General features: G+C 42.1%; 65 protein-coding genes. 59 read left to right on the top strand and 6 right to left on the bottom strand.

What is annotated here, in order from left to right; genetic code table 11:
• Nucleotides 1-239 precede the first annotated feature (239 nt).
• The 59 genes from Q8J68_RS14845 (at nt 240) to Q8J68_RS14555 (ending at nt 42,542) form a co-directional block, all read left to right on the top strand.
• The gene (locus Q8J68_RS14845) at nt 240-749 is read left to right on the top strand and encodes a hypothetical protein (RefSeq protein WP_305312288.1); all 510 of its coding nucleotides are present in this window, start codon (nt 240-242) and stop codon (nt 747-749) included.
• A 500-nt stretch (nt 750-1,249) separates the two neighbouring features.
• Nucleotides 1,250-3,007 (top strand): phage terminase large subunit family protein, encoded by a 1,758-nt coding sequence (locus tag Q8J68_RS14840; protein ID WP_305312287.1) that lies wholly within the window; start codon nt 1,250-1,252, stop codon nt 3,005-3,007.
• A 66-nt stretch (nt 3,008-3,073) separates the two neighbouring features.
• Complete coding sequence (locus Q8J68_RS14835) at nt 3,074-3,232, top strand: hypothetical protein (protein WP_305312286.1); 159 nt, start codon at nt 3,074-3,076, stop codon at nt 3,230-3,232.
• Between the two features lie 344 nt (nt 3,233-3,576).
• Nucleotides 3,577-3,975 carry a GNAT family N-acetyltransferase gene (locus Q8J68_RS14830; protein ID WP_370867660.1) on the top strand — a complete coding sequence of 133 codons (399 nt, stop codon included), beginning with the start codon at nt 3,577-3,579 and terminating at the stop codon, nt 3,973-3,975.
• Nucleotides 3,976-3,995: 20 nt separating this feature from the next.
• Nucleotides 3,996-4,346 carry a hypothetical protein gene (locus Q8J68_RS14825; protein WP_305312284.1) on the top strand — a complete coding sequence of 117 codons (351 nt, stop codon included), beginning with the start codon at nt 3,996-3,998 and terminating at the stop codon, nt 4,344-4,346.
• Entirely contained in the window at nt 4,339-6,015 is a 1,677-nt protein-coding gene (locus Q8J68_RS14820; protein WP_305312283.1) for a portal protein, read from the top strand. Before Q8J68_RS14825 ends, Q8J68_RS14820 begins: the two co-directional genes overlap by 8 nt.
• Before the next feature lie 181 nt (nt 6,016-6,196).
• Nucleotides 6,197-6,499 carry a hypothetical protein gene (locus tag Q8J68_RS14815; RefSeq protein ID WP_305312282.1) on the top strand — a complete coding sequence of 101 codons (303 nt, stop codon included), beginning with the start codon at nt 6,197-6,199 and terminating at the stop codon, nt 6,497-6,499.
• An 11-nt stretch (nt 6,500-6,510) separates the two neighbouring features.
• A complete protein-coding gene (locus Q8J68_RS14810; protein ID WP_305312281.1) occupies nt 6,511-6,651 on the top strand; it encodes a hypothetical protein in 141 nt (46 codons plus the stop codon).
• A 110-nt stretch (nt 6,652-6,761) separates the two neighbouring features.
• Nucleotides 6,762-7,505, top strand: a complete 744-nt coding sequence (locus Q8J68_RS14805; RefSeq protein WP_305312280.1) for a hypothetical protein — start codon at nt 6,762-6,764, stop codon at nt 7,503-7,505.
• Nucleotides 7,506-7,521: 16 nt separating this feature from the next.
• Nucleotides 7,522-8,541, top strand: a complete 1,020-nt coding sequence (locus tag Q8J68_RS14800) for a major capsid protein (protein WP_305312279.1) — start codon at nt 7,522-7,524, stop codon at nt 8,539-8,541.
• A gap of 17 nt (nt 8,542-8,558) precedes the next feature.
• Complete coding sequence (locus Q8J68_RS14795) at nt 8,559-9,011, top strand: Bbp16 family capsid cement protein (RefSeq protein WP_370867659.1); 453 nt, start codon at nt 8,559-8,561, stop codon at nt 9,009-9,011.
• Nucleotides 9,012-9,065: 54 nt separating this feature from the next.
• A complete protein-coding gene (locus tag Q8J68_RS14790; RefSeq protein ID WP_305312277.1) occupies nt 9,066-9,671 on the top strand; it encodes a hypothetical protein in 606 nt (201 codons plus the stop codon).
• 8 nt (nt 9,672-9,679) lie between these two features.
• On the top strand, nt 9,680-10,408 hold the full coding sequence (locus Q8J68_RS14785) for a hypothetical protein (protein WP_305312276.1): 729 nt from the start codon (nt 9,680-9,682) through the stop codon (nt 10,406-10,408).
• Nucleotides 10,409-10,431: 23 nt separating this feature from the next.
• The gene (locus tag Q8J68_RS14780) at nt 10,432-10,707 is read left to right on the top strand and encodes a hypothetical protein (protein WP_305312275.1); all 276 of its coding nucleotides are present in this window, start codon (nt 10,432-10,434) and stop codon (nt 10,705-10,707) included.
• A 612-nt stretch (nt 10,708-11,319) separates the two neighbouring features.
• Nucleotides 11,320-12,138 (top strand): hypothetical protein, encoded by an 819-nt coding sequence (locus Q8J68_RS14775; protein WP_305312274.1) that lies wholly within the window; start codon nt 11,320-11,322, stop codon nt 12,136-12,138.
• Between the two features lie 3 nt (nt 12,139-12,141).
• On the top strand, nt 12,142-12,435 hold the full coding sequence (locus Q8J68_RS14770) for a hypothetical protein (protein WP_305312273.1): 294 nt from the start codon (nt 12,142-12,144) through the stop codon (nt 12,433-12,435).
• On the top strand, nt 12,432-12,644 hold the full coding sequence (locus Q8J68_RS14765; RefSeq protein ID WP_305312272.1) for a hypothetical protein: 213 nt from the start codon (nt 12,432-12,434) through the stop codon (nt 12,642-12,644). Before Q8J68_RS14770 ends, Q8J68_RS14765 begins: the two co-directional genes overlap by 4 nt.
• Complete coding sequence (locus Q8J68_RS14760; protein WP_305312271.1) at nt 12,637-13,305, top strand: NUMOD3 domain-containing DNA-binding protein; 669 nt, start codon at nt 12,637-12,639, stop codon at nt 13,303-13,305. The genes Q8J68_RS14765 and Q8J68_RS14760 overlap by 8 nt, the downstream gene beginning before the upstream one ends.
• Before the next feature lies 1 nt (nt 13,306).
• Nucleotides 13,307-15,436 (top strand): hypothetical protein, encoded by a 2,130-nt coding sequence (locus Q8J68_RS14755; protein WP_305312270.1) that lies wholly within the window; start codon nt 13,307-13,309, stop codon nt 15,434-15,436.
• An 18-nt stretch (nt 15,437-15,454) separates the two neighbouring features.
• Nucleotides 15,455-16,024: a hypothetical protein gene (locus Q8J68_RS14750; protein WP_305312269.1), complete on the top strand. Its 570-nt coding sequence runs from the start codon at nt 15,455-15,457 to the stop codon at nt 16,022-16,024.
• A 2-nt stretch (nt 16,025-16,026) separates the two neighbouring features.
• The gene (locus Q8J68_RS14745) at nt 16,027-17,790 is read left to right on the top strand and encodes a hypothetical protein (RefSeq protein WP_305312268.1); all 1,764 of its coding nucleotides are present in this window, start codon (nt 16,027-16,029) and stop codon (nt 17,788-17,790) included.
• Between the two features lie 2 nt (nt 17,791-17,792).
• Nucleotides 17,793-21,983: a hypothetical protein gene (locus tag Q8J68_RS14740; protein ID WP_305312267.1), complete on the top strand. Its 4,191-nt coding sequence runs from the start codon at nt 17,793-17,795 to the stop codon at nt 21,981-21,983.
• A 219-nt stretch (nt 21,984-22,202) separates the two neighbouring features.
• Nucleotides 22,203-22,526 carry a hypothetical protein gene (locus tag Q8J68_RS14735; RefSeq protein WP_305312266.1) on the top strand — a complete coding sequence of 108 codons (324 nt, stop codon included), beginning with the start codon at nt 22,203-22,205 and terminating at the stop codon, nt 22,524-22,526.
• 12 nt (nt 22,527-22,538) lie between these two features.
• Nucleotides 22,539-23,537, top strand: coding sequence for a hypothetical protein (locus tag Q8J68_RS14730; protein ID WP_305312265.1), 999 nt, complete (start codon nt 22,539-22,541; stop codon nt 23,535-23,537).
• Nucleotides 23,538-23,558: 21 nt separating this feature from the next.
• The gene (locus tag Q8J68_RS14725; RefSeq protein WP_305312264.1) at nt 23,559-23,741 is read left to right on the top strand and encodes a hypothetical protein; all 183 of its coding nucleotides are present in this window, start codon (nt 23,559-23,561) and stop codon (nt 23,739-23,741) included.
• 145 nt (nt 23,742-23,886) lie between these two features.
• The gene (locus Q8J68_RS14720; protein ID WP_305312263.1) at nt 23,887-24,348 is read left to right on the top strand and encodes a hypothetical protein; all 462 of its coding nucleotides are present in this window, start codon (nt 23,887-23,889) and stop codon (nt 24,346-24,348) included.
• Nucleotides 24,349-24,522: 174 nt separating this feature from the next.
• Nucleotides 24,523-25,008: a hypothetical protein gene (locus tag Q8J68_RS14715; RefSeq protein WP_305312262.1), complete on the top strand. Its 486-nt coding sequence runs from the start codon at nt 24,523-24,525 to the stop codon at nt 25,006-25,008.
• A 162-nt stretch (nt 25,009-25,170) separates the two neighbouring features.
• Complete coding sequence (locus tag Q8J68_RS14710; RefSeq protein WP_305312261.1) at nt 25,171-25,692, top strand: hypothetical protein; 522 nt, start codon at nt 25,171-25,173, stop codon at nt 25,690-25,692.
• Complete coding sequence (locus tag Q8J68_RS14705; RefSeq protein WP_305312260.1) at nt 25,693-26,049, top strand: hypothetical protein; 357 nt, start codon at nt 25,693-25,695, stop codon at nt 26,047-26,049.
• A 116-nt stretch (nt 26,050-26,165) separates the two neighbouring features.
• Nucleotides 26,166-26,528, top strand: coding sequence for a hypothetical protein (locus tag Q8J68_RS14700; RefSeq protein ID WP_305312259.1), 363 nt, complete (start codon nt 26,166-26,168; stop codon nt 26,526-26,528).
• Nucleotides 26,529-26,537: 9 nt separating this feature from the next.
• Complete coding sequence (locus Q8J68_RS14695; protein ID WP_305312258.1) at nt 26,538-26,891, top strand: hypothetical protein; 354 nt, start codon at nt 26,538-26,540, stop codon at nt 26,889-26,891.
• 500 nt (nt 26,892-27,391) lie between these two features.
• Nucleotides 27,392-28,105: a hypothetical protein gene (locus Q8J68_RS14690; protein WP_305312257.1), complete on the top strand. Its 714-nt coding sequence runs from the start codon at nt 27,392-27,394 to the stop codon at nt 28,103-28,105.
• Between the two features lie 575 nt (nt 28,106-28,680).
• The gene (locus Q8J68_RS14685) at nt 28,681-28,962 is read left to right on the top strand and encodes a hypothetical protein (RefSeq protein WP_305312256.1); all 282 of its coding nucleotides are present in this window, start codon (nt 28,681-28,683) and stop codon (nt 28,960-28,962) included.
• Between the two features lie 14 nt (nt 28,963-28,976).
• A complete protein-coding gene (locus Q8J68_RS14680; protein ID WP_305312255.1) occupies nt 28,977-29,447 on the top strand; it encodes a hypothetical protein in 471 nt (156 codons plus the stop codon).
• A complete protein-coding gene (locus Q8J68_RS14675) occupies nt 29,411-30,481 on the top strand; it encodes a hypothetical protein (protein ID WP_305312254.1) in 1,071 nt (356 codons plus the stop codon). Before Q8J68_RS14680 ends, Q8J68_RS14675 begins: the two co-directional genes overlap by 37 nt.
• A gap of 4 nt (nt 30,482-30,485) precedes the next feature.
• A complete protein-coding gene (locus tag Q8J68_RS14670) occupies nt 30,486-30,725 on the top strand; it encodes a hypothetical protein (RefSeq protein WP_305312253.1) in 240 nt (79 codons plus the stop codon).
• A gap of 121 nt (nt 30,726-30,846) precedes the next feature.
• Nucleotides 30,847-31,119, top strand: coding sequence for a hypothetical protein (locus Q8J68_RS14665; RefSeq protein ID WP_305312252.1), 273 nt, complete (start codon nt 30,847-30,849; stop codon nt 31,117-31,119).
• 208 nt (nt 31,120-31,327) lie between these two features.
• Nucleotides 31,328-31,768, top strand: a complete 441-nt coding sequence (locus Q8J68_RS14660; protein ID WP_305312251.1) for a D-Ala-D-Ala carboxypeptidase family metallohydrolase — start codon at nt 31,328-31,330, stop codon at nt 31,766-31,768.
• Nucleotides 31,769-31,770: 2 nt separating this feature from the next.
• A complete protein-coding gene (locus Q8J68_RS14655) occupies nt 31,771-32,253 on the top strand; it encodes an AP2 domain-containing protein (protein ID WP_305312250.1) in 483 nt (160 codons plus the stop codon).
• 184 nt (nt 32,254-32,437) lie between these two features.
• Nucleotides 32,438-32,626 (top strand): hypothetical protein, encoded by a 189-nt coding sequence (locus Q8J68_RS14650; RefSeq protein ID WP_305312249.1) that lies wholly within the window; start codon nt 32,438-32,440, stop codon nt 32,624-32,626.
• A gap of 504 nt (nt 32,627-33,130) precedes the next feature.
• Nucleotides 33,131-33,409: a hypothetical protein gene (locus tag Q8J68_RS14645; RefSeq protein ID WP_305312248.1), complete on the top strand. Its 279-nt coding sequence runs from the start codon at nt 33,131-33,133 to the stop codon at nt 33,407-33,409.
• Nucleotides 33,376-33,654 (top strand): hypothetical protein, encoded by a 279-nt coding sequence (locus Q8J68_RS14640; RefSeq protein ID WP_305312247.1) that lies wholly within the window; start codon nt 33,376-33,378, stop codon nt 33,652-33,654. Before Q8J68_RS14645 ends, Q8J68_RS14640 begins: the two co-directional genes overlap by 34 nt.
• Nucleotides 33,655-33,912: 258 nt before the next feature.
• Complete coding sequence (locus tag Q8J68_RS14635; protein WP_305312246.1) at nt 33,913-34,227, top strand: hypothetical protein; 315 nt, start codon at nt 33,913-33,915, stop codon at nt 34,225-34,227.
• A gap of 2 nt (nt 34,228-34,229) precedes the next feature.
• A complete protein-coding gene (locus Q8J68_RS14630; protein ID WP_305312245.1) occupies nt 34,230-35,264 on the top strand; it encodes a hypothetical protein in 1,035 nt (344 codons plus the stop codon).
• Complete coding sequence (locus Q8J68_RS14625; protein WP_305312244.1) at nt 35,261-35,413, top strand: hypothetical protein; 153 nt, start codon at nt 35,261-35,263, stop codon at nt 35,411-35,413. The genes Q8J68_RS14630 and Q8J68_RS14625 overlap by 4 nt, the downstream gene beginning before the upstream one ends.
• Nucleotides 35,410-36,171 carry an ERF family protein gene (locus Q8J68_RS14620; RefSeq protein ID WP_305312243.1) on the top strand — a complete coding sequence of 254 codons (762 nt, stop codon included), beginning with the start codon at nt 35,410-35,412 and terminating at the stop codon, nt 36,169-36,171. The genes Q8J68_RS14625 and Q8J68_RS14620 overlap by 4 nt, the downstream gene beginning before the upstream one ends.
• Nucleotides 36,168-36,782: a lambda exonuclease family protein gene (locus Q8J68_RS14615; RefSeq protein WP_305312242.1), complete on the top strand. Its 615-nt coding sequence runs from the start codon at nt 36,168-36,170 to the stop codon at nt 36,780-36,782. The genes Q8J68_RS14620 and Q8J68_RS14615 overlap by 4 nt, the downstream gene beginning before the upstream one ends.
• 267 nt (nt 36,783-37,049) lie before the next feature.
• Nucleotides 37,050-37,478 (top strand): hypothetical protein, encoded by a 429-nt coding sequence (locus tag Q8J68_RS14610; RefSeq protein WP_305312241.1) that lies wholly within the window; start codon nt 37,050-37,052, stop codon nt 37,476-37,478.
• A 57-nt stretch (nt 37,479-37,535) separates the two neighbouring features.
• Complete coding sequence (locus Q8J68_RS14605) at nt 37,536-37,922, top strand: hypothetical protein (protein ID WP_305312240.1); 387 nt, start codon at nt 37,536-37,538, stop codon at nt 37,920-37,922.
• 91 nt (nt 37,923-38,013) lie between these two features.
• On the top strand, nt 38,014-38,385 hold the full coding sequence (locus Q8J68_RS14600) for a hypothetical protein (RefSeq protein ID WP_305312239.1): 372 nt from the start codon (nt 38,014-38,016) through the stop codon (nt 38,383-38,385).
• Nucleotides 38,386-38,675: 290 nt separating this feature from the next.
• Complete coding sequence (locus tag Q8J68_RS14595; protein ID WP_305312238.1) at nt 38,676-39,008, top strand: hypothetical protein; 333 nt, start codon at nt 38,676-38,678, stop codon at nt 39,006-39,008.
• Nucleotides 38,971-39,744, top strand: coding sequence for a hypothetical protein (locus Q8J68_RS14590; protein WP_305312237.1), 774 nt, complete (start codon nt 38,971-38,973; stop codon nt 39,742-39,744). Before Q8J68_RS14595 ends, Q8J68_RS14590 begins: the two co-directional genes overlap by 38 nt.
• Nucleotides 39,745-39,954: 210 nt before the next feature.
• The gene (locus Q8J68_RS14585; RefSeq protein WP_305312236.1) at nt 39,955-40,794 is read left to right on the top strand and encodes a DUF5131 family protein; all 840 of its coding nucleotides are present in this window, start codon (nt 39,955-39,957) and stop codon (nt 40,792-40,794) included.
• The gene (locus Q8J68_RS14580; protein ID WP_305312235.1) at nt 40,788-40,922 is read left to right on the top strand and encodes a hypothetical protein; all 135 of its coding nucleotides are present in this window, start codon (nt 40,788-40,790) and stop codon (nt 40,920-40,922) included. Before Q8J68_RS14585 ends, Q8J68_RS14580 begins: the two co-directional genes overlap by 7 nt.
• Nucleotides 40,909-41,166 carry an ASCH/PUA domain-containing protein gene (locus tag Q8J68_RS14575; RefSeq protein WP_305312234.1) on the top strand — a complete coding sequence of 86 codons (258 nt, stop codon included), beginning with the start codon at nt 40,909-40,911 and terminating at the stop codon, nt 41,164-41,166. Before Q8J68_RS14580 ends, Q8J68_RS14575 begins: the two co-directional genes overlap by 14 nt.
• Nucleotides 41,167-41,186: 20 nt before the next feature.
• A complete protein-coding gene (locus Q8J68_RS14570) occupies nt 41,187-41,501 on the top strand; it encodes a hypothetical protein (protein WP_305312233.1) in 315 nt (104 codons plus the stop codon).
• A complete protein-coding gene (locus Q8J68_RS14565) occupies nt 41,498-41,788 on the top strand; it encodes a hypothetical protein (RefSeq protein ID WP_305312232.1) in 291 nt (96 codons plus the stop codon). The genes Q8J68_RS14570 and Q8J68_RS14565 overlap by 4 nt, the downstream gene beginning before the upstream one ends.
• Nucleotides 41,789-41,819: 31 nt before the next feature.
• Nucleotides 41,820-42,278 carry a hypothetical protein gene (locus Q8J68_RS14560; protein ID WP_305312231.1) on the top strand — a complete coding sequence of 153 codons (459 nt, stop codon included), beginning with the start codon at nt 41,820-41,822 and terminating at the stop codon, nt 42,276-42,278.
• Between the two features lie 3 nt (nt 42,279-42,281).
• Nucleotides 42,282-42,542, top strand: a complete 261-nt coding sequence (locus Q8J68_RS14555; RefSeq protein ID WP_305312230.1) for a hypothetical protein — start codon at nt 42,282-42,284, stop codon at nt 42,540-42,542.
• A 117-nt stretch (nt 42,543-42,659) separates the two neighbouring features.
• On the opposite strand, the gene Q8J68_RS14550 is transcribed toward Q8J68_RS14555, so the two are convergent.
• The 6 genes from Q8J68_RS14550 to Q8J68_RS14525 all read right to left on the bottom strand — a co-directional run bounded on the left by Q8J68_RS14550 (nt 42,660) and on the right by Q8J68_RS14525 (nt 44,330).
• Complete coding sequence (locus Q8J68_RS14550) at nt 42,660-42,797, bottom strand: hypothetical protein (RefSeq protein WP_305312229.1); 138 nt, start codon at nt 42,795-42,797, stop codon at nt 42,660-42,662.
• Nucleotides 42,790-43,017: a hypothetical protein gene (locus Q8J68_RS14545; protein WP_305312228.1), complete on the bottom strand. Its 228-nt coding sequence runs from the start codon at nt 43,015-43,017 to the stop codon at nt 42,790-42,792. Before Q8J68_RS14545 ends, Q8J68_RS14550 begins: the two co-directional genes overlap by 8 nt.
• Before the next feature lie 3 nt (nt 43,018-43,020).
• The gene (locus Q8J68_RS14540; protein WP_305312227.1) at nt 43,021-43,239 is read right to left on the bottom strand and encodes a hypothetical protein; all 219 of its coding nucleotides are present in this window, start codon (nt 43,237-43,239) and stop codon (nt 43,021-43,023) included.
• Entirely contained in the window at nt 43,236-43,478 is a 243-nt protein-coding gene (locus tag Q8J68_RS14535; RefSeq protein ID WP_305312226.1) for a hypothetical protein, read from the bottom strand. The genes Q8J68_RS14540 and Q8J68_RS14535 overlap by 4 nt, the downstream gene beginning before the upstream one ends.
• A gap of 203 nt (nt 43,479-43,681) precedes the next feature.
• Complete coding sequence (locus tag Q8J68_RS14530) at nt 43,682-43,915, bottom strand: hypothetical protein (RefSeq protein WP_305312225.1); 234 nt, start codon at nt 43,913-43,915, stop codon at nt 43,682-43,684.
• 61 nt (nt 43,916-43,976) lie between these two features.
• Nucleotides 43,977-44,330, bottom strand: a complete 354-nt coding sequence (locus Q8J68_RS14525) for a hypothetical protein (RefSeq protein WP_305312224.1) — start codon at nt 44,328-44,330, stop codon at nt 43,977-43,979.
• Between the last annotated feature and the right edge of the window lie 685 nt (nt 44,331-45,015).

Genomic DNA, 45,015 nt, shown 5'->3' with positions numbered 1-45,015 from the left:
TAAGCATTATTCCGGGGGCGTGAGAACTTACCGCCGTGTGTCCTCCCGAGCGTCAGCCGTATGGCTTGAGCGCCCCAACATATCTAATATAATCGAAAGACCCCAAAGGTCCCGAGGTCCAAAATGACCACCAAAAAAAACCATACAATCATAAAGGCCACATCACGATCACCCCTCCTGCAGCCTCTGAGTAAGCCGATTTCTAGGCTGGGCCTCCCAAAATTCCGAAATGAGGAAAAATGCCCAAAGTAACCAGATGCCCAATTACTAAACCGATAAAACTAGACCGCAGTCTGTCGCTATCGAGAAAAATTGACCTATCCAAAGCAGTAGAACTCAGATTCCGACATGCCCTACCCTATCACCTCATAGCGGATCAAATGGATGAAGGATGTACCGCCCAGGCCGTACAAATAGCGCTTGAGCCGTATGAGCAATTATTTAAAAACCCCGAAGAAGTTAAAGCATATGCAGATAATAGGGTGCCGTTTCTAACATCAGCGGAAAAAACCCTATTATTTGATATGATGAAAGAGGGCAAAAGGGACAAGGCTTCTCTTAATAATTTAGCCTATGCTTTCCGGCAGTTATGGGAGGCACGACAAGACCTAGAGGGTAAGCGGACCCCTGATGTGCTGATACATATCTCCACGGATGAGGAGGCTCGCATTCAGGACATTGCCGTTGCGATGAGCAGGCGGGCAATGCAGGAGCTGCCAGCACCTATCAGGGACGGGGAGAATAGTTAATAATATCAAGAGAATGCACGCAAGTTTACATAATATAGTAAGGTGTGTTACGCAGCCAATAAGCATTCTTTTTTCTAGAGAGGTGGGGGGGGGGTTGCGGTGGGGGTGATGAAGAAATTTATATCTTCACTTCAGCACATAACCACATTAAAGGGCTTTTGTAGAAAGGGGTAAAAGAGATGGAGAGAAGATGTACAATATGCAATGCTTATTTATCTACATACAATGAAATGGATTGGTGTTGGTGTCATGGGAGAGACGGGAAGACGCCATACGAGACAGTGCGGCCATCATTTCCTACGTTATGCACCAGTCGGAAGGATTGGGGGGTGTACTTACAAGGGAAGGAAGAGGGTTGGATTAGATAGCGTTCCTATCAATACCCCCGTGGATTCAAGAAACGTTTGTTTACGATGACGGGGGTTTTTTGTTCAGTGGTGGTGCGGCTTAGAAAATAAAATACCCCCGTGACTTTTTTTACTTCGCGGGGGTTTAATTTGATGGGGGAAGAGGTGGTAGTCTCATGTCCCCTGAATTTAATATGTCCCTCAAATTTTAAGGGACGGTTCTTTTTACGGGGAGTAAAAGTGGTAAGCTCCAGGATTCAAAAGCAGGACAATCAATCCATAGAAATGGATCGGGAAAAGAAATTGCTCAGGCAGGTAGATGTTTGGTATTGGCTTGTGCATGAAAAGATCAAGTTGGCAAGTGGTGATTATGAGTTAGAGGGTCATCAGTATCAAGTTGATTGGTTTCACTGCAATTTTCCGAAGCAAGTATTTAAGAAAGCGGCCCAGATGGCGGTAACAACTTCTGTAGTATTGAAACGATTACATGGTTTGATTTACGGAAAATATAAGCAAGGTGTATTGTATTTATTTCCGACAAGGGATGATGTGACGGATTTTTCAAAGGACAGGTTTCAGCCGATATTAGCTAACAATCCTCATCAGATAGGGCGTTTCGTGGGTGATACGGATGCGGCGAACATCAAGAGAATAGGCAATTCCACTTTGTATTTGAGGGGCGCAAGGGCTTCGCAGAAGATAGAAGGCATCAAGGAAACGTCGTCTGCGCTCAAGAGTATTCCTGTTGACTCTATTGTTTTCGACGAGAAAGATGAGATGTCCCCTTTTATGATACAGCTTGCATTAGAGAGGTTTTCACATTCGGAGTTGCAAGAGGAGGTTAGTCTCTCGACTCCTTCTATTCCTGACTACGGAATCGACAAAAATTACGACAACTCAGACAAAAGAGTGTGGATGATTAAATGTGGCAAGTGCAACGAGCTTACATGCCTTGAGCTGGAATTTCCAGAATGTCTGCTTGAAACAATAAATGGGAAAGTTATAAGGATTTGCAGAAAGTGCAAGAACGAAATATATCCCCGTGATGGCCAATGGGTCGCTCAAAGTCCTTCAAAATCTAATGACCTTGTTGGTTGGTGGATTAGCCAGCTCAATTCCAAATACGTTAATCCCAGAACGATTCTTGAATTATTTAAAAATCCTCCTGATGGGAACATTGCGGAGATTTATAACTCTAAGCTTGGCATGGCGTATATTTCAGTGGAAGACCAGTTAAAGAAAAGCGATATATTTGCCTGCTGTGGAAATGAAGTGTTTTCTTTGGGGTCTCATAACACTTGCGCTATGGGGGTTGATGTTGGGGCAAAGCTTCATGTAGTGGTTGGCCATCCAAGGGGCGATGGCAGGTATAGGATTGTGTATCTCAACAGGGTAGATTCTTTTGAAGATGTTCATGATGTTGCAAAGCGGTTTAATGTCAAGTGTGCAGTGGTTGATATGGAGCCCGAGACCCGGAAGGCAAGGGACTTCAGGAAATCGGAACCTTATGGAGTTTACCTTTGCGATTACCAGGAAAGGTTGAAGACTTCGAGAAGAACGGACGAAAAGGATGGTCTTGTAACTGTCCGAAGGACTGAAACGATGGATGCCGTGCATAATTTAATTATTTCAGGCAAGGTCGAGTTTCCTCGTAGAAATGCCGAAATTGAACAGTATGCGCTTGAAATGACAAATACTGCAAAGATATTACAGGAAGATGAATTGACTGGATCAAGGCGTTACGTTTATAAAAAGTTAGGCGATGACCACTACTATCATGCCACGAATTATTTTATAATAGCTTGCGGTGATGTTCGGGTGGTTGCTGATAGTCAAAAAGGCTATATGGAAGATTATTTGGCAGACGAGAAGGCAGGTTCATACGATCCGTTTCTTTACCTGTCCACATGAAAGATGAGAAAAGTAACTTGACAGATGAGCTTTTCCGTTTTATAGTATTTATAAGAAGGAGAGTTTATGCCGTCTAATTTTCTTAAATGCCTCCGTGAAGGCGGCAGGGTTCGCACAGTAAAGGGCAAGAAATTTGGATGCAAAGAGGACGAATACCGTTATTTGTGCGTGCTGAACAAAGCAGTGTTTATGGGGGAAATCCACAAGAGGAAAGAAAAAAAGTGATAACGACAAGGTCAGTGGCAGGCGCTTTTGCCTGTCCGTTGGAGTGATTTGTTATGTTTTTATTTATCTATCTATTTTTTCTTATGCTTGTTTGTGTCTTGCTGGGTATGCAATACCAAGAATATTTAACAGCAAAAAAACAAAACAAATTATTGGAAAAAAGTTTTGTAGATACACCAACAGCACTTCTGGCATTTTTAAGTTTATATTTAATCATTTTATTGCTGATATAAGGGCAGCTATAGCGTTTTATTATGTTTTTAACGATTGTTCCCCTGAAGGATTGTCATATTCCAGCATTGTGGGATATTTTACAAGACTATCCGAATTATTTTGCGGACGACATGGAAATAAAAACATTTGACAAGTTTAAAAAATACCTTACAATGGAAGCAAAAGACGTGCTCGTTGGTGTAAATGGCAAAGAAGAAATTGTAGGCTGTTGCTATCTAGAACATGTGTCTGACAACATGGGTTCAGTGGCCGTTTTTACCAGGAGGGAAGCTCTTTTACCTACGGATATAATTGACGTTTCTCAGTCCGTGGTTTCGTATTATTTTCAGAAACATAGCCTTAAGATGCTTTACGGGGTTACGAGAGCAAGCAATAGGGCGGCTATCCGGCTAATGAAAAGGCTTGGTTTTTCAGGATTTCAGACATTAAAGGAATCTGAAAAAGTTGAAGGAAAGTTCATGGATTGTATACTTGGTGGCATTATAAGAGAGAAAATTGGCAATCATTAAGGAACCGGAGGTAGGTAATTTTGAGAATTTATTATCGCATAGAATTTGAATGGAATGAAAAAAATCAGAGATACAAAGGGGTTTCTCTTGAATGCGAGGAATATGCAGGCAAAATAGCATTGTGTAAAGGTGGTAGTAAAGGTGCCACCAGGGCAGCAGAGCGTTCTTATGCGTTGCAAAAAGAAATGTTCGAGTTCCAGAAAGAGCAGCTTGCAGAACTGGAGGCAAAAGAAAAAGGTAAGAAAGTTATGGAAAGGGAAGTGTTAGAACGATTGCTGACACGCAGAAGAACAGGGAGAAAAGCCACGATTTTGACCGACTTCGGAAGTCTGGGACTTCCTTCACTGGGAAAACAGGAGCTATATGCCTAACGAAAAAGAAAGAATCCATGAACTGCGACGACGATTTTCGTATCTTGAGACAAAAAGGAAACCCTGGGAAGCGTTATGGCAGGAGATTGCCGACTATGTAGCTCCCATTAGAGAGGATTTAAGGGAAACGGACAGGGAAGGTAAACTTCAAGGAACTAAAATTTATGATGGAACTGCGGTTTACGCACTGAATCTGTTTGCAGACGGGTTGCATGGTTATATGATCAATCCTTCATCGCTATGGTTTGTCCGTAGGCTGCCGAGACACTTGAGACACTTAGAGGATAATCCTGAAGTAAGGCAGTGGCTTGAGGATAGGCAAAGCGTTACTTACAGTGCTTTGCAGGATTCCAATTTTTATTCCGAAATGAGGACTTATTTTAGAGATGGCGGCAGCATTGGAACGGCTTCTCTTTGTGTGGAAGAAGACTTTGCGAGTGGGAAATTGGTATTTACCTGTTTACACCCAAAGGAAGGATATATTGCGGAAGATAAATATGGCAATGTTGATACATTCTTTAGAAAAGTTAAGAAGACGGCGAGGCAGGCGGAACAAGACTTTGGAAAAGATATAATTTCGGATAAAATTAAGAATGCTTTAACAAATAACCCCTATACTGAATTTACATTTCAGCATTTTGTTTTTCCGAGGACGAATTTTGACGATAGAAAAATATCTTCAATCAATAAAAGATTCGCTTCAATTTGGATTGAGTCTAACGGGGACAATATTTTAAGAGAAAGTGGCTACAATATGTTTCCCTATATGGTCTGGAGATATGCCAAAAACAGCAACGAACTTTATGGCCGTTCCCCGGCGTCTTTTGCCCTGGTTGAAATTAAGGGGCTAAATGTCATTGCAAAATCATTGTTAAAGGCAGGAGAAATGTCCGTTGATCCCGCTTACAACATTCCTGCTGAAATGATGGGTAAAGTCCGCCTTGTTCCCCACGGCATGAATTATTATGGTTCTGACTATAACAGAAAAATAACTCCCGTAACTACCGGCATCACGTATCCGATAGCCCTTGACAGGGAGGAAAAGAAGAGAGAAATTATAGAGAAGCATTTTCATGTAGAAATTTTTTTGATGCTTGAGAGGGCTGAAAGAGAAATGACTGCAAGAGAAGTCATGGAGCGGATGGGGGAAAAGGCATCTGTTTTAAGCGCGAGTATCGGGGACTTGACTGTTGTCCTGGATAGAATTATTGATTATGTTGATATGATTGAAACAGAGGCGGGCAGAATGCCTCCTTTGCCCGATGTTTTAATGTCTTATGCTATGGCTGGAATAAAAACCATTGATACGGTTTATATGGGGCCGCTTGCCCAAGCTCAAAAAAGATTATTTGAGACACAGGGCATTAGAGCAGGGCTTGAGCTTGCAGCGCCTTTATTTACACTATCACCGGATTCTTTGGATGCTGTTAATGTTGACGAAACGGTAAAAGAAATTTTTATGTCCAGCGGATTCCCGCAGTCATGTCTAAACATGCCGGAAACTATGATGGCCTTGCGGCAGGCGAGAGCTGAGGCGCAGGCAGAACAGGCTAGGTCAATGCAGTCTGACCTACAAGCGGATGTGCTAAAGAAGCTGGCGATGGCGGTCAAGATGGTTGGAGGTATAGAAAAGCTTCAAGAATTATTGGGAGGCGCAGAATTAGGTTAAGCGCCAAAAGGAATTTACGAAAGGACCGAGGAACACAATACCCCCGTGGATTCAAGAAACGTTTGTTTACGATGACGGGGGTTTTTTGTTCAGTGGTGGTGCGGCTTAGAAAATAAAATACCCCCGTGACTTTTTTTACTTCGCGGGGGTTTAATTTGATGGGGAAGCCTGGAGGGCGCGGTTGCTTAGCAAAGAAGAACGTGATAAAATCATTGATGAGCGGCAAGCATGGCGAAATGTTTTTAGTTCTCCGGGAGGAAAGATTGTTTTCGGGCGTATCGCAAAGGAGTGTTATTTTTATAATGACGACCTTTCGCCGGAAGATCCTATTGCCGTAAGCAAAAACAATTATTTTAAAACCATTATAGAACGTTTAGGATGTTCGGATGATCCAGAATTGACTTCTGACGCAGTGGCAGACGCTATACTTGATGCCTGCTTGAAGTTGCCTATGATAAGCAAGGAAGAAACAGAGGAAGAATAAAATCTTGACAAATGGATAAGATACGGATAGAATTGTCGCAAGAGTTTAAGGATGCTGTTAAAAAGGAGTTTGAAAACTTGACAGGCAAGGTTACTTTGATTTTAAATGACGGAGGCATAAGAGACGGATACATAGAAATAAAAATAAAATAAAAGTAGAAATCGGATTCTGAAATACCCCTGCATTCAGGGCATAAATCAAGCCCGACTTGGTTGGCAAGATGCCAATCTTAAGTCGGGCTTTTTTATTTTAGGAGGATTTTATGGACGACGACCTGAATATTGATGGAAGTCAAAAAGATGGTGACGATGGACGACCTGCTTGGATGGGGCAACTTAGTGACGACCTTAAGAGCAATGAGGTTTTGACCCAATTTAAAACTATTTCTGATTTGGGGAAAGGCCATCTTGATCTTACTGAGAAGTCAAAAAGCTACATTAAGCCATTGGGAGAAAAATCTACACCAGAAGAAGTGGCGGAGTTTAGAAAAGCCATTGGAGCGCCGGAAAGCCCCGATGGTTACAAGATTGAGAGACCAGATAAATTTCCAGAGGGGTTTGTTTATGATGAAGTTCTTGAAAAAGAATTCAGGGAATTAGCCTTTGCAGAGCATATTCCTCCTAAACAGGTGGCGTCGCTTTATAACTTTTATCTCAACCGAGAGCTAAAACTGCATGACGAGGTTTCCGAATTCGTAAAAGAAAACAGGAACAAAGCAGTCAATACCCTTAAGGATATATGGAAGGGCGATGCTTACAAGGAAAACACGGAAAAAGCGATTCGCACTTTCCATAAATTTCTTGAAACTTCCAGTCCACCTGAAACGCTTGGCGGCGCGGAAGGTGTAAAAGACTGGGTGGAAAAAAACGGTTTCGGCGACGATCCCGTGATGATCTGGACTTTCAGCAAGCTTTTTGACCTTATAGGAGACGATAAATTTATCAAAGGCGCTCCCGCTGGCGGTACCGGGGACGTCCTCGATCAAATGTTTCCAAGCATGAAATAACAAGGAGGTAAAAGACATGGCAACATTAGCAGCAGATTATACATTGCTTGAACAAGCAAAACGAATAGACCCTGAAGGTAGGCAGGCTATAATTGCTGAGATTATGGCTAAAGAGATGAGTTTGTTGATGGATATGCCGTTTTTCCCATCGAACGACATCTGGAGTCATAAATCAGTAAGGAGAGCTAACCTGCCATCCGGAACCTGGAGAGGGCTTAATGAATATGTATCAGGCAAAAAGTCACAGGTTGACGAGATACTGGACGTTGTAAGCATCTGTGAAGTGTTTGCAGCCTATGATATTGAATATATAAACAATATGCCCGATCCTAAACAAGCGAGACTGGACGAAGCTACTGCCTTCATCGAAGGCTTAGCGCAAGAATTGTGCTCGGCTTTTCTTTATTCAAACAACAAGACATCACCTAAGAAACCTCATGGCATTGCCCCAAGACTAAACGCTCTCAGTAGATACGTTGTTGATGCTGGAGGCGCAGCAGCCCTTACTTCCATCTATGTTGTAGGTTGGGACAAGATGGGTGTTTTTGCTGTATATCCTAAAAACAGTGAAGCCCCGGGCAGTGCAAACGGCTATCCGATAATACACACGGACTTAGGCGAGAGGGTGGATGTTAATTCAGACGGTAACAAACTGAGGGTTTATGAGGATAACTTCAAAATCAAAGGGGGTTTTGTTGTCAGAGACCCACGGTATTTAGGCAGAGTGGCGAATGTTCCTTCCGGAACTGCCGATGCAGTAGCCTTTGAGAATAACCTGATTACCCTTATCGACAGGATGAGAATTGTCCAGTCAGGCCAAACGAAAGAAGGCGCAATAGCGGCAGGCACAGTCATCTATATGAACGAGACTATAATGTCTGCTTGCAGAATCAGGATGAAGGACAAAAACAATGTTCATTGGGGTCCTGGCAAGGGCGCCGGGCTTTTTGGCGCGCCTGTTATGTTTTTTGACGAAATCCCCATAAGAAAGGTGGATAGTTCGATTCTTCTGAACGCTGAAGTCGTTGTCGTATAAAAAAGGAGGTAAATAACATGATTGATAAGAAATTAGTATTTTCGGATGCTCAAAGCATAGTTGCCAATGCGACAACTGTCAATTCAGAGAACGACATTGATCTGGGCGCGTTGACAGACGACAGAGGAGTTGCCTTGAAGCAATTCGGGCCGGAAAGTGGGAAGATTAACCTTGTCGTTTCAGTAGCGGATCAACCAACGGCAGGAACAGGCATTGCGGTTGCTTTGCACGATTGCGCTACGGACGGCGGAACTTTCAAGCCGACCGGGATAGGCGTTGCGGCAGCTATTCCTAATGCGACGCTGGTTGTGGGCTATACCATGTTAAATGTCGCGCTTAAACCTGATGTCATGAGAGTTCTGCGGATTGTTTACACAACCACAGGCAATCACACAGGTTCGGCAGGGAAAATCAATGCAGGGCTTGTTTTCGGTGCTATGAGCGAAGACGTAACGCCTTATAGAGCGTAATTTAGAGAGGCGGGCATAAAAACCCGCCTTTTTAACAAAAAAGGAGAATAGAAAATGAAAAAGATATTTCTAACAATGGTAATATTGATTGCCTTTACTACGGCTGTATATGCAGCTGTTATGTATGACGTGACGACATTTACAAAGAAAACCGTTTTTCGGGGTGCCATACCTATCGAATTTGAAGGGGCAACCTATGATGCTCATCAGACCTTCCTGGCGATAACCGATCCAACGGCAGATAGAACATGGACAATTCTAAATGTTTCAGATACCTTTGTTGGTTTAGTGGCTTCTCAAACCCTTACTAATAAAACACTTACCAGTCCGATTTTGACAACACCGGCATTAGGTGTAGCCACCGGAACGTCTCTGGCTCTTGGTGAGGGAACCGTGATTACTAAAATCGTTGTTTATGCGTCTACTATTGACCCTGCTTCTGTGGCAGCAAATACAACAGCAGAACAGACATTTACCGTAACTGGTTTAGCGACTACCGATAAGTTGATTATCAACAAACCTACCAATACAGCAGGATTGGGCATAGTGAATGTGAGAGCGTCTGCGGCGAATACTGTTGCCATCACTTTTGGAAATTTTACCGCTGGCGCTATTGATGCAGCTTCTGAGGTGTATGCAGTAATTGCCATAAGGAATTAAGATTAGTCGTGAAAAAATGTTCTAAGTGTGGTGAATTAAAAGAACTGATTGCCTTTTATAAAGATAAGCGCGAGAAAGATGGTCATTGGAATACTTGCAAATTATGCGAAATTGAAAGAAGCAAAAAATGGAGCAAGGATCATCCAAAAAAACATGCAGAAATTGTCAGACAGTGGAAAAGAAAAAATCCTGATAAAGCACGAGAATCTTATAAAAGGTCAATTGAAAAGAGAAAGAGCACTCCCGAAGGAAGGGCGAGGTTATCTGAAAAAAACAGAGAATGGCATAAGATCCATCGGGTAAGATGCACAGAGGTCGGAAAACAATGGCGGAAAAATCATCCTGAGAGAGCAAAAGAATTAGGGAAAAGGGCATCTCTAAAAAGAAGAGGTACACCTAGGGGCAGATTGAACGATGCAATAAGAAGTAATATCAGAAATTCTCTCAAAGTTTCAAAGAACAATCGACACTGGGAAGAACTTGTAGGATATACAATCGAGCAATTGAAGAAGCATCTTGAAAAGAGGTTTAAGCCAGGCATGACCTGGGATAATTATGGAACGGTTTGGGTAATAGATCACAAAATTCCAATCGCAGCTTTTAATTTTGAGAGGCCAGATGACATTGATTTCAGGATATGTTGGTCATTGAACAATTTACAACCGTTGGGGCCTAAAGAGAATGCAAAGAAAGGCGAAAAACTTGAGAAGCCCTTTCAACCTTCATTGACGATTTAAAGCAAGAGAGGAGACAGGAAACTATGCAAAATTGGTTATGTACCCACAAGTGTTTCTGGGAGAGCCTTGTCGAGGAAGGACAAATAATTACGGTTGATGATATTGAAGAAATCCCCTTCTCAGTCCGGCCATTCTTCAAAGACATGGCTGAAATTTCCAAGGTAGAACCTGTTAATGAGGCCAACGAAATAGAAAAATTACAAATGGAGTTAGAGGCGATGGGAAAAGGATTTGACAGAAGATGGGGAAAATCTAAGTTAATGAATACCCTCCAGTTGGCAAGAAGAGATAGCACATAAACTTATGTGGTGAAAGGGTTGGGGTCGCACCCTGTAATCGGTTAATTCCTTCTCAATTAACCCCCCTTTCATCTAAATTACCTGAGAAGGAGGTAAAGATGAAGAAAAGAAATAGGCTTCCACCTTTTGTTTTTATTACAAAGGAGATGTTAAGAAGTGACGCTTTTAAGAAACTTACTAACGCTTCGAGAATAGCTTATTTGCTGTTGAGAGCACAGACTTGTAAATCAGAACAAGCGACCGTGAAATTTCCGTATTCGCAGGCAAGAGAATATATGAAAACGAATACTTTTTCGTGTGCGATCAGACAATTGATGGAATTAGGTTTTATAGAAAAAGAACAACAGGGTGGTCTTTATAGAAGAACTAATATTTACTCTCTCATAGAGAATTGGAAACTTTATAAAAGACGATAGATATGGCATATATATAAGGGCTACCGAAAACGGTAGCATTAAAAGACGAAAAAAAGGGCAAACAACTACCGAAAACGGTAGCATTAAATTTGATTTTAACCATTCGACGCTACCGAAAAGGGGTGTGTCGACGCTACCGAAAACGGTAGTTGAGTTTAACACGAATTAGGAAAAAGTAACACAAGAGAGACAGCGCATGACAGTTGTGGACATTTGTAACTTATCGTTATCTAGAATCGGGTCAGCAAGGGTCGAAAACATTGCGGAGAAAGAGGATGTCAATCTTCCTGTTTTATACGAGCAGGTTCGGGATGAACTTTTAGTTCTTCACCCCTGGAAATTTGCCTTGAAGAGAACGAGGCTTAAAGCCGCAGGATTGCTTAACTGTTCAGATAGAACCATAACCTTCAATAATGCCAATCCCGATACAATAACGGACAGCGGTAATGGTTTTGTAACAGCGGGCTTTGAATCGGGCGATATAGTGGTGGTTCAAGATTCGAAAAGCAATAACAATAGTTACGACATTAAATCCGTTGCCGCTGGCGCCCTTACTCTTGAGGAACATGAAGAAGTTGTTGCTGAAACGTTGGTAAACAATGCAAAGCTTAAATTATATGCCCGTCCGGCCTATATATACAATTTTAAGTATGCTATGCCGTCGGATTGCCTTTCAGTCGTCGCAGTAAACGAAACGACGATATACAAACAATCCACATGGGATTCAGAAGGGAAATTTATCGTTACGAACGAGATTGATGGCAATGGCCAGATATTTGTTCAGTATATAAAACAAATCAGGGATGCAGCGCTTTTTTCAAGCCTTTTCATATCATGTCTTGTCCTAAAACTTGCCGCAGAGTTAGCTATCGCTATTGCCAGAGACAAATCGCTGCATGACGACCTTTTGAATGAATTTAATATTATGATGTTAGAGTCATTTTCGACAAACATACATAGAGGCAATCCAGATGAAAGCTTTGCCGATACGAGTTGGCAGCAAGCAGGAAGATGAAAAGTGGCAGACAAGACGAAAGGAAAAAATTATTTAGATGAAATGTTCCCTTCAATGATTGAAGAATTTGACCCTGAAGGTATTGGTTATGATTATGAAACAGCAAAGAAATACGGAATAAAGCCTAATGATACTGGACATTATCCAAGTCGCATTCCTGAAACGGGATTGCTTTTAAAGGGACGGGAGCATCCAACATGGGATAAGACAGTAGAGGAAGAAGAAAAACTTGGTTATAAAATAATCAAAAGAGGAAATAGATATTTCTCGGTGAAAAAGGAGGAGTCGGGAAGATGAATGAAATCAGGCAAACAGCCGAACAAAAGGAACAGGAAAGAAAATGGCGGATAGAAAGTGATGTAAAAAGCCTCAGAGAAGCAGAAGAAGTTAAGAAAGACCTTGGAAGAATGAAAGATGTTGAGGATTTTATAAAACAGGAAGTCGCGATGTTATCAAAGATGGACAAAATGTTCCCTTCTATGGCTAAGAAAGAGAAGAGTGCATAATAAACCACACTCGGAAGAAACTAAAAGAAAATTGAGCGCGGCCAACATTGGACGAAAGCTTTCAGAAGAAACTAAAAGAAAATTGAGTGAGATATTTAAAGGTGAGAACCATCCCCAATTCGGTAAACCACAATCGGAGGAAACTAAAAGAAAAATAGGCGCAGCCAATATGGGGCGAAGGCATTCAGACGAAAGCAAAAGAAAAAGGAGCGAGAAGCTTAAAGGTGAGAACCATTATAACTGGAAAGGGGGAATTAGTAAGACAAAAGGCTATCAGGCAGATTTTTCGAGGGAGAGAAGAAAAGATAACCCTAAAATCAGGCTGAGCGACGGAGTTAGTAACGGTATCCGTTCTTCTCTTAAGGGAGCAAAAGCGGGCCGTCATTGGGAGGAACTTGTTGGATATACTCTAAAACAATTAATGGAGCATCTCGAAAAATTATTTAAACCAGGAATGACGTGGGAAAACCAGGGCAAATATTGGCACATAGATCATGTCATTCCAGTATCAATTTTCAATTTTGAAAAACCAGAAGATTTTGACTTTAAGTTGTGCTGGAGATTAAAGAACCTTCAGCCGTTAACAAAAGAAGAAAATCTTAGCAAAGGGGCAAAGATTACTAAACCATTTCAGCCATCATTAAAAATAGCAGGAACTTAAAGTGAAAAGCCACGTGATCTTTGAGGGATTTCGTGCCGGAGAACTAAGCCCACAACTGGATGGACAAATTTCCTTCGACAAGTATTATCAAGCTTGCAAGACGCTTACGAATTTTATACCGACAATCCAGGGCCCTGTCTTTAATCGTCCTGGTTTTCGTTATATAGTCCCCGCTAAATATCACAACAAGAAATGCCGGTTAGTTTCCTTCGAGTTTTCTACAGAACAAACATATATCATTGAATTTGGAGACCTTTATTGCCGTTTTTACATGAACCAGGGGCAGATACAATCCGGCGGCGCGCCTTATGAAATAGCCACCACTTATACCGAAGCTGAATTACCCAAACTTGAATTTACACAATCAGCAGACATACTCTTTATAGTTCATCCTAATCATGCGCCTGCCAAACTTTCTCGCACAGGGCACACAAGCTGGACTTTAACAGACATTCCGTTCATCAAACGATACCATCCTTCGAGCGCTTTACTTACTACGGGCGGGGTTGCGGGTTTCGATAATTTTAATGCCGCCAATTGCGTGGATGATAATGTTTCCACAAAAGGATGGGACAACAACACAGATCCTGCGAATGAATGGTTGGAACTTAACGCAGGGACCGGCAACGCAGTAGAGATGGTAAAAATTGTCCTTTACATCAATGATGCAGAACTTAATGCAGTCTTTGATGTTGAATACTATACAGGGACAGCATGGGTCAAGGTTTATACGGGCTGGAACCTGTCAGGCAAGGGTTTGGGTTGGGTTGAGATTGGATGGGCTTCAGTGGGTGCAAAACAGCGATGGCGGTTGCTCAAAACTAATGCCGCTCAGACAGGCGGCAATGTCATGGAAATTGAATTTTATGTGGCAGGCAAGCCTTCTGAATGGGTCACAGGCAAATATCCAGCATGTATAACTTTTTTCGAGGAAAGACTCTGGCTCGCATATTTACAGACATTGTGGGCTTCCAAGTCAGGGGATTTTTTTAATCTATCGTTTGGCACCAATGATGACGATGCGCTTCAATATACAATCGGCTCAAATCAAGTAAATAAAATTCAATGGTTGTCAGCAGGGAAAGTCCTGGGCATAGGCACGGCAGGGGCTATTTACAAAGCTTCTGCCTCTCAGCTTGATGAAGCAATAACGCCTTTAAATGTTCGAATAGTAAGAGAGGTATCTTATAAAGGTTCAGCATACCACGAAGCGATTGCCATTGATAACGTTGCTTTATACATCGCTAAAAACAGGAGAAAAATCAGGGAATTTGCGTTTAATCTTGAAAACGACAGTTATGTGGCTCCTGATATGACGACGCTTACACGGCATTTGTTTGACAGTGACATTCTTAATATGGCTTATCAAGAAGAGCCTAATTCGTGTGTTTGGGTGAATAAGGCAAGTGGCAACTTGTTGGGTTTCACATACCAGAGACTCGAAGGAATGACTGCTTGGCACAAGCACGAAACCGATGGTTTGTTTGAAAACGTTGCCTGCATTCCTAACACAACCGGCAAAGGCCATGATGAATTATGGGCAGTTGTAAACAGGACAATTGGCGGGACAACTAAAAGATACATAGAGATGATGGAGAAGCCTTTTGAAGGCACTATATTAAACTCTGACGATTGTTTTTTTGTAGATAGCGGCTTGTCTTATGATGGAGTTCCTACAAGCACAATCAGCGGTCTTGACCATCTTGAAGGCAAGCTCGTAACAGGACTGGCGAATGGTTTGGTATTTGATACAACCAAAGTTGTGAATGGCGCAATCGGGCTTAAAGTTGACGGAACGACTATTTCGGCTTCAAAAGTTCATGCAGGGTTGTCTTATAATTCAATGCTTCAAACCATGAGAATAGAAAGACCCGATACAAAAGGCACGGCACAAGGCAGAATTAAGCGGATAAATCAATGTGTATTCAGGCTTTACAAGACTAAAAGATTTAAGTATTCAAATTCTCCTGAAGGAGTGTTTAAGGAAAAGATTTTTGATGACTTATTTTCGGGGGATTGGGAGGCTGATTTTAATCTGGGGTTTAGCAAAGAAGGTTACGTTGTCGTAATGATAGACAAGCCTTTACCGGCAACTATAGTTGCTATCATGCCAGAGTTGGATGTCCAGTGAAAAAGGAGAAAACATAATATGTCATGGTTAGCCATAGCAGCAATAGCAACAGTTGCGGCGGTAGCAATAGGAGGTTATAGCGCATATGCTCAGGGACAGGCGCAATCAAGAATGGAGGCTTATAATGCGCTCATAGCCCGACAGAATGCAGAGCTGGCAAGGCAGCAGATGGATGTTGCCAAAAGACAAAAGGAAATAGTGGAGGCAAGACATCGAAGGGAAGCCGAAAAAACCTTAGCCGCACAAAGGGCTGGCTGGGCTAAAGCAGGGGTAACTATGGAAGGAACGCCATTGTTGGTTGCCGCTGAAAGCATGACTGAGTCTGAACTTGATGCTCTGGCTATTCGTTATGCCTCGACTGTTGAACAGGCTCAGATACAGGCTCAAGTGTCAGCGCAGGAGCAGGAAGCGCGCATGGCAAGAATGCGCGGGAGGGCGGCGCGAACTGCGGGATATCTTGGCGCAGGAGCGTCATTGTTAAGTGGTTTAGGAACGGCGGGTTATTATTACTCTAGCTTTCAACCAGGAACAACGGCGCCAGCAGCATCAACGGCGCCAGCAGCATCAACGGCGCAAGGAAGGAAGTAAAAATGCCTCGGATCGTACCATACGAAAGAAAAGTTGAAGAAAAGGCTAGTTTCCCTTCTGGTGGTATAGTTCCAACTACAGGACTTCGACCGCAACCGGCAATCACAGCGGTTCCTGCAGCAATAGGGCAAATAGGGAAAGCTATTGGCGATATTGGCGAACTCATTCTCATACAAGTTCAAAAGCGGAATGAACGCCTTAAAGCGTTGGCGGCTGAAGATTATAAGAATGAATATAAGGCAGAAGGCTTGCAAAAGATTGTAGATATTAAAAGCTCGTTAGGTGAGGAGGCCGTAGCTAAATATAATGAGTGGGTGGAAAGAAAGAAGGAACTCTTAAAAAGCAACGTAATAGATAGCAACATTTTTAAAAAACCTATCTATAGGGGTTTGAAATTTACCAAAGAAGATTTAATGTCAGTAGCGCTGGACAGAGATAGATATCTTAACGAAATTGACAAAGATTTATCTCTTTATAGGGCTAATCAAGAATTAACCGTTTTTTTTCAGAGGAAAGATGAATCCAGAAATACTATTTTGCAGGACTCTCTTGTTAGAGAAACATTAGACTTAGATACCGCAATTTCGGAACTAAAAACTATTTACGAAAATAGCAATCGGCCAAAAAGCGATTGGGGAATTCATTTTTTAGAGAATCAGCAAAAATTAGCAACAGCTTGGCTTGATAAAAAATTTAATGAGGGTAATCCTGATGTTATAAAAGACTTCTTAAACGACAAGTATAATAGGTATTTTCAATTTAATTCTGACCAGATAGATGAGTTCAGTGATAAGGCTAAGAAGGCCTCTAAAAATGAAATAGTAGAGGCCGCGACTGTTTTTGTGCAAGAAAAATTTACCAAGCCGGATGGCACGATTGATATACCTAATGCCGCCATTTTTATATCTAAACCTGCAAACCTTAAAGGTTTTCCGGGATTGTCCATAGATGATAGTCAAAATATCGTCACTACCTTAAAGAATATTTCATCAGCTCAAGAAATTATAAAGAAGGATAAGCAGTCCGCTAACATGGATAGAATTTATGATATTGCCACTGATAATATGCCAAAGGCAATATTAGAAGCGCGAAAGCTCAACATAAATGATGCTGATCCTAAAGAAGTGTTACAATTTATCAAAACCGCCGAGTCTCATATTCAAAGCATGTCGTTAATGTCTGTTCAGGAAAAGGCTGAAAGAGCAAAACTTGAGGATACGGCGATGACAAATATTGAGATTAACATTCGTCGTGGTTTGTATAAAGCCGAACGTGAAGTTCAAAACGCTGTACTAGAAGCGGGCTTGACCAAGAGCGCCCCATTTATGGAGAAAGCTATAAACGCTTACCGAGATGAAGAAAAGCGTCGAGGAGAAGTTGATTATTTTAAAGCTGCTGAGGACGATTGGAAAATATGGGCGAACCTACCGCGTTCTCGTGCCACAAAAGCAGAGCGATTAGAGAAATTACTGCAAATTCAGAAAAGTCTAAATACTTACATGAAAGATAACAACCTACAGGCTAATGATGAAAGGGTTTTTAAGAAATATGAAGAGATTAAGAAAAATCTGACCACGGGTATGTGGGAAAAATTGTGGGGTGACTGGAGTTCTTTCGTAACCAAGCCATTTTGGGGAGAAGATACAATGATAAAAACTGTTCCCGTAATTAAACAGCCCCCACTTTATAATGAAGATGCTATCAGGCGTGATTTGCGCACAGGCAAGCGAGAAGTATTTAAAAACGGCAAGTGGGTAGGGATGTAAGCATGGAAAGAAATTGGATATTAGAATCGCCCGGCAAGCCTATCATTGACGATCATTATGCCCTTGAGTACAATCCACCTGTGTCTGGTTTGTTAGGACCAACAATTATCAAAACCGAGGAACCTGCTGGTCTCCTTTCTGATTTTTGGGATTATCTTACCGTAGATAAGGCAGCAGATAGAGCCAAGGCTTCCAACGCAATGGTAATATCTGGCCAAATCGGTCTTTCTCCCTCCTTCGTTTATGACAACATGGATGATATTACTGCTCAGTTAGGATTGCGGGATCAACCGCCTCCTCGTGAGTTTATCGGCAAGATGTTGATGGCCCCCGTAACTGCGGGTTTATGGATGCATCCACTGGCAACTGCTATGGGCATAGGCGTGTTTATGACTTTGGCCGAGGCTGAAAATTACGTGTTTTCAAAAAAGGGCAAATATCAAGCTTTTGCTGGTAAGGGATTAGATAGTTTATTGCCTGAACAGACATCCGACACAATAAAAGATATATTCTGGATAGGCGATATAGCATGGAAAGCTGTAGCTGCCGCTGGTTTAACCTCTTATGGCAAGATATCTGGTAAAAAATTTGCTGAACGATATATGAGAGACATAACTGAAAAATGGAACATGCCCCGTAATGTCTATATCTCTCCTGAGAAAATACGAGAATTTCACGGGCTGGGACGCAAAGACGTTATATCGGCGGCAGAAGATGCTATCTTGAAAGATCTTAATGTGCCACGCCAAGATTATATTGACGGTCTAAAATATGGTTGGGACATCGAAATTCCTGCTGAAAAGATTGTTACAATCGCAGATAAGCCTTGGGTTGTTGCGCTTAAAGATTTCTTTAAAGCAAGTCCTTATCATGAAACAATTATTACAAAAGAAGGCGTTGTTGTTCAAAGGCATATTTCGGGATTGATTGAAGAACCAATTCCTGGCGTTCCCATTCCTGTTGTTGCACCTAAAAAAGCATTGGCGGCGATTCCTGAAGTTAAGGTTGAACCTGCAGAGGAACCGGGGCCTGAAATGAAAATTATCGAAGAAATAAAGGTTAATCCTCTTGACGACATAAACACCCTTGTTGAAATGGCAGGCGCGCAAGACACTGCTCTGGGCACGGGCGATATTGGCGAGAGTCCGTCTTATGATGCTATCCGAGGTCAAGCTGCGCGTCTGGCTTGGGAGAAAGTTCAAAAGAAAATCGACTTTGCGGAACGAAAAGAAAAAGCCCAAATCAGGGATGCTGTCTTGGCAGATGCCAGAGACCTTCCTGTTCATATAATAATGTCGGAAGTGGTCAAGGCGGGCGGGTTCAAATACGATGCTCTTCGCTCTATTTACGATAAAGCAACTATAACGCATCTGTCGAGAATGAGACCTGGTTTAATCAGTAAGACTGGCCGGTTATTTCTTGACGAAGTGGCTGCTGAGTCAGGGATTTGGGAGAGCAACGATGCCTTGATGAGTGCCATGATGGATTGGAAAGGACTCAAGGAAAAAGCGCGTAGAATCGAAAGGCATTATTTTGATTTGCTCTCAGATGTCGAAGTATACGACTATTATTTAGATGTTCTGAATGAAGAGGGAAAGATATTAGGGAAATTATTAAAACAGTTTGCGCCAAAGGAAGCTCCTGGTCTTAAAAAGTTAATCAGGGAACAAACCGGTCAGGTTCGTGTTGGAGAGCTATGGGTATCAGAATATGATGCTTTGAAGGCGGCAATGAGGAAAGCGGAACAAGCTTCCCGTAAAGCATTTAGCGAAGGCAAATACGAGGGTGTTTTAAAAGAAAAAGAACGAGCAAAAGAAATTGCCTTGCGACTAAGGGCGCGTTTAGAAGCAAAACAAGAAGCAAATAAAATCCACGATCAACTTGTAACTTTGTTAAAAATTAAAAGTATTCCTGAAGATTATCAAGATCAAATTGATAACTTGTTATCGTCCTATGATCTGAAAACTCGCAGCGCCAAAACTGAAAGAAGGGTAGAATCCCAGAGAGAATTTCTTGCACGTCAGGAGGCGGCTGGCGAAGACGTTAGTTTTCCTCAAAAATTACTTGATAGAATTGAAAGATATGGCCGTATACACTGGAAAGATTTGACACTTGATGAATTGCGAACCATACGAGACCAAGCGGCAATGCTTGCTCATTTAGGCAAGTTAAAAAAAGAACTTATCAGCAAGGGAAACAAGAGAGAATTTGAAGAATCGGTAGGGATCGTCCTGAAAACCATTAGAACAAATTGGCCAGAAACGATTCCTCACGATATTGAGACCATGCTTATTGATCCAACATTCATAGAAAAACTTGATGATTTAAAGCATAAGTATCAAGCTGAACTATTGAAGCCTGAGCATATTCTTCGGTGTCTTGATAAATGGGAAGATTTGGGTCCTATATGGACTTTAACGTATAAACCCATAAAAGGAGCCTCGGATGTTGAAATAACAGGCTTTTTTGACTTGATTACGAAATTAAACGAAGCTTTCAAACCTTATAAAAAGCTTGGTCATAAATGGTTAAAGGAAAAATATAAAATTGAAGGCGTCCCTCAAATCCTGCCTAAAGAAAAGATGCTTGGCGTTGCTCTTAATACAGGCAACGAAGGAAATATGGATGTTCTTCGTTATGGCATGAAATGGACAGATGAACAGATTAAGGCCATTACCGACAAGCTGACATCGGAAGAATGGCAATTAGTAAAAAACATCTGGCAGATGTACAAGAATCAACTTCCGGCGCTTGCCGAGGTTTATAAAGAATCAACAGGACTTACCTTAGAGGAGGTAGAAGGCAACTATCACCCTATAAAATTTGATAGAAAACTTGCGTGGTTCATGGCAAAGGATGCAGCAGAAGCCGAGCAGAGGGATCTGTTTGCTAATTTATTTCCAAGCCTTAAACTGGAAAGCAGTTTTACGATTGCCCGGAAGGGCGGCGTTCCCTTTCCGCCCGATTTGTCTCTTGATGTAGTATTTAAGCATCTTGCCGATGTAAACCATTACACAAGCCATGCTCTAGCCATCAGGGACGTGCAAAGAATTTTAAGAGACCCGCGCGTTGCAATGGCAATTCAAACATGTCCCGTTGGAGGTGAAGCTGCTTATCAACAATTTATGCCATGGCTGCAACATATTGCAAAACCGGAACGCGGGCAGTACACTGTTACGGAAAATTTATTAAAGACCCTAAGAATAAACACAACTGTCGTAGGGTTAGGGTTTAAGTTTTCTGTCGGTTTGACGCAATGGCTAAGTTTTGGTAACTCCATTGAGCAAATTGGCGGCGATAGGTTTGTGAAGGGACTTCTTGAGTTTTATAGCAACCCCTTAGATATGATTGCTCAGATAAAAGAAATGTCTCCCGAAATGGCGACTCGTATGCACTACTGGGACAGAGAATTACGAGACGCTTATAGTCGCTTGGGCTTAGAATATTTTCGGAACTCTCAAATTATAAAAGATTGTTATTTCAGTATTCTTACCAACATGGACTTGCTTCTTGCGTATCCTACCTGGACTGGCGGCTTTGATAAGGGGATGGTTAAATTTAAGGGAGATGTACAACAAGCGAAAGAACTTGCCGACATGTCTGTGAGGATTTCCCAGGGAACGGCTATGCCGAAAGACTTAGCAGAAATACAAAGAGGCCCTGAACTGAAAAAATTTGTAACATTGTTTTATACTTTTTTCAGTGCACAGTACGGCCAACTTGCGGAAATACATACTAAATTTAAGACTGGCGAGAAAAATGTTGTTGAACTTTTCAAAGCATGGTGGTGGATTCTTGTGGTGCCTGTAATAATAGATAGAGTTATGCGAGACAGAAGAATGCCCTCTATGAAAGAATTATTTTTTGGTATAATCCAGTATCGGTTAGCTGGCTATCCGGTTATCCGAGACTTGGCATCGCCCGTTTTTTCGGATTATGATTATCAGTTTTCTCCTGCTACAAGGGCGGGTAAAGTTATATCAAAAACAGGCGTTGAAGTCGCAGAAATGTTAAAAGGAGAACCTGATTATGATATGCTATTTAGATATGGTTTTGAAGCTGGCGGCTATTTATTTGGATTGCCAACTGGACAGGCTTTAATAACTGTGCAAGGATATAACGACCTAAAGAATGGCGATACGAATGATTTGACAAGATTGCTACTGAGAGAACCGAGATATGAAGAGGAGTGAATATTGGACAAGCGGTCTCATGGGTGGTAAAAAATAACAAAAACTTAAAAGGAGGTACAATTATGGGTACAATATCACATGAAGTTTCAATTCCTAAAGGGTATGAAAGTTCTTTATCTATTAAGTGTAAGTGGTCTGAGTTAAAAAATGGCGATAGTGGAGAACGGAAATGGAAAATGCAAAACAAAAAGCAAATGTTATTACTAAAAGGAGGTAATCATGAAACGATTGATAGCCATAAGAGATCCTAACACTGGAAATGCTGCAATAGGGCTTAATTATTCAGATCATGTCGATGCCCGTGTTCTGGTAGCAAACGTTGCGGAAGTTCATACTATCCCTGCCGGGGCGAATTATGTTCTGTTCTCTGCTACAGGGGATTTTTATGTGAGGCTTGGAGAGGCGGCGGCAATTCCAGCAACAGATGTTACTAATGGTTCGGGGAGTATTCTCAACCCACAGTTACGGTCGGTTGGTGCATTGACGACCATAGGAATCATTTCACCTACAACCTGCATCGTGACGATGGAATTTTACAGTTAAAGGAGGTATAAAATGGAATACGTAAAACGTAACCTTAGCTTGCGGGCGCCTGGGCCTATTGGTGTTGAAACTCCAGATGCGGGGGCATTTACAACCCTCAAGGTTGCAACATTTCGTCCCATGATAAATTCAGGGACATCGCAGCGACGTAAATACATTGAAAACAGTGATGGAGTGGGGTCGAGTATAAATCCTTTTAATATTCCTCAACAATCTGCTGAAATTGTTGGCACACGTACAAGTGCTACCGTTTTTACTCAAACAGAAGGCACATGGACCGTGTCTGCTCTTGTTGGTCAATATGCTTTTAGTTATGCTGCTGGAACTCCCGATTCAGGGATTTGGCTGCCTATTGTAGCCAATGATGCGACTACTCTCACGATTACAGGAGCACTCCATGCTACTGGGACAGCCGTAAAAACTTGCCCTTTTAAGTCTGTCTATGCCACTTATGCCCATGGGCAGGGAGTTACTGCTTTCATTGGAGGTGTCTTTGATGGAGAGTCTATCTGGTTAGTTCCTTATAGTAGTTCAAACTTGGCAAAGGTTAATCCTGCAACAGGAGGCATGACAACATATGCCCATGGGCAAGGAGCTAGTGCTTTTTTTGGAGGTGTCTTTGATGGAGAGTCTATCTGGTTAGTTCCTAATGGTAGTTCAAACTTGGTAAAGGTTAATCCTGCAACGGGAGGTATGACCACATACGCTCATGGGCAAGGAGCTAGTGCTTTTTATGGAGGTGTTTTTGACGGAGAGTCTGTCTGGTTAGTTCCTCTTTGTAGTTCAAACTTGGTAAAGGTTAATCCTCCTCATGGTGGATATAAATCTACATTAACTGCAGCATTAACAACTCTCACGTTTACTGCTCCAGGAACACCAGATTATGCTATTGCTGACTTGGTAGCAGGTGGTTATGGTTTTGTTGCAAAAGACGAGGGAAATACAGTGTTATCAGTTATCGCTAACTTACAAACTCGTATTTTAGCGTTAGAAAGACGTTTAATGAAATGAAGTGAAAGGAGAATTAAAATTATGATAAATAAATCGGCTATTTTAGCATGGAAATTTCCCGTAATGAATGGCATTGTTACGGAAAACGAAGTCATTATGAAATGGGAAATTCCCGAACATCCTGAATTGCCTACAGATGAAGAAATAGAAATATGGAGACTTGAGTATGAGAAGGCAGCAATTTATTTTTCACTTCCTGGATAGATGAGAATAATACAAAACGGAGATATAACTATTTGCAAGGTTCCTGCAAAGGATACTGATGATTTTACTATTAAGGTAATTCCAAGGGTAGAGGCGAAGTGAACAAGGGACGCCTGAACAGAAACTAAATTTTAAAGGTGAATAAATGGCAAGCCTTGAAGGGTTAGTTGTGGAAAAATATACAGGAGGCCCTACAACGCCAAGAAAGGCGCTTATGCACGTTTTAAGGGCTAATATGTGGGAAGAATGGGATGGCAGGTCGCTTATTGATTTGACTGCCGATATTGAAATCACAGGAACACCAGTGTTGAACAGGGGATTTACTCCTTCAAATGCAGGAAACAATATTGTTGTTGATGTAGGAGCTGCACAGCGCATCAAGGTTTATAAGGCCCTTTTATCTTCCTCTGCCGATATTACGGGAGAGGTATATCTATCCGTTGGAACTACTAAAATTGGCAGTGTAAGAAATCCGTTGTCGGGGGCGCAATATGTATTGCTTTCTTGTTTTCCTGATTTTGAATATGGAGCTTTGGGCGAGGACTTGATATTGAATTTACCATCCGCTGTCGGGGTTTCTTTGAATGTTTCCTATGAGGTGGCATAATGAAAGGCAAAGTTGTAATAAGAATTACCGGTTCTGATAAGAAGTCGCACAACAAAACAGTGACAGAAACGGTTGGACAGGTTGAACAATCTATGTGGCGAAAAATCAAGAATTTAACAAGCAGGTGCGTGTCGTTTTGTAAAAATCAAATAAAAAGTTGATGGAAGGTAGAAGATGGCAGCTTATAACAAATTTAATGTTTTTGTCGAAGATTTAACCAACAAACTCCATGATATTTTTGGGACGGGCGCTGGCGCTGATTCCCTGCGCATCCTTCTGACAAACACCTCCCCAAATGTCGCTGATACCGTTGTGGATACTGTTGATACCCCCTGCACCATTGAGGCGACATCTATGGCTGTTGAGCTTGCTGCGGGCAACGGATATACGAAGAAAGGGGAGCTTGTTACAAATAATGGGACACGCTCTGCCGGTACTATGACATTATCAGGGACGAAGGTTGTATGGACATGTGCCACAGCAGCGATGGGGCCCTTCCGTTATGTTGCACTGTATAATGATGCTGCTGGGGCAGCAGCGACCAGGCCAGTTATTGCATGGTGGGATTATGGCTCAGCATTGACGCTTCAGGTAGGAGAAACCTTTAGCTGTAAATTCAATAATTCGGATACAGTAGGAACCATTCTTGCCATTGCATAAGGAGGCGATCATGAAGGAGTGTTGTCAGAAGATAGAGAACCGTGAACCGCAGCCAAGCGATAAACCCGATCTTACAATTTTCAAATGCAAGTTTTGTGGGTGTAGGCATTTTGAGCTTTCGGTCGATCCCGGGAATCTTGGGATTAAAGGAGTGAAAATTTAATGGCTATAAAACATCAATCAGTTGGGACAGAACTAACACAAGCAGAATTTGAGGATGCAACTTTACACATAGGTGGAGAGGAAACTCTTATTACCACGGCGGATGTAAGCGAATCGGCGGCCGTCTTTGCGAGTATTACTGAATTATCCTTCAACATGCTTGCCAACAAGACCTATATCATCGAGGCATGGCTGATATTCCAGAGCGCCGGTACTGCGGCAGGAATAGCCTTTGGCTGTAGTGGGCCTGCTGCACCAGTAGCAGTGGGGATAGTGGCTCATATCCCGATTGCTTTTACACTCTATGCAAGTTGTTGCACGCTTTGCAATAATACATATGATACTGGCACGCCTTCTGTTTCAGTAGGCGCTGCCAACACGAACTATCCCTCCAAGCTGGATATAATTGTTCAGAACGGGGCTAATGCAGGGGCATTTATTCTCAGGTTCAAAACTGAAGTGTCGGGCACTGCTGTAACAGTCAAGGCGGGAAGTGTTATGAGGTATAAGCGGGTGAATTAAATGCCCTTTCCATACACATTTCCATTTAATTTTGAGGGAGAAGCAGCAGCTTATTCAATAAATGCTGAACCAAGCTCTTATTCTATATCGGGCATAGCGGCGGGAACATTAGCAAATAGACTTTTATTCGCAAGTCCAGGCAATTACGCAATTGCTGGTATTGATGCGATACTTTCGGCGGGGCGATCAATAAATTCTGAAACAGGAAATTATGGAATTACAGGATCGTATTCAGCGTTGATCGTGGATCGAATAATAAATGCTGAACTAGGCGATTATATAACCACTGGCTTTGCCGCTGACTTGATTAAATCTTCAGCAACAAAAAAGATTTTTCAGTGTGTGGATGAATTTTAAAAAAGGAAATTAAATCATATTAGAGGTGAAAAAATGAAAACAGAAGATAGTTTAAGACTTAAAGCGGAATGGACAATAGATAAGTTCAAGGCTACAGATAAAAAGTAGAAAGCGATATGTCAATAAAATTCAGCAATTTCTCTTTTGGAATTATAGGCGCCGGAGGCATAACTTCCGCGCAGGGTGAGAACACAACATTTACGGTGACGCCTGATTCTACCAGTGGTTACTTGCCTGCAACTGGCGAATTCATAATAATTATTTATCTTTCAACCAGCGATGCCCCGCATATGTCCTCTGCAAGAGAGGGAATACGCATTAAGTCTCGTTCCGTTAATACTCTTACCATAAAAACGAGAAATGTCGCTGGCGGCGGAGGACAGCAAGCATGGGATGCGGGAAGTAAATATCTTCTTTCGATAACGGCTGAAAATGTAGAAAGTTTTCTCGATTTTCTTGGTTGCCAAGTTTTTTCATAGGAGGTGCAAATGGCATCTTTTCTTAAAAGAAAGTCATCAAACAGCATAGATGGAAAATCAATCAAAGTTGCAGCTACTGCAACGCCAGGAACTCTTATCCACACTGCGGTTGCAGGAACAACACTTGGGACTTTTGATGAGATATGGCTCTGGGCTTACAATGGACATACATCCGATGGTGAACTTTCTATTGAAGAAGGTAGTGGAGATAGTTTACCAATGAAGGTAACTATTCCATGTAAAGTTGGTTGGATTCCTATTGAACCAGGTTTTATTCTCCAGAATGCAGTAGAAATAAGGGCATTTGCTCAAGTAACTAATGTCATAAAAATAAGGGCTTTTGTTAATACTATTACGGATTAGTTATTATGGATAGTTATCTTTTGTTCGCCCGCAGAAATAGATTCTGGAGATGGGGCCACTCTTTAGCAAGGGAATGGATGTGGATGAGAAAAATTCTTATCACATTGACTGTTCCTGCTATTCCAACGATTTCTGTGAGCACCGCCGTAATTGCGGAAGCGCCGGTATCTCAAACAATTGAATTATCAGTTCCTGCCGTTCCTTCGATTGCTGTAAGCACCGCCGTCGCTACTTTTTCGGATGCAGGGACGTGCACCATGACCATTGCGTCTCCCTGCGTGGTGACAAAAGCGGCACATGGATTGGCCGCGAATCATGAGATATTTTTTAACACCACCGGTGCCTTGCCGACGGGGATTGTAAGATATACACACTATTATGTGAAAGACCCATTAGAGAACACCTATAATGTATCAGCAACCCCTGGAGGCGCTGCTATAAATACATCCGGCTCACAGTCAGGAACGCATAGTCTCTGGACTAAAGATTAGGAGGTAAAAATGCTAAATCCAATCGAAGAAGCAAGATTTGTAGAGTTAAAAAACATATGTCTTGAACTTAAAGTCCAACCGCCACCCGAAGTTTTTATCCACCTTCAGGTGCATGATAAAAATGGAGTGCTGACTTTTGATGATGTCCAGAGGGGGCATAGTTGGACGAGGAATTTCTATAATCTTTTATTAGGCACTGCGTCCAATGTCGGAGGTGATGGCACAGGCACTTTTGGTGTAGGTAAAATGTCGGGTAAAAAAACAAGCGGTGCGATTACGAGTCTTACGACGAGAACTCCGATTGCACTCAGCGGCCTTATTTTAGGCAGCGGTTTTGCAAACAACGGAATAACCAATACATATGGTATAGTAGTTGGAACTGTAGATACAGCCTTCAACGCTAACCAATTTGCTCTTGCAGTAATCATACCTGCTGGAACTGCCGCCGGAAATTTTTCGTATGTTGCTATGGCTATACCAACACAAAATTATAATTCAGAAACAAAAATATGGAAGGGAACGCTTGGAAGATTTTTTAACAATAATTCAGGAGGTCTTATCACCGTAAAAGAAATTGGACTTTATTGGTACGGTTACATGTTCAATGGCTCGGGCGATTTTATGATGGAGCGTTCCGTCCTCTCTCCTGTCGTTGATGTGGTTAGCGGTGCGCAGTTGACGGTAACTTATGAAATTAGCGGGGACTTCTCGGCGATAGATTAAGGGAGCGCGAAAGAATGTATGATGGCATTCTAATAACGATTGCCTTTGCAATTGGGATGTATGTCTTTGGGATAAGGGGATTCTGAAGGGGAAGAAATACCGATGTTAGGCAGGATTATAGTGGGAAGCTTTCCGCTGGGAAGCTTTATACCATATCGGCAGATAAGGGGAGAATTGGTCAATTTACGGTCGGGGATAATCAGGATAGTTAGATTACAGTCAGAACTAACTAAACAGGTGGAGCTAAAATCCAGCATAATTAAACAGAAGCTTTGAAAAAAATGTTAGGTAACGATATAATAGGAAGCATATCATCAGGAAGTTTTAATTTATGGTGGAAAATAAAGGAGTTGTCGTCCTTTATCTTTTTAATGCTTTTTAAGTCAGGAATAACTAAACAGGTGGAGTTAAAATCCAGTATAATTAGACAGAAACCTTGAAAAAAATGTTAGGTAACGATATAATAGGAAGCATATCATCAGGAAGTTTTAATTTATGGTGGAAGATAAAAGAGTTAAGTTCTTTTATCTTTACGGTATTTTTTAAGTCTAAACTGAGAAAATGAGGACTATAACGTGCCGCGGGTTTATAAAGACGACGAGTGGACAATACTTGTAATAGACATGCAAGAAGATATTTCTTCTGCGACAGATATTGCCTTAAAAGTTAGAAAACCAGACCAGACCTTAACAGAATGGGTTCCCGACATTTATGGCTCTAATTATTTGAGATATTTTGTTAATGAAGGGGACTTATCGCAGGCAGGAGAGTACCGAATCCAGCCAATACTAACTATTGGCGGAGAGACAGGTCGTGGAGAGACCATCGTGCTAACCGTTTACGAAATATTCACGTAAGGAGGCAATGGGGTTTGGATATTGAAAAGAGAAAGGCATACAATAAGGCTTATTATCAAACACACGCTGAAGAAATAAAAATACAGCATCAAAAGCACGCTGAAGAAATAAAGGCATATCAAAGAGATTACCGTTTAACACACCGCGAGGAAGGGAAAATATATGGCAGAAACCATCGGTTAGCACACTACAAAGCAATGAAGATATACTGCCAATCTTTAAAGGGGAAAGAAACGAAAAGAAAATCTAAGGCTAAACGTAAACAATTTGGATTCACCCCTTTGAATAATTATTTTGAAGGAGCGCATGGGCATCATATAGATAAAGAACATGTTATCTATGTTCCTAAAACATTGCATAATGATATTTATCATAGTATTTTGAAAAATATAAATATGGAGCTAATAAATACAATAGCTTATGAATTTTTAAATAATAAGGAGGAAGTATGTTCAAACTTTCGAACTTTTGTTTCGGTACAATAGGTGCTGGGGGCGTAACCTCTGCACAGGGAGAGGATACTACTTTTGCCATAGTCCCCAATGGTTCCAGCGGCGTCTTGCCCACAGCAAACTTTATAATAGTGGTTTTTCCTTCAACCGTTGTAGCCCCTCACATGAGTTCTGCAAGGGAAGGGATAAACATTAAGTCTCGCACTGGCAATACCCTTACGATTAAGGCAAGAAATGCTATTGGCGATGGGGCGCAGCAAGTATGGGTTGAGGGGGATAAATATATTCTCGCCATATTTACTGAGGTGTTGGAGGAGATAGAGGGAGTAGTGGAGGAGTTGCATAAGATAATCCGTTCCCCCCGCACAACCAATACTATTCTCACCAAAGACGACAGAAAGACCCTTATAGACATCACCGGCGGCACGTTTACGCAGACGTTCACGGCGGCGGCCACTCTCGGTTCCGGCTGGTATTGCTATTATCGAAACTCAGGAACGGGAGAGGTCACATTAGACCCCAATGCCGCGGAGACGATAGATGGAGCGACTACATCCGTTGTGTATCCAGGCGAGGCTCGGTTAATTCAATGCAATGGAACAGCTTTATTTTCAGTAGTCTTATCAGTGCGTCCATTCACATCCTCTTTAATCGTCAGTAACTGGACTATCCGCACATCAGCGGCAGATAATAGCTGGTACTCAGTTTGCTGGAGTCCTGGATTAGCTGTGTTTTGTGCGGTAGCAAATTCAGGCACGGGCAATAGGGTAATGACCAGCCCTGATGGCATTACGTGGACAATTCGCACATCAGCGGCAGATAATAGCTGGTTTTCAGTTTGCTGGAGTCCTGGATTAGCTTTGTTTTGTGCGGTAGCTTATACAGGCACGGGCAATAGGGTAATGACCAGCCCCGATGGGATTACGTGGACTATCCGCACATCAGCGGCAGATAATAGCTGGTTTTCAGTTTGCTGGAGTCCTGGATTAGCTTTGTTTTGTGCGGTAGCAATTTCAGGCACGGGCAATCGAGTCATGACTTCACTATTTTCAGGAATGAAGGAGTAGAAAAATGAAAATTGTATTTAATGGCGCAGTTGATGGGCACGATACATTAACGGGAGAGTTCTTTATTTGTGAAAATACAGGAGAAAAGATTTTCCATTTTTTATCACAAACAGAGAATCTTGAAGAATTAAAAATGACATTTGAAAAATATTTAAGAGAGCAGGAAGCAAAAGCGAACGAGAAACAAGCCGAAAAAAATAAAATACAAACTGTCATTGATTCTCTAATACCTGAAGGATTATGAAGCTCAGGCGATAGACGAACGGGCGAAATTAGAAAAGTGATACTCCGTCAGCTAAACAGACGGCTTATAACTATCTGGACAGGTTTTTTCTAATGTTTTAGCTTTAGGAGATAATTTATTTATGCCGAATGAATTTGAAGTTTTAACACAAAAAGTGGATGCTGGATTCGAGAGGCTTGGAAACAAAATTGAAGATTTGCGCCAGGATTTCGGCAACCATAAATTGCCATGCCTTGAAAAATTTGCGGATTACGAAAAGCGATTTGCAGTTATAGCAGCTGTCAATTGTGCTGAGAGCAAACAGGAAGAGAAAAAACGAGACTGGGGAAAATGGTTTATAAGATTGATCTTGGCTTTAATAGCTACCGGTGTGGTGGGTCTGTGGTTTCGATAAAAGGAGGAAAAATGAATGAGTACAGCAGTTGACTATACAGTGCCAATTCCAATTGGTTATGGACGTTTTTTATGGGTTCCTGTGTGCCGCTGTGGAGTCGCAGAGAGGGATACAGGAGGAAGTTGGTGGTGTCCCTATCATAAAAGAATTTGGGGACATATTCCTGTGCTACAACCTAAAGAGACGGTGGTTAAGTAGGAGGTAAAACATGCGCTTTTTCCAGATTTACGAGATTATTGATAGGGATACTTATTACAAATACAGTGAAAGGGAAACAATCCAAGAAGCGTGGAAACTGTTCACGCCCGATCTGCTTTATTCTTTGGATGGCCTGCGAGACTTCTTGGGAAGCCCTATTTCGGTTAATAACTGGTGGGGGAACACTTCTACCTATGCACGTCAGTATTGCGGTTATAGACCTCCTGAATGCACTGTGGGGGCACAGTTTAGCCAGCATAGAATGGGCAATGCTGCTGATTGCCATATTAAGGGCGCAGATTATGATAAAATGCGACTCCATATTATGGAAAACAAAGACGATGAACGGCTCATAAAGATTATGCGAATAGAAGCAACTGTCCCTTGGCTGCATATTGACATGGGTAAGATACCAAAGGGACGAAACAGAATTTACTTATTCAGGGCATAATAATGAAAGAGATAAAATTAACACAGAATAGAACGGTTCTAATTGATGATGAAAATTATGATTACATATCACAGTTCAAATGGCATCCAAGGCAATGCGCCAGAACTTGTTATGCTATTCGTCATGTTAGAATCAATGGGCATAGAACTACCATAGCCATGCATCAAGAATTATTGAATACACCCTGCAATATGATGTCAGACCACATAGATGGGAATGGATTAAACAACCAAAAAAAGAATTTAAGGATATGCAGCATCCACCAAAACGCATTTAACAGAAAGGTTCCCTTAACGTCTAGGTCTGGTTACAAAGGAGTTTGTTGGCATAAATTAGCTAAAAAATGGATTGCACAGATTAAACATAATTATAGAATGAGACACTTAGGTTATCATTCATCAAGAGAATTGGCAGCAATGGCATATAACAATGCAGCGGTAGAGTTATTCGGAGAATTTGCAAGACTAAATGACGTGAGTCTGTAAGCCAACAAAAAACAGGATAAGAATTTTCAATCCATAGGATACGTGAATGTGAAAGCATTGTTGGAAGTTATTGTAGCAATTATTTGGTTTCTACTCACTTTTCCGGTTGCGTTATTTGTCAGACTAGTACGTGGCAAGTGGCCAGGATGGTTTCTTAACGCTCTTTATGGAGGGGAGGTGTAAAATGGCAGAAGTAGCTAAACATTTTTGGGCTTCAAAAAGTATCTGGGTACAACTATTGGGATTGATCGGGATGATTCTTATTGCTACTGGAATAGTGGGTTCAGCGCAGTGGGCGCTCTATTGTGGTATTTTGACACAAGTGTTGGGAATTATTGTCAGGTTTGTGACTAAGGGGGAAGTAACCTGGTAATTTTTCTCTTGCTTGGGGAGGGCGGCAGCTCCCTCCTTTCTCTGCCGCCCTCTTTTCCACAGTTTTTGGTGAAAATCACAGGCAATATGTGTTTTTCCCCAGTTTTTTCCACGGTTTTTTCCCAATAATTTCGCAGCATTAAAGTCAAATAATCATAAGTAAGTGATTTTCCTTCTGTTATTTGCAATAAAAACGAAAATGCAAGTAGCTAATATTATTGAATACGGTTTTTTGGGCATAGAAAATGCACTATGTTGGGATAACGGATAAAAAAGGTGAAGTTATGATAAAAAAACCGTATTTCAGAGTAACGAAGTGGTTGCCTTCCGAGGAAGACTGTTTACCTCATTTTAATTTCTTGAAAGGTAAAGGTTTTAACTGCTGGATAGGATTTCAAAAGCGAAGTTCTTCAAAAAAACCTCTAAACTATTCTGTCTGGCGTGAAGGCATAGAAGCACTTCAAGGAAGTCGCGCCAAGACCGAGAAATTCAAGGGAGATATAATATGCGCGTCGTGAGATGCAAAAAATGCCTTGAACCCTGTGTTATAAAAATCAACGGCAAAGGCATGAAATCTCTCTGCTGCGATGTCTCGCTCTTCATTCAGGACGAGCCGCTCGGGTCGGAAGAACGTTATACAATGCCAAATTGGAGACGTAAACTTCACGAGGATGCATTGAGAAAAGAGATTGAAGAGATGAGAGATGAAAAAACTAAATCCCTTAACAAAATCACAGGAGAAGTTAAGGAATGGTGCGCGAAACATATAATGAAAAAACCTTAGAAAAGATAGGCAAAAGGCTTGCGATAATCGTTCTCTTTATTGCCTGGCTGATGATTTGTTGGCTGCTTTTCAAGGTCTTCACAACAGATCCGGAAGACCGTCCGCCCCGTGTTCTGTCTGAATATCAAAAAGTTAAAATAGAAAAACACTGTCAGGACCGCAAAATCAGACTGGAAGTCATCGAGATAGAAACAGATGGTCGCATGACCTATCTTTTGAATGGCCAAAGGTGTGAGATAAAATAGAAATCGAAGGAAAGGAGAACAGGATGATACCCGAAAGGACGCGTAATAGTATCCGGCGCTATGTCGTAGACAAAGTACCCCCTAGACATTTCGTGACGGCGGTGCTGGAAAATAATCTCTTTGAAGCTTTTGGGAGAGGGGACGAGGAGAATCTCGATGCGCTTAAAGAGATTGTAATATATATTTATAACGAGATTCCTTCTGGGTGTTGGGGATCGCCGAGAAAGGTTAAAGCATGGTTGGGAAGTTAAGAGCCGAATGATTGATGTATCTACAAAAAAGAAACACTGGCCTATATGGACAGTAACTTACAATATCTCATCTCCCAATAATGCTTACACTGGGAAAGGTTGGGAGTTTTTTGATGATGAGAATTCCGCAGAGAATTGTTATAGAAAGCAAATAGCAAGAGGCAATGTACCTACTACAAAGAGGCTATTCCATCAAAACGATAGCCAGTACATGAATCTATGTAATCTGGACGATCCGGCCATGAACGCGCCTGTGGCCGAGCCGTATGATTACTTTGAACTTGCCAGCCGTTTGGTAAGGGCGCACGTAAGGGAGGTATAACGATGGAAAGAAGTTTATTGGTTATAGATGACAAATTATTTGAAACGATTGCGGTTACAGATGCAATCATCGCTCAAATGGCGGAGCAGTATTTATCATTAAAGATTAACGGGATTGAAGACAAAGACGGATTCAAAAAAGTTCACGATGCCAGAATGGTAGTCAAAGGGACGCGGGTGAAGGTCGAGAACAAGCGGAAGGAGCTGAAAGGTGACGCATTACGTTACGGCCAAGCCATTGATGAGGAGGCAAACCGGATCAAGGGGCTGCTTTTACCAATTGAAGACCACCTGGTAACTGAAGAACAGGCCATTATCGATGCCTTAGAAGCCATTACAAAGGAAAAGGAACGGCAAGAGGAATTGCGTATCCAGGTGCGCCGTGATCGACTTGCTGCCCTCGGCATTGCGTTTAATGGGCAGGTCTGGATATGTGATATGCCACACTCCGGCATTAAGGCATTGCCTGATGTCATGGTGCGGTCTTTGACAGACTCGCAATTTGAAGAGCAAATATTCTTATTTAATAGAATAATTGCCAAAGAAAAGCGCTTTGCAGATGAAGAAGAAGTCAAGCGCAAAGAGGAAACCGAATGCTTGGCCAAGATAGCCGTCGAACAAGAGGCCGAACGGCAGCGCCTTGCGGAGGTCGCCCGGAAACAGGAAGAGGAATCCAACTATCTCAAGGCCGAACAAAAGAAAATCGAGGATGCGAGGCAGAAAATCCTTGATGATGCCATACACGCCCAAGAACTTGAGAAAGCCCGTAAGGAAGGCGCAGAGAAAGCCCTGAAAGATGCGGAAGAATTTGCAAGACAGAATGCCCTGAAATTGGCGGAGGCCGACCGGCTCGCCAAGATCGTGGCGGAAAAAAAAGAAGCCTGGCGCCCTGATAAAGAACGTCTTCTCACCTTTGCAAAAACGGAATACTTCTTCCCGGATATGAAAACGGCGGAAGGGAAAGCAATCATTTCAACCTTTAAAATTGGAATTACTGGATTGATTGAAACATTACGCAAAGCAGCGGAGGCACTATGAACCTATGCGACAATGGACATGACGAAATTTGTTACACCAGCCGTAAATGTCCGGTGTGTGAGATTATAAAAGAAAAAGACGAGATAATTGAGGAATTAGATGGGATTGTTTATGATTTGAAAGAACAGTTAGGGGAGGCAACACAATGACCGAAGAGATAGAACGCTACGAAGCAGATGATATGGTAACGGGGCCACGGCCAGACAATTCACCGGCTTCGTTAATGGCCGTGGCTTTATCAAAAGGCATGGATTTAGACAAGCTCGAAAAGTTTATGATTTTACAGGAACGCTATGAGGCCACTCAAGCACGGAAGAGTTATACGGTCGGCATGGCGAAATTTAAAAAGAACCCCCCGGAAATCGAAAAGGACAGACACGTTGAATTCAAAACAACGACTGGAAAAACGGAGTATAGCCATGCCACCTTGGGCAATGTGACAACAAAGATCAATTCTGCTTTGAGTAAACACGGACTTTCAGCGGCATGGATAACCGAACAGAGTGACAAAGGCGTAACCGTCACGTGTAAAATCACTCATGTCCTGGGGCATTCTGAGTCAACCGCGCTTACTGCCCCTCTCGACACTTCGGGGGGAAAAAACGCAATTCAGGCTCTGGGATCAACGCTTTCATATCTTGAACGGTATACTATCCTCGCGCTGACAGGACTCGCCACACACGATATGGACGACAATGGACAGAAAGCGGTTGAATATGTAACCGAGCAACAGATTTCAACCATTACTGACTATCTTAATAACACGCCCAATTCCAGCGAAAAAATGTTTCTGAAATATATGGAATGCGAATCCATTGGAAAGATTGAGTCCAAAGATTATAATAAGGCTTTGGCCTCTTTGAAGGCAAAAGAAAAGCAGGAGAAGGAAAAGGCAAGTGCCAAATGAGTTTAATAATTGATTCTTTTAACCAACGTTCAGAAGAATGGTACTTGGCCCGGGCCGGCAATCCTGGATCCTCATCTATTTCCAAGATTATCACAAATTCGGGGGAAATATCCAAGCAGAGGATCGATTACCTTTACCAACTGGCCGGAGAATCAATCACAGGCTATTGTGAGGAGTCTTTTCAGTCCCAGGCTATGCTGGATGGCATCGAACGAGAAAACACCTCCAGAAGCCTTTTCACGATGATTTACGGGGTAGAAGTACGGCAGGTCGGGATCGTTTACAAGGATGAATGGAAACTGTACCATTGTTCGCCCGATGGCCTTGTAGGAGAAAATGCTATACTTGAACTGAAAAATCCGATGTTAAAAACTCATGTGAAATACCTTTTCGATGGAAAGCTCCCGTCTGATTACTTCGGGCAGTGCCAGATGTCCCTTTACGTTACAGAGCGGGAACTTTGCTATTTCATGAGTTCCTATGCTGGTTTACCACCTTTAATTTTAGAGATAAAAAGGGATGAACCCTTTATCAGCAAGCTGGCAAAAGCCCTTGATGACTTCGCGGCAGAACTTATCCTGATGGTTCGAAAACTGGAGGCTTTGAAATGACCCCCTATTACGATCATGCCGGAATCCTGATCTATCACAGTGATTGCCGTGAAGTTCTGCCGTATCTTGAGCCGGTTGTTGTGTGGAGATTATCATGTTAGTCAAAGTTCTCTGTCAAGCAAAGAATTGTGTTTACTATGTTTTCAAAGAAGATGAAAGAGAAGCATATCAACATCAATGTGGCAACGATGAAATTGAAATTGACATAAATTCCTCTGGTCGAACAGAATGCTTTAATTATGAAAAAATTAACACATAACACATAATATGCGTAACACATTAGGCAAGGCTATGAATCCTCTCTTCTGCGGAAAGGTTGAAAAGGGAAAACTGATTCTTGAAGCTCCTAATCGCTTCCGGGTCCATCTGTCAAAGTATGAAGGGCAATACGTAGAGGTTTTGTTACGGAAGAAGAAAAGCCAGCGAAGTATCCAGCAGAACCGGGCCTATTTTGGTATCGCTGTGGATATCCTTTGTGAGCATACCGGATTCAGCCGGGATGAAATGCACGACGCCCTGAAACAGAAATTTGCCAGCCGGGTAGATGATAAAACAGGGCTAACAATTATTGAAAGTACGGCGGATATGGACACGGTGAGATTCAATAAATATTACGAACAAATTCAACAATGGTCCGCCGAATTTCTTAATGTTTATATTCCATCACCTAGCGAACCGCCGATGTTTGAATTATAGAGAGGGAGATGAGAATGGATAAATTATTAGTTACGAACGTGAGAAAGGAAGCTAAGTATGAACCCAAAGTATGTTTGCGATTTAAAACATAGCTACGAACTGTTTGCCGTAGGATGGTCGAAGGAGACTAAACTCTGGTGGATTTATAGCAAACGTAAGTACAAGTGGGAATTAAGATCGAAAACGTTAGATATGGTAAACCGTCCTGAGCGGTGGAGTATTTTTTCCGCTCCCCTCACTGATGAGTTGCTGGAGGAGTTGCCGGCCGGTACAATGCTACAAAAACATAAGGGAATGATTGAGGTAGGGTTGGGGATATTACTGACTCCAGGAATATATGATGAATCCCTTCCCAACGCTCTGGCAGATCTCTGGTGTTGGTGGAAAGAGAGGGAGGAAGGTACTAAAAAAGAAACATGGAATGCTTTTGTTGAGCAGAGATAACCCGTGCCGAGAGTGATCGGGAAACCATAGCCCGATCCCGGCGTCGGATTGATTGATTGGTTATATCAATAATTATAAGGAGGAGAAAATTATGGTAGGACAAAGAGAAGGGGGAACACACTATGATCGTTACGATCAATCATATTCTCAATGGTCAAGTGAAAGAAATTCTAACATCATAAACGATCGGCAAGCAGAGGAAGCAAAACATATTCAGGGCGAATATGTTGTCCTAACGACAACAGCAGAATCGGGTTATATTGGACATTCAAATCCAATGAGCTATGAGGATGCCTATTGGGAAAAGAGAAATCATGATAAAAGTCAAACTCATAACAATCCTTTTCCATCTACTAAAGTAATTATTGAATGGAAGGGAGAAAGGAAAACAAAAAACAAAGTGAAAAAATTATTTGAATGGATGAAGGGAAGAACCTTTTTGGCGGAGAAACGCAGTAATTGAGGACGAGTGGCGGGTTGATTGACTGGATATTTGATATGGTGAATTTATGTTTTGTACAAACTGCTTCCAAGATGAATATCGGACGACTGCCATTTCCAGGGATGTCATTATAAACGAGAGAAAACAGACCATTGGCGATTTGGAATGCGAAAAGTGCCCGAGTTGCGGGGATATTGTTTTTACCCATCCACAGAGCCTTGCCCTGGACAAGAAAAGGAATTTATAGGAGATGAAATTATGATTCAGAGATATATCATTCAAGCACGGGTTCAACTGCAGGGAGGACAGATATGAATGAAAAATCACAGGACGGAATTTCTCGTCCGCTGGATAAGTTTGTTAAGCGGGCAATTAAATATCTTGGCTGCAACACTGCTCGGATTTTAGCACCATGTAACCAGCTTTTCCTAATCATCGGTTTTAACCGAAACACGAAAACGGACGATAAACCGGGACAATGGGTGAAAAACGGTAAGCCGATTGATTTTGATTATATTGAGGAGCACGTTATCGCCAGCGGCAAGGACTCAAAAGAACTATGGGAATCGGTGAAATCTTACCGGAAAATGCAAAGAGAAACATATAATGGGAAAAAACCCGGCCTTCCTTTTTTATCCATCTGATTGGCAACGAGATTTGGATGAGCATTCACTTGAAATTGAAGGTGCATGGATTAGAATATGTTGCCGTCTTTGGTGGGCACCCCAAAGAGGCAGGTTGACATTAACACAAGAGCGTTGGGCTACTATTTTACGGACAGATATTGATGCTGCAAATCGTATTATTGATTGTCTATTAAATGAAAAAATTGCGAGTGGACAGCGTGACTATCACGGTTATGTAACGCTATGGTCACGGCGTATAATAAAAGATGAGAAAGAAAGGGAATTTAATAGGTTAAGACAACAAAGATTTAGGATAAAAGAGAAGCGTAACGCAAACATAACACCACATATAACGGAACCGTCACAAGACGTTTCAGTTTCAGTTTCAGTTTCAGATACAAATAAAAAGAAAATATATAAAAGAAAAAATGTTGTTTTTGTGTGTCCATCTCTTAATGAAATAATGCAATATTGTAAAGAAAGGGGGAATAATATAGACCCTGAAGAATGGATGGCTTTTTATGAGTCTAATGGCTGGATGGTGGGTAAGAATAATATGAAAAACTGGAAAGCCGCTATTGTAACCTGGGAAAAAAGAAAGAAGGGTGATGTTTATGGAAGAGGAAAAGGCTTGGGAGGATATAGGATACCGGAATATAGAGAAGAGCGTCCTATTACAACCGATGCCGAACGTGAGCGAGGAAAAGAGATACTCGCGGAGATCCGGCAAAGAATTGAAAAAGATACTTCTTGAAATGGATGGGCATATTTATCTCTATGATCCTGATATTGCCGATAAACTTGTGAAAGACAAAAGAGCAGAATATATTGATTAGTCAAAAAAAGAGGGAATATGAAAAAAACATTTGAGGACATGAACCGGGAACACGAAAGAATGGAAGACAAAGACATGATGACTGGTTGGACCAGCAGGATTATTCTGATTGGTTTAGGAAGTTAGAGGATGACATGGAAGAAGATTAACGTTTTGATGCTGGGATTAAAGGAGGGTAAAATAATGGATATATCAGAAGGTAGATTTTGGGATTTGCCACTTGGCCTCATTGATGGTTGCACTCCTTGTAGTATAGGATGTGACCATTGCTGGTCGGCGGTGATGACGAACCGGTTTGGAGTTAAAGGATTAACCTATTGCGATAAAGGAAAACCATGTTTTACTGGGGAAATCATCACTAATCCCAAGCGTCTCGATATTATCCTGACGCGCCGGAAACCGACCGTGTATGCGGTTTGGAATGATTTTTTTCATGCCGAAGTTATGCAGAATTTTAGACGAGAAGTATATGACGTAATAGAGAAGTGTCAGCAGCATACCTTTTTGATTTTAACAAAACGCGCCGGAATAGCCAGTGAGAGGGCAGAGGAATTGCCTAATGTCTGGCATGGCCTCACTATCTGTAACCAGCAGGAAGCGGATGAGAAAATTCCTATTTTCCTCCAGGTGCCAGGAAAGAAGTTTTTGAGTATTGAGCCAATGTTGGGGTCAATTGATTTCAAGAGAGAATGTTATTGTCCTTTACCATCATCTATCAAAATCGAATGGCATCTTATCGGGTGCCCTGCGGATAATAAATGGGGGATTGACGCCGTCATCCTCGGCGGTGAAACATGTGGTGATCGTCCGGGCAGACCGATGAAAATAGAATGGGCTGAAAGTATTGCTGATCAATGCTTGGCGGCAAGTGTCTCATTATTTGTCAAGCAATTACACATCAACGGAAAATTAAGTAAAGATATAGTAGAATGGCCAGAGAAACTTCAAAGGAGGGATTTGCCATGGTAAGCTTTAACGAATTAAACCGTCGCTATGAGCGGATGATGGATAAAATATGGGACGATGTACGGGATGAAAGAGAATATAATGATTGGATAAAGGAATTAGAAGAAGAGATGGAAGATGAAAACACATGAACTGAAAATTTTAGCTGAGTTTTTTGAGCCGGTCCGGAATGGGGAAAAAACATTTGAACTCAGGAAAGACGATAGAGCATTCCGTGTTGGCGATGTGCTTATATTGCGTGAGTGGGATCCCCGAACCAAGGAATACACTGGACGTGAACTGCGGAAGCATGTAACTTATTTATTGGGTGGTATAGGACTTGAACCGAATTATGTATGTATGGCATTTGGCAAGGCAATTGCGGGGAATGTTTAGATGAAAAGGAGGATAAAATAATGGACAATATTGAGGCAATGCTCAAAACAATGGATGCGGTTTGTGAAACAATGGATCGGCCAAAGAAAGGTGAAACCGCAAAACAAGAAGCAAAGAGATTACTAATGTATTTATTTAGGATTCCTGCACGGGTGCCGGAAGATTATATCGCCGACACAATTGACAAATTTGTGGATTTGATTATACAGGCCGTTTTGGAAGAAATAGAACACGGGAGAAAGGAACCGCAAATTGGTTTTGTGATAATGCCTGGCGTTTGTGGCTCGGATACAGGAAAGGGGCAACCAATTACAAGAACAACCGGTGGATTGTGAACAAAAAAGTGAGAAAACCAAGAATGTGTAAAAATTGCCTTCGCGAAAAAATTATCAGAAGCCGTGGATTGTGTGGGGGGTGTTGTTCTGCAGAAGATCGGGAATACCTTGGATACAAAAAACAAGGTCTGGCTGCATTCAAGTTTAGAATTTGGAAGAAAGCTCTTGATCGTGAGGATCGAGAGGAAGGAGGGCAAGGGAAAAAAGCTTTAACGGTTCAGGATTTCTATCGGGCAAGGCTAATAAAGGAAGAAATGAGAGAAAAGTACGGGGAGTTTTTTAGATGATGGCCGAATTAATTTAGTTGGGGGAAGAGTGATGATGATTATCGGTATTGATCCAGGTCAAGATGGGGGAATTGCATTTATCGGGTCTAAAGTTACGGCATATAAAATGCCAGGTACAGAACGAGACATTTACGATTTACTTGCGGAATGGCCTGCTGGGGAAGCAACATTATCTACTATTGCTTTCGTCTTCTTAGAAAAAGTCCATACCATGAAAGGGCAAGGAATTGCTTCATCTGGTAAATTTATGCAGGGCTATGGCTTCCTTAGAGGGGTCGTTACCGCGTTAAGATATCCATTACATGACGTTACACCTCAAAGATGGCAAAGGGCGTTAGGGTGCCTCACAGGCGGAAATAAGAATATTAGCAAACAGAAGGCTCAACAACTTTTTCCGCATCTCAAGATTACACATAATGTTGCCGATGCTTTGCTAATTGTTTATTATGGCAAGCTGTTTATAGAAGGGAATATAAAAAAGGAGGGATAAACAATGGAATGTCCTAATTGCGCAGGTTGTGGTTATGTTTACGGGCTAAAAGTGAAGATCCCATGTCCAATATGTAATGGAACTGGAAATTTACCCGCCGACATTGATTATTTACCAGAAAGAGGGCGGACGCTGAAAGAAAGCAGGTTGTCACAGGAGACGACCTTCATATCTACCACATTAAGAAATTACTGCAAGGATCACAGCATAGATGCAACTGAAAGAAGTCGGCAGGAAAGGGGATTTTTCGAGAAGGGAAGATAAGGCTTAAGATGAGATCGTTGATTCCTGGCCTTCCTGGGGAGCCGTTTTTCAGCACCACAGGTAAATTACTATCATATTAGTAATAATTCCGTCATGGCGGACCAGAAAAGGGAAAGATTACCCCTTGTCTCTTATTGTGTTGCAGATTCCCCAGCCCCAAATAAACCCCAGTGCCAAGCCGCAAAAAAAGATTGCAAGGTTAATTATCACTTTCCCCTTCTCCTTTCTTCCGTCTCCGGCGAGTATGTCATTCATACCAAGTGACTAAAATATGATTATTTTCTGTATGCGGTCTATCTACGGCATCAGCAACAAGTACCTCAACCCTTCTATTTTCTATCTCCCAAACCGCGCGCGGGATATAAATTTTAATCCATCCCGATCCTGTTCCTATGCCATGCCGGACTTTTATTCGGTATGGCAAGTACTTTAAGGCCGCTTTAACTTTTCCGGTCTCCTCTTGTTTTCTTGTCATTTCTCAATCCTCCGTCTTTTCCAGCTTTGCAATTAACCGCTGTGCTTCAAGAGCTGTTCTACAATCCGCTATTATCATCCCTTTTGTCCCAATTTCAAATACCACCCAGTATCCCCGTATCCAGGATGTATGATGTTTTTGCCCAAACCAAGCGCCCTTAGGACACGATGATGATGCTGATCTTCTGAAAAGCGTAACGCCATTTATTGTTTTTGTTTTCATCTCTCAATCCTCCATGCTTTTGTCAGGTGTGCGCTTTTCTTGCCGTTAAATGGCACATCAAGCGCAACATAATACTTTTTCCGCTTTGCGACTGTTCCAGTGATAAGTTCCCCTCCGCAACCGGTCCAAGAGGCCACAAAGCAGGAAACTTTATCCCCTGCCCCGTATCCTGCCGCTTCTACCTGCTGGTTATATTCCAGGCAGGCTTTTTCCTTTTCCTCTTCCAAGTTAGTTGACATCAATAAGATACATCATGGTGCCATCATCTGTGGTTCTTGTTGAGCACAAAACCGTATAACCTAGGTCTCGTAATCGCTTAGCCTCTTTGTCCCTGGCGGCCTCCGCTTCTCGGTCGGTGGCATAGCCATGCCATTTTCCATATCCTTGTTGCATCATTTTCTCCTTTCTGCCGGTGTATCTCCCCGCCGGCAGGGCTGTGAAATTAAATCCGCGTTGTTTCAATGGCTTTGCGGATTTCTTCTGGTGCGTGCATTGTCCCACCTAGAGGATTGGTTTTGATATATCGCCCTTCTTCTCGGAGGGCAAACAATGCCGCTTCCTCCGGCGTGTCTCCGGCGTGGGCACCAGAGTATCCGCCGCCAAAGTGTCCTGTAACATCGGCATAATATCCGCCACCCCTTTTGTAGATGATAATGCTGCTTGGTTGCTTTTCCATTTCTTCTCCTTTTTCTCCGCGTGTCGGATGCGCGGCCCCCAAAGGTTATGCTGTGTAAAAATTAGATTCCCTCTCCTTCTCCCACTTCCTGCATTAGGGGCACTGCGTATGCCGCCGATACCTTGCGGGCCTCCACAATACTACTACACTTAATCCCTTTGCCATCAGCTCCCAATATATGATAAGTGGGAGCCGAATTCCGCGGTTTGCGAAAATCCTTTTGGCCACGGGCATATATATCACCAAGATTGATGCCATCAAGGATAAGCAATCCTTCGCCGCCGTTGCGGTAGTCGCCAATCCATTGCCCAAAAGTAAATTCACCGCCCGCTTTCTTAGTGCAGTCCACTTGGGCAATCCAAGGCCGCCCATATCGCCTCTCATTGTAACTGCTGGTTTCGTGCTCGATTCTCATTTTCTTATCTCCTTCAATAAAAAAACCGCCAGGGGGCAATCCCAATGATCTCTCATCGGGCCTGACGGTGTTATTATTGTCCTGGATTGCCCGCCAGTTCTTTACGGCACCATATCTCCGGCGCTCGCCAATAACAGTGCATTTTCTATGCCCAAAAAACCGTATCTAATAATATCAAGCACTTATATTTTTACAGTTAAGGTAAATAACAGTAGCAATATTAAGACGTTATGTTTTTACTCTACTAACTATATAATATATCTCAACAAAAAACTAACAAAAAACCGTGGAAAAAACACGGGAAGCTGTGAAAATCCCCAAAATAATGCTTGACATTCTTAAAACATAGACGTATAAAGCAAAGCATGAACCAAAACTCCAGGGAACGAAACTCTTTCATGCCGGTGCCCCCGCCGGACGGATCGTGCTGGGCAGGCCGAATAAGCCCCAGCCTAACCGAATAAAAAAATGCGCCGCACCTACAATGGCGGCGCGCAGCAAAAAAGGGATTGAGTATAAAATTACTTGGCGGACATACGGCGGATAAGCATTATTCCGGGGGCGTGAGAACTTACCGCCGTGTGTCCTCCCGAGCGTCAGCCGTATGGCTTGAGCGCCCCAACATATCTAATATAATCGAAAGACCCCAAAGGTCCCGAGGTCCAAAATGACCACCAAAAAAAAC

Origin of the sequence: Methanolobus sp., from assembly GCF_030682845.1 — an archaeon.
Taxonomy (GTDB): Archaea; Halobacteriota; Methanosarcinia; order Methanosarcinales; family Methanosarcinaceae; genus Methanolobus.
This window is presented reverse-complemented; position numbering and strand designations above follow the sequence as displayed.

Coding starts and splice junctions, on each gene's coding strand:
- Q8J68_RS14845 (WP_305312288.1), top strand. CDS start 240: ATGCCCAAAGTAACCAGATGCCCAATTACTAAACCGATAAAACTAGAC.
- Q8J68_RS14840 (WP_305312287.1), top strand. CDS start 1,250: ATGGGGGAAGAGGTGGTAGTCTCATGTCCCCTGAATTTAATATGTCCC.
- Q8J68_RS14835 (WP_305312286.1), top strand. CDS start 3,074: ATGCCGTCTAATTTTCTTAAATGCCTCCGTGAAGGCGGCAGGGTTCGC.
- Q8J68_RS14830 (WP_370867660.1), top strand. CDS start 3,577: ATGGAAATAAAAACATTTGACAAGTTTAAAAAATACCTTACAATGGAA.
- Q8J68_RS14820 (WP_305312283.1), top strand. CDS start 4,339: ATGCCTAACGAAAAAGAAAGAATCCATGAACTGCGACGACGATTTTCG.
- Q8J68_RS14810 (WP_305312281.1), top strand. CDS start 6,511: ATGGATAAGATACGGATAGAATTGTCGCAAGAGTTTAAGGATGCTGTT.
- Q8J68_RS14805 (WP_305312280.1), top strand. CDS start 6,762: ATGGACGACGACCTGAATATTGATGGAAGTCAAAAAGATGGTGACGAT.
- Q8J68_RS14800 (WP_305312279.1), top strand. CDS start 7,522: ATGGCAACATTAGCAGCAGATTATACATTGCTTGAACAAGCAAAACGA.
- Q8J68_RS14795 (WP_370867659.1), top strand. CDS start 8,559: ATGATTGATAAGAAATTAGTATTTTCGGATGCTCAAAGCATAGTTGCC.
- Q8J68_RS14790 (WP_305312277.1), top strand. CDS start 9,066: ATGAAAAAGATATTTCTAACAATGGTAATATTGATTGCCTTTACTACG.
- Q8J68_RS14780 (WP_305312275.1), top strand. CDS start 10,432: ATGCAAAATTGGTTATGTACCCACAAGTGTTTCTGGGAGAGCCTTGTC.
- Q8J68_RS14775 (WP_305312274.1), top strand. CDS start 11,320: ATGACAGTTGTGGACATTTGTAACTTATCGTTATCTAGAATCGGGTCA.
- Q8J68_RS14765 (WP_305312272.1), top strand. CDS start 12,432: ATGAATGAAATCAGGCAAACAGCCGAACAAAAGGAACAGGAAAGAAAA.
- Q8J68_RS14750 (WP_305312269.1), top strand. CDS start 15,455: ATGTCATGGTTAGCCATAGCAGCAATAGCAACAGTTGCGGCGGTAGCA.
- Q8J68_RS14745 (WP_305312268.1), top strand. CDS start 16,027: ATGCCTCGGATCGTACCATACGAAAGAAAAGTTGAAGAAAAGGCTAGT.
- Q8J68_RS14740 (WP_305312267.1), top strand. CDS start 17,793: ATGGAAAGAAATTGGATATTAGAATCGCCCGGCAAGCCTATCATTGAC.
- Q8J68_RS14735 (WP_305312266.1), top strand. CDS start 22,203: ATGAAACGATTGATAGCCATAAGAGATCCTAACACTGGAAATGCTGCA.
- Q8J68_RS14730 (WP_305312265.1), top strand. CDS start 22,539: ATGGAATACGTAAAACGTAACCTTAGCTTGCGGGCGCCTGGGCCTATT.
- Q8J68_RS14725 (WP_305312264.1), top strand. CDS start 23,559: ATGATAAATAAATCGGCTATTTTAGCATGGAAATTTCCCGTAATGAAT.
- Q8J68_RS14720 (WP_305312263.1), top strand. CDS start 23,887: ATGGCAAGCCTTGAAGGGTTAGTTGTGGAAAAATATACAGGAGGCCCT.
- Q8J68_RS14715 (WP_305312262.1), top strand. CDS start 24,523: ATGGCAGCTTATAACAAATTTAATGTTTTTGTCGAAGATTTAACCAAC.
- Q8J68_RS14710 (WP_305312261.1), top strand. CDS start 25,171: ATGGCTATAAAACATCAATCAGTTGGGACAGAACTAACACAAGCAGAA.
- Q8J68_RS14705 (WP_305312260.1), top strand. CDS start 25,693: ATGCCCTTTCCATACACATTTCCATTTAATTTTGAGGGAGAAGCAGCA.
- Q8J68_RS14700 (WP_305312259.1), top strand. CDS start 26,166: ATGTCAATAAAATTCAGCAATTTCTCTTTTGGAATTATAGGCGCCGGA.
- Q8J68_RS14695 (WP_305312258.1), top strand. CDS start 26,538: ATGGCATCTTTTCTTAAAAGAAAGTCATCAAACAGCATAGATGGAAAA.
- Q8J68_RS14690 (WP_305312257.1), top strand. CDS start 27,392: ATGCTAAATCCAATCGAAGAAGCAAGATTTGTAGAGTTAAAAAACATA.
- Q8J68_RS14675 (WP_305312254.1), top strand. CDS start 29,411: ATGTTCAAACTTTCGAACTTTTGTTTCGGTACAATAGGTGCTGGGGGC.
- Q8J68_RS14670 (WP_305312253.1), top strand. CDS start 30,486: ATGAAAATTGTATTTAATGGCGCAGTTGATGGGCACGATACATTAACG.
- Q8J68_RS14665 (WP_305312252.1), top strand. CDS start 30,847: ATGCCGAATGAATTTGAAGTTTTAACACAAAAAGTGGATGCTGGATTC.
- Q8J68_RS14660 (WP_305312251.1), top strand. CDS start 31,328: ATGCGCTTTTTCCAGATTTACGAGATTATTGATAGGGATACTTATTAC.
- Q8J68_RS14655 (WP_305312250.1), top strand. CDS start 31,771: ATGAAAGAGATAAAATTAACACAGAATAGAACGGTTCTAATTGATGAT.
- Q8J68_RS14650 (WP_305312249.1), top strand. CDS start 32,438: ATGGCAGAAGTAGCTAAACATTTTTGGGCTTCAAAAAGTATCTGGGTA.
- Q8J68_RS14645 (WP_305312248.1), top strand. CDS start 33,131: ATGCGCGTCGTGAGATGCAAAAAATGCCTTGAACCCTGTGTTATAAAA.
- Q8J68_RS14640 (WP_305312247.1), top strand. CDS start 33,376: ATGGTGCGCGAAACATATAATGAAAAAACCTTAGAAAAGATAGGCAAA.
- Q8J68_RS14635 (WP_305312246.1), top strand. CDS start 33,913: ATGATTGATGTATCTACAAAAAAGAAACACTGGCCTATATGGACAGTA.
- Q8J68_RS14630 (WP_305312245.1), top strand. CDS start 34,230: ATGGAAAGAAGTTTATTGGTTATAGATGACAAATTATTTGAAACGATT.
- Q8J68_RS14625 (WP_305312244.1), top strand. CDS start 35,261: ATGAACCTATGCGACAATGGACATGACGAAATTTGTTACACCAGCCGT.
- Q8J68_RS14620 (WP_305312243.1), top strand. CDS start 35,410: ATGACCGAAGAGATAGAACGCTACGAAGCAGATGATATGGTAACGGGG.
- Q8J68_RS14615 (WP_305312242.1), top strand. CDS start 36,168: ATGAGTTTAATAATTGATTCTTTTAACCAACGTTCAGAAGAATGGTAC.
- Q8J68_RS14610 (WP_305312241.1), top strand. CDS start 37,050: ATGCGTAACACATTAGGCAAGGCTATGAATCCTCTCTTCTGCGGAAAG.
- Q8J68_RS14605 (WP_305312240.1), top strand. CDS start 37,536: ATGAACCCAAAGTATGTTTGCGATTTAAAACATAGCTACGAACTGTTT.
- Q8J68_RS14600 (WP_305312239.1), top strand. CDS start 38,014: ATGGTAGGACAAAGAGAAGGGGGAACACACTATGATCGTTACGATCAA.
- Q8J68_RS14595 (WP_305312238.1), top strand. CDS start 38,676: ATGAATGAAAAATCACAGGACGGAATTTCTCGTCCGCTGGATAAGTTT.
- Q8J68_RS14590 (WP_305312237.1), top strand. CDS start 38,971: ATGGGAAAAAACCCGGCCTTCCTTTTTTATCCATCTGATTGGCAACGA.
- Q8J68_RS14585 (WP_305312236.1), top strand. CDS start 39,955: ATGACATGGAAGAAGATTAACGTTTTGATGCTGGGATTAAAGGAGGGT.
- Q8J68_RS14580 (WP_305312235.1), top strand. CDS start 40,788: ATGGTAAGCTTTAACGAATTAAACCGTCGCTATGAGCGGATGATGGAT.
- Q8J68_RS14575 (WP_305312234.1), top strand. CDS start 40,909: ATGAAAACACATGAACTGAAAATTTTAGCTGAGTTTTTTGAGCCGGTC.
- Q8J68_RS14570 (WP_305312233.1), top strand. CDS start 41,187: ATGGACAATATTGAGGCAATGCTCAAAACAATGGATGCGGTTTGTGAA.
- Q8J68_RS14560 (WP_305312231.1), top strand. CDS start 41,820: ATGATGATTATCGGTATTGATCCAGGTCAAGATGGGGGAATTGCATTT.
- Q8J68_RS14555 (WP_305312230.1), top strand. CDS start 42,282: ATGGAATGTCCTAATTGCGCAGGTTGTGGTTATGTTTACGGGCTAAAA.
- Q8J68_RS14550 (WP_305312229.1), bottom strand. CDS start 42,797: ATGAATGACATACTCGCCGGAGACGGAAGAAAGGAGAAGGGGAAAGTG.
- Q8J68_RS14545 (WP_305312228.1), bottom strand. CDS start 43,017: ATGACAAGAAAACAAGAGGAGACCGGAAAAGTTAAAGCGGCCTTAAAG.
- Q8J68_RS14540 (WP_305312227.1), bottom strand. CDS start 43,239: ATGAAAACAAAAACAATAAATGGCGTTACGCTTTTCAGAAGATCAGCA.
- Q8J68_RS14535 (WP_305312226.1), bottom strand. CDS start 43,478: ATGTCAACTAACTTGGAAGAGGAAAAGGAAAAAGCCTGCCTGGAATAT.
- Q8J68_RS14530 (WP_305312225.1), bottom strand. CDS start 43,915: ATGGAAAAGCAACCAAGCAGCATTATCATCTACAAAAGGGGTGGCGGA.
- Q8J68_RS14525 (WP_305312224.1), bottom strand. CDS start 44,330: ATGAGAATCGAGCACGAAACCAGCAGTTACAATGAGAGGCGATATGGG.